This is a genomic window from Amycolatopsis sp. CFH S0740 (genome assembly GCF_004522315.1).
GTDB classification, from domain to species: Bacteria; Actinomycetota; Actinomycetes; order Mycobacteriales; family Pseudonocardiaceae; genus Amycolatopsis; species Amycolatopsis nivea.
Window position 1 is genome coordinate 1 of sequence record NZ_SDLS01000021.1, and the last position, 57,344, is coordinate 57,344.

51 protein-coding genes (1 of these 51 running past the window's edge) are annotated in these 57,344 nt (G+C 68.9%); 23 read left to right on the forward strand and 28 right to left on the reverse strand.

Translation table 11 applies throughout. The features are described 5' to 3' along the window. Positions 1-229 precede the first annotated feature (229 nt). The 4 genes from EIZ45_RS29715 to EIZ45_RS29730 all read right to left on the reverse strand — a co-directional run bounded on the left by EIZ45_RS29715 (position 230) and on the right by EIZ45_RS29730 (position 5,931). Complete coding sequence (locus EIZ45_RS29715) at positions 230-1,378, reverse strand: cell division protein DivIVA (protein ID WP_043828063.1); 1,149 nt, start codon at positions 1,376-1,378, stop codon at positions 230-232. Positions 1,379-1,498: 120 nt separating this feature from the next. Continuing rightward, on the reverse strand, positions 1,499-3,490 hold the full coding sequence (locus EIZ45_RS29720; RefSeq protein ID WP_134667101.1) for an SDR family oxidoreductase: 1,992 nt from the start codon (positions 3,488-3,490) through the stop codon (positions 1,499-1,501). Between the two features lie 217 nt (positions 3,491-3,707). Continuing rightward, positions 3,708-4,421 (reverse strand): class F sortase, encoded by a 714-nt coding sequence (locus tag EIZ45_RS29725; protein ID WP_037816753.1) that lies wholly within the window; start codon positions 4,419-4,421, stop codon positions 3,708-3,710. A gap of 19 nt (positions 4,422-4,440) precedes the next feature. Next, positions 4,441-5,931: a collagen binding domain-containing protein gene (locus tag EIZ45_RS29730; protein ID WP_134667098.1), complete on the reverse strand. Its 1,491-nt coding sequence runs from the start codon at positions 5,929-5,931 to the stop codon at positions 4,441-4,443. A gap of 320 nt (positions 5,932-6,251) precedes the next feature. On the opposite strand from EIZ45_RS29730, the gene EIZ45_RS29735 reads away from it, so the two are divergent. The 4 genes from EIZ45_RS29735 to EIZ45_RS29750 all read left to right on the forward strand — a co-directional run bounded on the left by EIZ45_RS29735 (position 6,252) and on the right by EIZ45_RS29750 (position 11,039). Further along, a complete protein-coding gene (locus tag EIZ45_RS29735) occupies positions 6,252-7,112 on the forward strand; it encodes a Bax inhibitor-1/YccA family protein (RefSeq protein ID WP_037816748.1) in 861 nt (286 codons plus the stop codon). A 147-nt stretch (positions 7,113-7,259) separates the two neighbouring features. Next, positions 7,260-7,892 carry a hypothetical protein gene (locus EIZ45_RS29740; RefSeq protein ID WP_205670148.1) on the forward strand — a complete coding sequence of 211 codons (633 nt, stop codon included), beginning with the start codon at positions 7,260-7,262 and terminating at the stop codon, positions 7,890-7,892. A gap of 150 nt (positions 7,893-8,042) precedes the next feature. Beyond that, complete coding sequence (locus EIZ45_RS29745; protein ID WP_370318197.1) at positions 8,043-9,320, forward strand: YeeE/YedE family protein; 1,278 nt, start codon at positions 8,043-8,045, stop codon at positions 9,318-9,320. A gap of 186 nt (positions 9,321-9,506) precedes the next feature. After that, the gene (locus tag EIZ45_RS29750; protein ID WP_134667091.1) at positions 9,507-11,039 is read left to right on the forward strand and encodes a DHA2 family efflux MFS transporter permease subunit; all 1,533 of its coding nucleotides are present in this window, start codon (positions 9,507-9,509) and stop codon (positions 11,037-11,039) included. A gap of 63 nt (positions 11,040-11,102) precedes the next feature. Here the strand turns inward: EIZ45_RS29750 and EIZ45_RS29755 are convergent, their stop codons facing one another. Continuing rightward, positions 11,103-12,323 carry an acetyl-CoA C-acetyltransferase gene (locus EIZ45_RS29755; protein ID WP_037816740.1) on the reverse strand — a complete coding sequence of 407 codons (1,221 nt, stop codon included), beginning with the start codon at positions 12,321-12,323 and terminating at the stop codon, positions 11,103-11,105. Positions 12,324-12,443: 120 nt separating this feature from the next. Between EIZ45_RS29755 and EIZ45_RS29760 the strand changes: the two genes are divergently transcribed. The 6 genes from EIZ45_RS29760 to EIZ45_RS29785 all read left to right on the forward strand — a co-directional run bounded on the left by EIZ45_RS29760 (position 12,444) and on the right by EIZ45_RS29785 (position 19,395). Then, the gene (locus EIZ45_RS29760) at positions 12,444-13,358 is read left to right on the forward strand and encodes a pentapeptide repeat-containing protein (protein ID WP_134667089.1); all 915 of its coding nucleotides are present in this window, start codon (positions 12,444-12,446) and stop codon (positions 13,356-13,358) included. A 321-nt stretch (positions 13,359-13,679) separates the two neighbouring features. Continuing rightward, positions 13,680-15,050: a cystathionine beta-synthase gene (locus EIZ45_RS29765; protein WP_037816738.1), complete on the forward strand. Its 1,371-nt coding sequence runs from the start codon at positions 13,680-13,682 to the stop codon at positions 15,048-15,050. Between the two features lie 115 nt (positions 15,051-15,165). Continuing rightward, a complete protein-coding gene (locus EIZ45_RS29770; RefSeq protein WP_134667087.1) occupies positions 15,166-16,620 on the forward strand; it encodes a hypothetical protein in 1,455 nt (484 codons plus the stop codon). 227 nt (positions 16,621-16,847) lie between these two features. Then, on the forward strand, positions 16,848-17,393 hold the full coding sequence (locus EIZ45_RS29775) for a hypothetical protein (protein WP_240690805.1): 546 nt from the start codon (positions 16,848-16,850) through the stop codon (positions 17,391-17,393). A gap of 85 nt (positions 17,394-17,478) precedes the next feature. Continuing rightward, positions 17,479-18,135 (forward strand): hypothetical protein, encoded by a 657-nt coding sequence (locus tag EIZ45_RS46550; RefSeq protein ID WP_037816736.1) that lies wholly within the window; start codon positions 17,479-17,481, stop codon positions 18,133-18,135. Positions 18,136-18,237: 102 nt separating this feature from the next. Continuing rightward, complete coding sequence (locus EIZ45_RS29785) at positions 18,238-19,395, forward strand: cystathionine gamma-synthase (RefSeq protein ID WP_134667085.1); 1,158 nt, start codon at positions 18,238-18,240, stop codon at positions 19,393-19,395. Between the two features lie 930 nt (positions 19,396-20,325). Here EIZ45_RS29785 and EIZ45_RS29790 read toward each other — a convergent pair. After that, positions 20,326-20,589 (reverse strand): hypothetical protein, encoded by a 264-nt coding sequence (locus EIZ45_RS29790; RefSeq protein ID WP_043828078.1) that lies wholly within the window; start codon positions 20,587-20,589, stop codon positions 20,326-20,328. A 95-nt stretch (positions 20,590-20,684) separates the two neighbouring features. On the opposite strand from EIZ45_RS29790, the gene ilvA reads away from it, so the two are divergent. Further along, complete coding sequence (gene ilvA / locus EIZ45_RS29795) at positions 20,685-21,890, forward strand: threonine ammonia-lyase (RefSeq protein ID WP_037816730.1); 1,206 nt, start codon at positions 20,685-20,687, stop codon at positions 21,888-21,890. A gap of 5 nt (positions 21,891-21,895) precedes the next feature. Here the strand turns inward: ilvA and EIZ45_RS47700 are convergent, their stop codons facing one another. From EIZ45_RS47700 to hppD, 7 genes are all read right to left on the reverse strand, one after another. After that, positions 21,896-23,596, reverse strand: a complete 1,701-nt coding sequence (locus EIZ45_RS47700; RefSeq protein WP_134667083.1) for a hypothetical protein — start codon at positions 23,594-23,596, stop codon at positions 21,896-21,898. 40 nt (positions 23,597-23,636) lie between these two features. Then, complete coding sequence (locus EIZ45_RS29805) at positions 23,637-24,515, reverse strand: immunity 49 family protein (protein WP_134667081.1); 879 nt, start codon at positions 24,513-24,515, stop codon at positions 23,637-23,639. Beyond that, a complete protein-coding gene (locus tag EIZ45_RS29810; protein ID WP_037816728.1) occupies positions 24,512-25,069 on the reverse strand; it encodes a hypothetical protein in 558 nt (185 codons plus the stop codon). Before EIZ45_RS29810 ends, EIZ45_RS29805 begins: the two co-directional genes overlap by 4 nt. After that, positions 25,069-29,034, reverse strand: a complete 3,966-nt coding sequence (locus EIZ45_RS29815) for a hypothetical protein (protein ID WP_134667079.1) — start codon at positions 29,032-29,034, stop codon at positions 25,069-25,071. The genes EIZ45_RS29810 and EIZ45_RS29815 overlap by 1 nt, the downstream gene beginning before the upstream one ends. After that, positions 29,034-29,339, reverse strand: a complete 306-nt coding sequence (locus EIZ45_RS29820) for a type VII secretion target (RefSeq protein ID WP_037816726.1) — start codon at positions 29,337-29,339, stop codon at positions 29,034-29,036. The genes EIZ45_RS29815 and EIZ45_RS29820 overlap by 1 nt, the downstream gene beginning before the upstream one ends. Before the next feature lie 30 nt (positions 29,340-29,369). Then, a complete protein-coding gene (locus EIZ45_RS29825; RefSeq protein WP_134667077.1) occupies positions 29,370-29,933 on the reverse strand; it encodes a YbaB/EbfC family nucleoid-associated protein in 564 nt (187 codons plus the stop codon). A 199-nt stretch (positions 29,934-30,132) separates the two neighbouring features. Beyond that, positions 30,133-31,332 (reverse strand): 4-hydroxyphenylpyruvate dioxygenase, encoded by a 1,200-nt coding sequence (hppD, locus tag EIZ45_RS29830; RefSeq protein WP_134667075.1) that lies wholly within the window; start codon positions 31,330-31,332, stop codon positions 30,133-30,135. Positions 31,333-31,453: 121 nt separating this feature from the next. On the opposite strand from hppD, the gene EIZ45_RS29835 reads away from it, so the two are divergent. Further along, positions 31,454-31,924: an Lrp/AsnC family transcriptional regulator gene (locus EIZ45_RS29835; protein ID WP_009083170.1), complete on the forward strand. Its 471-nt coding sequence runs from the start codon at positions 31,454-31,456 to the stop codon at positions 31,922-31,924. Here the strand turns inward: EIZ45_RS29835 and EIZ45_RS29840 are convergent. From EIZ45_RS29840 to EIZ45_RS29850, 3 genes are all read right to left on the reverse strand, one after another. Beyond that, positions 31,908-32,711: an MBL fold metallo-hydrolase gene (locus EIZ45_RS29840; RefSeq protein ID WP_043828088.1), complete on the reverse strand. Its 804-nt coding sequence runs from the start codon at positions 32,709-32,711 to the stop codon at positions 31,908-31,910. The genes EIZ45_RS29835 and EIZ45_RS29840 overlap by 17 nt on opposite strands. Positions 32,712-32,808: 97 nt before the next feature. Further along, positions 32,809-33,309, reverse strand: a complete 501-nt coding sequence (gene greA / locus EIZ45_RS29845; RefSeq protein ID WP_037816721.1) for a transcription elongation factor GreA — start codon at positions 33,307-33,309, stop codon at positions 32,809-32,811. 187 nt (positions 33,310-33,496) lie between these two features. Then, positions 33,497-33,871, reverse strand: coding sequence for a DUF4307 domain-containing protein (locus tag EIZ45_RS29850; RefSeq protein ID WP_205670152.1), 375 nt, complete (start codon positions 33,869-33,871; stop codon positions 33,497-33,499). A 261-nt stretch (positions 33,872-34,132) separates the two neighbouring features. Here EIZ45_RS29850 and mca point away from each other — a divergent pair, with 261 nt between their 5' ends. Next, complete coding sequence (gene mca, locus EIZ45_RS29855) at positions 34,133-35,047, forward strand: mycothiol conjugate amidase Mca (protein ID WP_037816719.1); 915 nt, start codon at positions 34,133-34,135, stop codon at positions 35,045-35,047. Next, a complete protein-coding gene (locus tag EIZ45_RS29860) occupies positions 35,044-35,403 on the forward strand; it encodes a hypothetical protein (RefSeq protein WP_134667071.1) in 360 nt (119 codons plus the stop codon). Before mca ends, EIZ45_RS29860 begins: the two co-directional genes overlap by 4 nt. Before the next feature lie 19 nt (positions 35,404-35,422). On the opposite strand, the gene EIZ45_RS29865 is transcribed toward EIZ45_RS29860, so the two are convergent. From EIZ45_RS29865 to EIZ45_RS29885, 5 genes are all read right to left on the reverse strand, one after another. Beyond that, entirely contained in the window at positions 35,423-36,133 is a 711-nt protein-coding gene (locus EIZ45_RS29865; RefSeq protein ID WP_134667069.1) for an ESX secretion-associated protein EspG, read from the reverse strand. 26 nt (positions 36,134-36,159) lie between these two features. Further along, on the reverse strand, positions 36,160-37,395 hold the full coding sequence (locus EIZ45_RS29870; protein ID WP_134667067.1) for a hypothetical protein: 1,236 nt from the start codon (positions 37,393-37,395) through the stop codon (positions 36,160-36,162). Next, positions 37,395-37,970, reverse strand: coding sequence for a DUF3558 domain-containing protein (locus EIZ45_RS29875; RefSeq protein WP_205670147.1), 576 nt, complete (start codon positions 37,968-37,970; stop codon positions 37,395-37,397). The genes EIZ45_RS29870 and EIZ45_RS29875 overlap by 1 nt, the downstream gene beginning before the upstream one ends. A 29-nt stretch (positions 37,971-37,999) precedes the next feature. Further along, positions 38,000-38,401, reverse strand: a complete 402-nt coding sequence (locus tag EIZ45_RS29880; protein ID WP_134667065.1) for a hypothetical protein — start codon at positions 38,399-38,401, stop codon at positions 38,000-38,002. Positions 38,402-38,903: 502 nt separating this feature from the next. Continuing rightward, a complete protein-coding gene (locus EIZ45_RS29885) occupies positions 38,904-39,476 on the reverse strand; it encodes a hypothetical protein (protein WP_134667063.1) in 573 nt (190 codons plus the stop codon). 312 nt (positions 39,477-39,788) lie between these two features. Between EIZ45_RS29885 and EIZ45_RS29890 the strand changes: the two genes are divergently transcribed. The 5 genes from EIZ45_RS29890 to EIZ45_RS29910 all read left to right on the forward strand — a co-directional run bounded on the left by EIZ45_RS29890 (position 39,789) and on the right by EIZ45_RS29910 (position 47,330). Further along, on the forward strand, positions 39,789-42,032 hold the full coding sequence (locus EIZ45_RS29890) for a hypothetical protein (RefSeq protein ID WP_134667061.1): 2,244 nt from the start codon (positions 39,789-39,791) through the stop codon (positions 42,030-42,032). A gap of 191 nt (positions 42,033-42,223) precedes the next feature. Then, on the forward strand, positions 42,224-44,221 hold the full coding sequence (locus tag EIZ45_RS29895; RefSeq protein WP_240690806.1) for a thioredoxin domain-containing protein: 1,998 nt from the start codon (positions 42,224-42,226) through the stop codon (positions 44,219-44,221). Between the two features lie 94 nt (positions 44,222-44,315). Next, a complete protein-coding gene (locus tag EIZ45_RS29900; RefSeq protein ID WP_134667059.1) occupies positions 44,316-44,870 on the forward strand; it encodes a hypothetical protein in 555 nt (184 codons plus the stop codon). 58 nt (positions 44,871-44,928) lie between these two features. Next, positions 44,929-46,824, forward strand: a complete 1,896-nt coding sequence (locus EIZ45_RS29905) for an acyl-CoA dehydrogenase (RefSeq protein ID WP_134667057.1) — start codon at positions 44,929-44,931, stop codon at positions 46,822-46,824. Continuing rightward, the gene (locus tag EIZ45_RS29910; protein WP_255443507.1) at positions 46,734-47,330 is read left to right on the forward strand and encodes a trans-aconitate 2-methyltransferase; all 597 of its coding nucleotides are present in this window, start codon (positions 46,734-46,736) and stop codon (positions 47,328-47,330) included. The genes EIZ45_RS29905 and EIZ45_RS29910 overlap by 91 nt, the downstream gene beginning before the upstream one ends. Here the strand turns inward: EIZ45_RS29910 and EIZ45_RS29915 are convergent. After that, on the reverse strand, positions 47,327-47,617 hold the full coding sequence (locus tag EIZ45_RS29915; protein WP_134667055.1) for a hypothetical protein: 291 nt from the start codon (positions 47,615-47,617) through the stop codon (positions 47,327-47,329). The two genes, EIZ45_RS29910 and EIZ45_RS29915, sit on opposite strands and share 4 nt — an antisense overlap. A gap of 26 nt (positions 47,618-47,643) precedes the next feature. Then, positions 47,644-48,318 carry a hemolysin III family protein gene (locus EIZ45_RS29920; protein WP_199817900.1) on the reverse strand — a complete coding sequence of 225 codons (675 nt, stop codon included), beginning with the start codon at positions 48,316-48,318 and terminating at the stop codon, positions 47,644-47,646. Positions 48,319-48,423: 105 nt separating this feature from the next. Between EIZ45_RS29920 and EIZ45_RS29925 the strand changes: the two genes are divergently transcribed. After that, positions 48,424-49,182, forward strand: a complete 759-nt coding sequence (locus EIZ45_RS29925; protein WP_037816707.1) for an isoprenyl transferase — start codon at positions 48,424-48,426, stop codon at positions 49,180-49,182. A 105-nt stretch (positions 49,183-49,287) separates the two neighbouring features. Here EIZ45_RS29925 and EIZ45_RS29930 read toward each other — a convergent pair whose 3' ends face one another. Beyond that, entirely contained in the window at positions 49,288-49,536 is a 249-nt protein-coding gene (locus EIZ45_RS29930; RefSeq protein WP_037367894.1) for a hypothetical protein, read from the reverse strand. Between the two features lie 735 nt (positions 49,537-50,271). Between EIZ45_RS29930 and EIZ45_RS29935 the strand changes: the two genes are divergently transcribed. Further along, entirely contained in the window at positions 50,272-51,558 is a 1,287-nt protein-coding gene (locus tag EIZ45_RS29935; RefSeq protein ID WP_107051135.1) for a PhoH family protein, read from the forward strand. Between the two features lie 56 nt (positions 51,559-51,614). On the opposite strand, the gene EIZ45_RS29940 is transcribed toward EIZ45_RS29935, so the two are convergent. Beyond that, positions 51,615-53,054: a GuaB1 family IMP dehydrogenase-related protein gene (locus tag EIZ45_RS29940; protein ID WP_037816703.1), complete on the reverse strand. Its 1,440-nt coding sequence runs from the start codon at positions 53,052-53,054 to the stop codon at positions 51,615-51,617. A 67-nt stretch (positions 53,055-53,121) separates the two neighbouring features. On the opposite strand from EIZ45_RS29940, the gene EIZ45_RS29945 reads away from it, so the two are divergent. Further along, a complete protein-coding gene (locus EIZ45_RS29945; protein ID WP_134667053.1) occupies positions 53,122-53,589 on the forward strand; it encodes a DUF309 domain-containing protein in 468 nt (155 codons plus the stop codon). A gap of 398 nt (positions 53,590-53,987) precedes the next feature. Here EIZ45_RS29945 and EIZ45_RS29950 read toward each other — a convergent pair whose 3' ends face one another. Continuing rightward, positions 53,988-54,611, reverse strand: coding sequence for an MBL fold metallo-hydrolase (locus EIZ45_RS29950; protein WP_134667051.1), 624 nt, complete (start codon positions 54,609-54,611; stop codon positions 53,988-53,990). A 94-nt stretch (positions 54,612-54,705) separates the two neighbouring features. Between EIZ45_RS29950 and EIZ45_RS29955 the strand changes: the two genes are divergently transcribed. Further along, positions 54,706-55,926, forward strand: coding sequence for an NADH:flavin oxidoreductase/NADH oxidase family protein (locus EIZ45_RS29955; RefSeq protein ID WP_134667049.1), 1,221 nt, complete (start codon positions 54,706-54,708; stop codon positions 55,924-55,926). Here EIZ45_RS29955 and EIZ45_RS29960 read toward each other — a convergent pair. Both EIZ45_RS29960 and EIZ45_RS29965 read right to left on the reverse strand, forming a co-directional pair. Beyond that, positions 55,886-56,533 (reverse strand): Pr6Pr family membrane protein, encoded by a 648-nt coding sequence (locus EIZ45_RS29960; RefSeq protein ID WP_134667047.1) that lies wholly within the window; start codon positions 56,531-56,533, stop codon positions 55,886-55,888. The two genes, EIZ45_RS29955 and EIZ45_RS29960, sit on opposite strands and share 41 nt — an antisense overlap. 116 nt (positions 56,534-56,649) lie before the next feature. Continuing rightward, a protein-coding gene (locus tag EIZ45_RS29965) for a S8 family serine peptidase (protein WP_238604301.1) crosses the window boundary here: on the reverse strand, positions 56,650-57,344 show its 3' portion. It continues 610 nt past the right edge of the window; the window shows 695 of its 1,305 coding nt (coding positions 611-1,305); its start codon lies off the right edge, out of view; its stop codon occupies positions 56,650-56,652.

A 57,344-nucleotide genomic window follows, 5' to 3' on the forward strand; every position in this document is an offset into this window, starting at 1 on the left:
ACCTTCACTTAGCCAGTCCAACTTTCGGGGGCCAGTTCATTCCCTCAGGGTTCCCCTCACGTACGTTTGCCTTGCCCGGCGCGTCCTGTGCGTCGGGCAGCGGGGCGACGCGGCTTAAGTTCCTGGCATTGAAGCTGATTCCCTCAGGGCGGCCCTCACGGACTTGGCCATAGACACGAGCGAGTCCGCCGAACCGGGTCGGGTCGGCGGACTCATCGCGTGCCGTGGATCAGCTGCTCGGCTTGCCCGCCGTCTGCGGCTGAGACTTCGCGCCGTTCGCCGTCGAACCGTTCCCGTTCTTCGCGCCGTTGCCCGCCGAGCTTTCCGTCGCCCCGCCGTTCGCGGACGAGCCGTTCCCGGTCGCGCTCTTGGCAGCAGAACCGTTCTCGCCCTTCGGCTTCGGCGACGGTGCGGGCTTCGGCTCGACCGGGGCCGGCGAGGGGTCTGGCTTCGCCGGGTCGTCGCCGCCGACCAGTTTCGACGCGGCGGGCAGCACCGATTCCGACGGGAGTGCCGTCAGCAAGCCTTCGCTGCGGCCGAGGACCTCGTCGGCCAGCGCCAGGTTCTTGCGGGCCTGTTCGCGGATCTCGGCGAGCCGCTCGACCTTGCGCGTCGCCGCGGTGGTGCGCTGGGCCGCTTGCGTGGTCGCCTCGTCGAGACGGCGCTTGGCCTCCGCCGTCGCCTCCTCGACGCGGCGGGTCGCCTCCGCGGTGGCTTCCGCGATGCGGCGCTCGGCCTGGTTCTTGCTGGCCGTGCGCTGGTCGGCGATCATCTTTTCGTGCGCGGTGCGCTCGGCGGTGATCTTCGCGTCGAAATCGCGCTCGATCTTGCGGCGCTTGCGCTCGGCTTCGTTGTCGAGGAGTTCCCGGCGCTGCGCCGCCTCGACCGTCAGCCGCTGCACTTCGGCGCGGGTTTCCTTCAGTGCGGCCTCGTGCTCCGAGTGCAGCGCTTCGGCCTGCTTGTCCAGCTCCTCGACCAGGCGGTGGTATCGCTCGCGCAGCTTCGTGGACGCCTCGGTGGACGACGCCCAGTGCTTCTCCGCCGCCACCTGCGCGCGCTTGGTGATCTCCTCGGCCCGCGCGTTCGCGAGCGTGACGGTGCGCTGCATCCGCTCGTCCAGGTCCTCGAGCCGCTCCGGCGGCTTCATCAGTTCCTCGACCCGCGACTGCAGCTTCGACACCTCGCCGCGCGTCGTCTCGAGTTCGCGCGACAGCGTGGCGACCTGGGCGGCCGCCGCGTCGCGGTCGGTGATCAGCCGGTGCAGCTGGCTTTCGAGGTGGTCGAGGTACTGCCGCACCTCGGTGCGGTCGAAGCCGCGCCAGGCTTCGGTGTACTCGCGCCGCAGCGGGAGGAGGCCGTTGTCTCGCTCGGGAACCATGCCCACGACCGTACCCGCGCACCTGGCGTGCGTGCCGCCAGGAGTGGCGAATCACCGCCCCGGGTCGATTCTTCGTGTCGATCTCGCCTGAACGGCCTCACCCGCCGCGCGAAGCCGTCACTACCAGTGGAAGCCGCGGGACAGCCGGGCCAGCGCCATCGCCGCACGGGACAGGTGTTTCTCGCCCCGCCCGATCTTCAGTTTCCCGCTGCCGCCCGCCGCCGCGGAGTCCGGGAAGATCCGGAAACCCTGGTACGCGATCGCGTCGGTCAGCCCCGGCGCGAGCGTGTAGGTCAGCCCGATCGCCTGGCCCGCCGGGGTGCCGATGTGCTTCGGCCGCTGGATCAGCGCCTTCAGCACCATGTCCGCCGCCTGCTCCGGCGATTTCGTGGGGAACGCGTCGTAGATCTTCGTCGGCCGGATCATGGGCGTGCGCACGAGCGGCATGTGGATGGTGGTGAAGGTGATCCCGTCGCCGTGCGTTTCGGTCGCCGCGATCCGGGAGAAGTAGTCCAGCGCGGCCTTCGACGCGGCATAGGCGGAAAACCGCGGCGCGATTCCCTGCACGCCGATCGAGGACACGTTCACGATGTGCCCGAATTTCCGCTCCGACATGTGCGGGAGGACCGCCAGGATCAGCCGCACCGCGCCGAAGTAGTTGATCGCCATCGCGCGCTCGTAGTCGTGCATCCGGTCGTACGACAGCTTGATCGAGCGCCGGATCGAGCGGCCGGCGTTGTTCACGAGCATGTCGATCCGGCCGTGTTCGGACAGCATCGCGTCCACGGCCTTGCGCACCGAATCCTCGTCGGTGAGGTCGGCCGGGTACACCGACGCGGTGCCGCCCGCCGCGATGATCTCGTCGCGCACTTCTTCCAGTTCGTGCTGCCGCCGCGCGACCAGCAGCGGCACCCCGCCCGCCGCGGCGACCTTCAGCGCGGTCGCCCGGCCGATGCCCGACGACGCGCCGGTGATGATCACCCGGCGGCCGTCCAGTTCGCCGCGCGGACCGTGCTTGCGTGCGCGGAACGGGTCGAGGTGTTCGCGCCAGTAGCGCCACAGCGTGGGGGCGTATTCCTCGAGCCGGGGCACCTCGACGCCGCTTCCGGCCAGCGCCTTCCGCGTCTCCGCGGACGCGAACACCGACGGGAAAGCCATCGTTTCCAGCAGCACCGGCGGAATGCCGAGCCGCTCCAGCACCGCGTCGCGGGCGATGGTGAACCCGGGAATGTGCTCGCTGAGCTTGACCAGCCCGACGATTCCCTTCGACACCCTGTCGCCGAGTTGCACGGTGATCGTCGGCGCCCCGGCGGCGCGGGCGAACGCGTTGTAGACCGACACCACCGGCTGCGGTTCGGGGTTCACGAGGTGGAAGGCGCGGCCGTCGAGACCCGGCGTGGTGACCAGCTCCAGCAGGGCCTTCGCGACGTAGTCGACCGGAACCACGTTGGTGTCGCCCAGATCCGGTCCGGCGGACGGGACGTCGGGCAGCCCGGCGAGCCTGCTGATCGCGGGGAAGAGGTAGTACGGGCCGTCGATCTTGTCCATCTCGCCGGTCTGCGAATCGCCGACCACGACCGCGGGCCGGTACACCCGCCACGGCACCTCGTGCTGGTCCCGGACGAGCTTCTCGGCTTCGAATTTGGTGCGGTGGTACGGCGTGATCAGCCGCTGTCCCACGTCGAACATGTCCTCGGTGAACAGTCCTTCGTGGTCGCCCGCGACGGCGACCGACGAGACGTGGTGCAGGCACCCGGCGTTCAGGTCCGCGGCGAGGTCGATGACGTTCTGCGTACCGTCCACATTGGCCCGGATGCTGGTTTCGTCGTCGGCGGTGATGTCGTAGAGCGCGGCGAGGTGGATGACGTGGTCGACGCCGCGCAGCGTCTCCCGGTCCGCCTCGGACACTCCCATCAGCGGTTCGCCGAGGTCGCCGGTCACGAGCGTGACGCGGTCCGGATGCGGCCACGCGTCGACGAGCGCGGCCAGCTTCCCCCGCGACGACGCGCGCACCACCAGCGCGACCCGTTCCACGTCCGGCCGGGTGAGCAGCTGCCGGGTGACCTGGCGCCCGATCAACCCGGTCGCGCCTGTCACCAAGAACGTCGCCATCTCCATCACCCTCCGCCGTGCCGCCGCCTGGACCCATGGGCATTCTGCTGCATGGACGCCGCCCTGACCACAACGCGGCAGGGTGAGGTTACTCGCAAGTAACTTAGCGTCGGCACGGGGTCCCGCAGGTGGCAGCGGATTTCCGCGAACGAGAGGCCGTGCAGAAGCTGCGCGAATGGACCCCTCGCGCGGGTTCAGCGGGTCGCGAGGGGACCCCTCACTCCGGGTCCGCGATCACGACGCGGTTCTCCTCGTACCCGTCGCTCCCGCCGATCCAGCGCCCGCCGCAGGTCACCAGGACGACCCGATGCGGACCGGCCTGCCCGAAAAGATCGTCGGCGCGGCTCGGCAGATCGTTCTTGTGCACGGTGACCAGCTGCGAAATCCGGTACCGGCTCGTCTTGCCCGCGCGGTCCACGATCGTCACCACGCCGCCGATGCGCTCGCTCCACAGTTCCGAGAACGGCCCGGTCGCGCCGCGCCAGTTCACGTGGCCCGCGAACACGCTCGCGCCGCTGACCGCTTCCAGGTCCGCGCCCCACCAGGCCGCCTGGCCGATGTCCGACGGCACCGGAAGCGTGTTGCCCGGCCCGAGGTCCTGCCGCACCATCGCCGCGGTCCCGCCGCCGGGCAGCCGGATCGTGCCCGGCGCCTGCGGCCCCGGTTCCGGAGCTTGCCGATGCTCCGCGGGCGCCGCGGGCGGAGCGGCCGCCGAACTGCTGGGCGGCGGCGCCGCTGAACTGCTCGACGGCGGCGGCGCGGGAGCCAGCTGCTGCGGCGAAGCGGCCGGAACGGCGGCGGCGACCGGGGACGCGCTCCCGGCCACCACCGTCGTCGGCGGCGAACTGATCACGACCGTCGCGAGTTCCACTGCCAGCACGCTCGCCGCGCCGAGCACGAACCCGCCGACCAGCCGTCCTTTTCCGCTCATCTGCCCTTGCTGCTTTCGCTTACCGCCGCGCCGACCGCCGAGCGGCGAACCCGACCAGACCCGAACCGACGAGCACCAGCGCGGCGAGACCCGCGATGCCAGCGGTGGAGAAGCTCGTCTCGACGGTGCCCTTGGCCATCGTCACCGGCAGGTCGCCGGCGGGAATCGCGTGCGGCACTTCGTTCGGCGTGTTGGCCACAGTCAGCGCGAGTGTGCCGCCCGGCGTCAGCGATCCGCACGCGGCGGGCGGATTGTTCGGGTCGAACGCGTTGGTGTAGCCAGGCGGCGCGTTCACCTCGACCACGCAGACCTCCTGCGGGGCCAGCAGATTCTCGACAGTCGCGGTGCCGTTCTCGCCACTGGTGGTGACCACGGCGGGCTGTCCGTCGGGCCCGGTCAGCGGCTTGCCGTCCTGACTGGTGGCCGCGGTCTTGCGGTCCTTGCCGGTGACCCGCAGCGTCGCGCCGCCGATGCCCTTGCCGGTCTTGGCGTCGGTCTTGGTGACCTGCACCTTGCCCGGCTTCGCTACCGCGACGACGCCTTGGGCGGTCAGTTGCTTTTCTCCGCCGGTGCCGACGACGCTCTGGATCCCGTCCTTGGTGTTGACCGGGTTCTGCACAGTCGGCTTGTCCGCGGGCGCGGACAACGAGGCGACGAGCTTCGGCTGGTCGCCGGCCGGCGTGACCTTCACCGTGACCGTGCCGTTCGCATCGGTCTTCAGCGTCGTGTCTTTCTGCGCGGCCTGCGGAGCGGAGTTGCCCGCCGAAGAATCGGACGCCTTCTCCGTGTCTGCCTGCTTGTCCGCTTGGCCGATGGTTCCGTCGGTGGCGGTCAGCTTCACCGGAACGTCCGGGATGCCCTTGCCCTTGGAATTCTTCACCGTGACCGTCCAGGTCGCGGGCTGGCCGAGGTGCTGATCGCCCTTCGGCGCGGTGACCGACGCGGTCCACGGGCCGCGGTTCGCCTCGGCCTCGGCCTTCATCTTGGCCACGTCCTTGGCGGCTTCCGGGGTGAGGAGCTTGAAGTATTTGTCCTCGGGATAGGCCGCCTTGTTCGGGGGCGTGCCGAAGTCCGTGTCGCCGGGCGTCTGCGTTTTGGCGGTCCACGAGTGCAGCAGATGGGCGAGCGCGGCTGCCTCGTCGTCATCGGAGGTGTTGCCGTAACGCAACAGCAGGTAGGAGATGTTGCCTGCGATGTCGGGTGCCAGCGGCTTGCCCCACTTCGTCAGCAGATCTTGACCTGGTTGGTACTCCTCGTCGCTGTCCGGAGCCTTCAGGTGGAAGCTGACGCAGAACACGTCCTTGCCGCCCACCTTGTAGGAGCCGAGCCAGTCCTTGTATGTGACGCCGTCTGACTCTTTGTGCTCGATGTTTCGGCCGTGGCCGGTGACGGCGGCTGCCGAGGCCGGGGTCGCCCCCAGCGCGGTTACGGAGAGTGCGCCGAGCAGTGCGGTCGCGACCAGCCCGGTGGCCGCGCGCCAGCGAGCGCGCGGGCGTGAGATCCACCCCATGGTGTGTTGGCTCCTTCGACGTGCCTGCCGACGCCTGAACGGCGTCCTCGCAGTTCACCTGATCGAACAACTCCCCGACACGCGTTCGGTCACTTCCCGGACACGCGATGTGAAGGTTCGCGGGTCAGCGGGGGAGTTGTCTAGAGACCATCGGGTGACCTGCGGTGAACGGTCGTGACCTTCATCGCCTACGGTGGCCGTAACGGGGGTGGCCCCACCCGTGCGGGTGATGAGTAAAATCTGCTTTACCCGAACGGGAACCAGCGAGCCGCCGCGGTCGTTGAACCCGATGCAAGGTGCCATAAAGTCCAGGAGGACAGGTGCGTTCCAGCAGCAACCCGGCGTTCCGCAATCTCCCGCGCGGCGCGGCCGCGACCGGGCAGTACGGGCCGAACGTCGGCTTCGACCAGCCCTACGGCCAGCCGCAGGGCCAAGGCGGCGTCCCGGGTTACGGCCCTGGCCAGATGGGCACCGCCTCCGCCGACCGTCCGATGACGGTCGACGACGTCGTCATCAAGACCGGCATGTCGCTCGGCGTCGCGCTCGTCGTCGGCGTGCTCACGGCGATCTGGGCGCAGTCCCAGCTCGTGCGCGACTCCCTCGGCAGGCTTTCGCCGAGCGGTCCGCTCCTCGGCGCGCTGATCGGCGGGCTCGTGGTGGGCCTCGTCGTGTCGCTGGTGATCATCTTCAAGCAGAAGCCGAGCGGTCCGCTCACGCTCGTCTACTCCGGCGCCGAGGGCCTGTTCCTCGGTGCGCTCAGCGGGTTATTCGAGGTGTTCCTGCCGGGCATCGCCCTGCAGGCGCTCATCGGCACCGCGGGCGTGTTCGTCGCGATGCTGGTCGTCTACAAGACCGGCGCGGTGAAGGTCACGCCGAAGCTGACCAAGTGGATCGTCGGCGCGGTCGCAGGCGTCGCCATCCTGATGCTGGTCAACCTGGTCACCGCGCTGTTCTTCGGCTTCAACCCGCTGCGCGACGGCAGCCCGCTCGCCATCGTCTTCAGCCTGGTGGTCATCGGCATCGCCGCGTTCAGCTTCCTGCTCGACTTCGACCAGGCCGACAAGATGATCCGCGCCGGCATGCCGTCGAAGTGGGCTTGGTACGCCGCGTTCGGCCTGATGACCACGCTGGTGTGGCTGTACCTCGAGATCCTGCGTCTGCTGTCTTACCTGCGCGACTAGCCGTCGCACAGGTTTCCCGGGAAGGGGCGCTCCGCGTTACGCGGAGCGCCTTTTCTGTTTTTCTGCCGGGAAGCTCTGCGCGTCCCCGAGGCCGTCGTGTTGGATGTGCCCGGTCGGAATCTTTCTTTCGGGTTTGCGAGGCATCACGTGAGCGTTCCCCCGCACGGGCACGGACCGCAGCAGGGCTACGGACAGCAGGGCTACGGACAGCAGGGCCAGTCGCCGTTCCAGCAGCACTACGGTCCGGGCGGGATGCCGCCCCAGCAGAGCCCGAAGCGAAACTTCCCGACCAGGACCGTGGTGCTGGTCGCCGTAGCGGTGGTGATCGTGGCGGCGGGGGTCGTCATCGGCTTCCTCAAGTTCGGCAACTCGACCAGCAACACCCACGCCAGCGACTGCATGCACATCGAGAAGTCCGGCTCGACCACGACGACGAAAACCGTCGACTGCGCCGATCCGGGAGCGAACGTCAAGGTCGCGGTCGCGCGCGCCAACCGGAGCGGCACCTGCCCGCGCGGCGACTATTACCGCTACACCACCGGCGGCAAGAACCACCGCGTGCTCTGCCTCATCCCCAACGTGCAGCAAGGGGATTGCCTCGCCGGGCTCCAGACCGCCAGCACGACGTACCAGAAGGTGCCGTGCACCGATCCGCAGAAGAACGCGGAGATCGTCAAGCTCGTGCCCGGCGCGAAGGATCGTTCGGCGTGCGAGGGCAGTGGTTCGACCACTGTCCGCTGGTACTCCGACCCGGAGGAAGCCATCTGCATCAAGAGCTGACGGGCGGTACAAAGGGGCCGTCCGGACGCCCGGTTTCGGCCGTTCGTCGCACTCCGTGAGACAGGCTGCGTCCGGGGCTCACCGGGACCTAACGTGGATCGCCGCCCGCCGCCGGGCGGGCCCCGTTCATCCCCGACCCCCTCAGGAGACGTGGTGGCGACCACCGATTCCCCTGTCGACGAGCGAAAACTTCTCGACTTCCCCACTTCGTGCGCGGCTCCGGCGCCTAAACCGGAGGAGCCGGTCAAGGTCGTCCCGCTGGCCGTCGCCGCGGTGCTCGCGGTCGGGCTGACCGCCTACGTCTGGGCCGCGCACGGCGCGAAGTTCGGGGTCCTGCTCGTGCTGGGGCTGGCGCTCGGCCTCGCGCTTTTCCACTCCCGCTTCGGGTTCACGTCCGCGTGGCGGCAGCTGATCGCCGTCGGCAACGGCCAGGGCCTCCGTGCGCACACCCTCCTGCTCGGCACCGCCGCGACGCTCATCGCACTCATCTGCGGCACCGGCGCGGGCCTCTTCGGCAGCAAACCGGTGCCGGTGACGAACGTCGGGCCGATCGGGCTCGCGTTGTTCGTCGGGGCCACGTTGTTCGCGATCGGCATGCAACTCGGCGGCGCGTGCGCGTCCGGGACGCTGTTCGCGGTCGGCGCCGGGCAGTCGACGATCGTGCTGACCCTCGGCGGTTTCATCACCGGTTCGGTCCTCTACACCTGGGGCTATCCGCTGTTCACCGGCTGGCCGCAGGTGTCCGGGTTCCTGCTGTCGGACCACGTCGGCTGGTTCGGTTCGTGGGCGATCACGATCGCGGTGCTCGCCGCGATCGTCCTCGCGACCCGGGTGGTGCAGAAGCGTCGCGTGCCGCCGCCGGTCGACACTGTGCCGACCGCGCGCGGGTTCGCCCGGATCTTCCGCGGCTCCTGGCCGATCCTCGCCGGCGCGGTCGTGCTCGGCGTGCTGGCCGGCGCGGTGTACCTGGTTTCCGGCGGCATCTGGGGCGTCACGAGCGCGTTCAGCCTGTGGGGCGCGAAAATTCTCCAGGTGTTCGGACTGCACCCGGAGCAGTGGGAGTTCTGGCAGCTGAAGGCGAACGCGACGTCCCTGTCCAAGCCGATCTGGCAGGACAAGACAAGCCTCACCGACATCGGCATCATGATCGGCGCGTTCGTCGCCGCCGCGGCCGCGGGCGCGTGGAAGATCCACAGCTCGATCCCGTGGCGCACCGCGGTCGCCGCGATCCTCGGCGGAATCCTCATGGGCATCGGCGCGCGACTGGCGAACGGCTGCAATATCGGCGCGTACCTCGGCGGAATCTCCGTCGGCAGTCTGCACGGCTGGCTGTGGGGCGCGTTCGCGCTTTTCGGCACCTGGATCGGGCTGAAACTGCGGCCGTTGTTCGGTTTGGGCAACCCTGTGCGCACGGACAGTATCTGCTGAGCCGATCGGGGACTTTTCGCAGGTCATCGTGACTGCGCGAAAAGTCCCCACGCATTTCGCCCGGCAGTGAAAAAGACTGCGTCGCCGCTTTGCCGCTCGGCTAGTCTGGAGCGCGCGCAAGGGGGAACCGCCGTCGTATTGTCGCGTCGCGGGCTTGCGCATCACCACTAACAGATGGGGTTCCGCATGTCCGCACCCGCGACTCCGGCCGCGCCGGATGCCGGTGACAAACTCGATCGGGGAGTGCTGAAGGTCGCTTCCGTGGTGGTGCTCGGCGCCATCATGGCGATCCTCGACACCACCGTGGTCAACGTCGCGCTCCAGAAGCTCACCATCCAGTTCGCCACGTCCTTCGACACCATCCAGTGGGTCGCCACCGGCTACATGCTGGCCCTGGCGACGGTCATCCCGGTCACCGGATGGGCGTCCGACCGGTTCGGCACGAAGCGGCTGTACCTGCTCGCGATCGGCACCTTCCTGATCGGCTCGATGCTGGCCGGGCTCGCCTGGAACGTCGAATCGCTGATCGCGTTCCGCGTCGTGCAGGGCCTCGGCGGCGGCATGCTGATGCCCGCGGGCATGACGATCCTGACCCGCACCGCGGGCCCGCAGCGGATCGGCCGCGTGATGTCGGTGCTCGGCGTGCCGATGCTGCTCGGCCCGATGGCAGGCCCGATCCTCGGCGGCTGGCTGGTCGACTCGGTGAGCTGGCGCTGGATTTTCTACATCAACGTCCCGATCGGGCTGATCGCCTTCCTGCTCGCGCTGAAGCTGCTGCCGAAGGACGACCCGGAACCGTCCGGCCGCTTCGACTTCCTCGGCATGCTGATGGTGTCGCCCGGCCTGGCCGCGCTGATCTTCGGCGTCTCGCGGATTCCGTCCACCGGCACCGTCGGCGCGCTCGAGGTGTGGCTGCCCGCGCTGGTCGGGATCGTGCTGCTGGTCGCGTTCGTGCTGCGCGCGCGGACCGTGGAACATCCGCTGATCGACTTGAAGCTGTTCCGCAACCGGTCGTTCTCGGTCGCGATGATCACGATGGCGGTGTTCTGCGTCGGATTCTTCGGCGCGATGCTGTTGCTGCCCACGTATTTCGTGCTGGTGCGCGGCGAAAGCGCGCTGAACGCCGGTCTGCTGCTGGTGCCGCAAAGCCTAGGCGCGGTGGTGTCGATGCCGATCGCCGGACGGCTGGCGGACAAGATCGCGCCGCGCAAGATCGTGGTGCCCGGCCTGGTGCTGATCGTGGTCGGCATGATCGCTTTCACCCAGGTCACCGCGACCACGTCGTACCCGCTGCTGCTCGCCGCGCTGTTCGTCGTCGGGCTCGGCCTCGGCTGCACGATGATGCCGATCACCTCGGCCGCGCTGCAGACGTTGGAGTCCAAGGACATGGCGAAGGCCTCGACCGCGACGAACATCCTGCAGCAGACCGCGGGCGCGATCGGGTCCGCGGTGATGTCGATCATCCTGGCGGCGCTGCTCGCCGGGAAGTTCGGCGTCCCGACGAGCCAGGGCCAGCTGGTCGCCACTGCGGCGACGATGAACCCGGCCACGCACGACGCCGCGGCTGGCCTCGCGGGCGAGTCGTTCGCGACGACGTTCCTGTGGGGCACGATCCTGCTGGCGCTGTGCCTGGTGCCCGCGTTCTTCCTGCCGAAGAAGCGCGTGGTGCCCGAGGCGACGGGCTCCGACGACGTCGCTCCGCCGGTGCTGATGCACTGACCCGCACATCGAAAAGGGCCGTCCGCGAACCCCCGCGGACGGCCCTTTTTTGCGTTGCTGGGCTCAGGAAAGCCGCTCCAGCACCATCGCCATGCCCTGCCCGCCGCCGACGCACATCGTCTCGAGGCCGAACTGCTTGTCGTGGTGCTGCAGGGAGTTGATCAGCGTCGAGGTGATCCGCGCGCCGGTCATGCCGAACGGGTGGCCGACCGCGATCGCGCCGCCGTTGACGTTCAGCCGGTCGAGGTCGATGCCAAGGTCGCGGTAGGACGGGATGACCTGCGCGGCGAACGCCTCGTTGATCTCGACCAGGTCGATGTCCGAAATGGACAGACCGGCGCGGGACAGCGCCTGCTTCGACGCCTCGACCGGGCCGTAGCCCATGATCTCCGGCGACAGGCCGGTGACGCCGGTGGACACGACGCGCGCCAGCGGCGTCAGGCCCAGTTCGCGCGCCTTCGTGTCGGACATGATCACGACAGCCGCCGCGCCGTCGTTGAGCGGGCAGCAGTTGCCCGCGGTGATCCGGCCGTCGGGGCGGAAGACCGGCTTCAGCCCGGACACGCCCTCGAGCGTGACGCCCGCACGCGGCCCGTCGTCCTTCGACACGACCGTGCCGTCCGGCAGCGTGACCGGCGTGATGTCCTTGGCCCAGAAGCCGTCCGCGATGGCCTTCTCGGCGAGGTTCTGCGACCGCACGCCGAACTCGTCCATCTCCTCGCGGGTGACGCCCTTGAGCCGCGCGAGGTTCTCCGCGGTCTGGCCCATCGCGATGTAGACGTCGGGGAGCTGGCCGTTCTCGCGCGGGTCCTGCCAGCTGTCCGCGCCGGACTCGGCGGTGGCCTGGGTGCGCGCCTCGGCGTCGGCGAACAGCGGGTTGTGCGTGTCCGGCCAGGAGTCGGAGCTGCCCTTGGCGAACCGCGACACGGCCTCGACGCCCGCCGAGATGAAGACGTCGCCCTCGCCCGCCTTGATCGCGTGCAGCGCCATCCGGGTGGTCTGCAAGCTGGAGGAGCAGTACCGGGTGATGGTGCAGCCGGGCAGGTGGTCGTAGCCGAGTTCGACGGCCACCGCGCGGCCCATGTTGAAGCCGGACTCGCCGCCGGGCAGGCCGCAGCCGAGCATCAGGTCGTCGATGTCGGCGGGGTCGAGCTGAGGCACCTTGTCCAGCGCCGCGCGCACCATCTGCACGGCAAGATCGTCGGGGCGCATCCCCACCAGCGAGCCCTTCCCGGCGCGGCCGATCGGGGAACGGGCGGTGGAGACGATGACGGCTTCGGGCATGACTGACACATCCTCGGGTCGGCGGCACTAAGCGGTTGCTCACCATCTTGCCGCGTCCGGCGTCCGTCCGAAAGCCGAAGGCGACATGCACCACCTTGCTCCCGTGGGAGGATTTCCGCCGTGACCGAGCGCAACCGGGTGTTGTCCACCCGCACGATCGCGTGGTGGGGGACGGGCATCGTGCTGCTCGCGGCCGTCGCGGCGGCGTTGCTGCTGTGGCTGCTCGGCGGCGGCACCCCGGCCGATTCGTCGCGGCTCGACGCGCTGCGTACGGCCTCGAGCATCGTCGTCGGGACCGGCGGCGCGGCCGCGCTCCTGCTCGCCGCGCGGCGGCAGCGGTCCGCCGAACTGGACCTGGAACAGAAGGACCACGACGCGACCGAGCGCCGGATCACCGACATGTACGGCAAGGCCGCCGACCAGCTCGGCAGCGACAAGGCCCCGGTCCGGCTGGCCGGGCTCTACGCGCTCGAACGGCTCGCGCAAAGCCACGCTGACCAGCGGCAGACCATCGTCAACGTGCTCTGCGCGTACCTGCGGATGCCGCTGGACGGCACGGACGAAGAGGTGCAGGTCCGCAAGGCCGCGCAGCGGATCCTGATGCTGCACCTGCGTCCGGGCGGCGGCGAGGAGCCGAACGGGTCGTACTGGCCGGACATCGACCTCGACTTCTCCGGGGCCAGGCTCGTCGCGCTGACTCTCACGCACTGCAGAATCCGTTCCATCGTGTGCTACCAGACCAAATTCGAGGAATTCGCGACCTTCCGCGGCACCGAATTCCGCAGCAAAGCCGATTTCCATGAAGCGGTGTTCCGCGAACGCGCGGACTTCCGCGGCACCGTCCTCGGCGGCGGAGACGACGTATTCCGCGGCGCGAAGTTCGAGAAGCACGCGGAATTCGGGACGCACTCGGAAGCCGGGCTGGCCGGCGCGCTCGCGAAGCCCGGCTACAAACGGACCTGGCCGCCCGGCTGGACCGAAGAACCCGGCGACGACGGCTGGCTCCGGCTGGTTCCATCGGGTGTTTCGAAATAACCGCGGAACCACTAGGATCGGTGAAGAGTCAACAAGAAGAAGATGATCCCTGATTAGGAGGTGAACCGGTCATGATGGCCCTCAAGCGTTACTGCGCGGCATTGCGGGCCGGGACGGATCTCCGGGACGGGATCACGGATCGGCGTGCGGCGGCCCTCGGGCCCGTCCCGGTGTCGACGCGCGGCTTGGTGGCTGCCTGAGGTCCGCGCCGGGGGAGGCCCGACCTCGCCTGGCGCCGCCCGTGGCCCCGACGCGCACCCGGAGACCGCCCGCCGATCCCGCGCTGGCCGGTCCCGGGCCCGGCTGTTTAGGCTGGTCGCCGTGGAGTACGCAGAACACATCGTGGACCTCGTGGGCAACACCCCGCTGGTCAAGCTGAATTCGCTTACGCGGGGGCTCAAGCCGCTCGTGCTCGCCAAGGTCGAGTACGTCAACCCGGGCGGCAGCGTGAAGGACCGGATCGCGCTGCGGATGATCGAGGCCGCCGAGGCCTCCGGAGAACTGCGCCCTGGCGGCACGATCGTGGAGCCCACCTCGGGCAACACCGGGGTCGGGCTGGCCATGGTCGCCCAGCGCAAGGGCTACCAGTGCGTGTTCGTCTGCCCGGACAAGGTGAGCGAGGACAAGCGCAACGTGCTGCGCGCGTACGGCGCGCGCGTCGTCGTGTGCCCCACCGCGGTCGCGCCCGAGCACCCCGACTCGTACTACAACGTGTCCGACCGGCTCGTGCGCGAGATCGAGGGCGCCTGGAAGCCCAACCAGTACGCCAACCCGGAGAACCCGGCCAGCCACTACCACTCCACCGGCCCGGAGCTCTGGCGGCAGACCGACGGCAAGATCACCCACTTCGTCGCGGGCGTCGGCACCGGCGGCACGATCTCCGGCACCGGCAAGTACCTGAAGGAGGTCAGCGACGGCCGCGTCCAGGTCGTCGGGGCTGATCCCGAGGGCTCGGTGTACTCCGGCGGCACCGGACGGCCGTACCTGGTCGAGGGCGTCGGCGAGGACTTCTGGCCGGAGACCTACGACCGGAACGTCGCCGACCAGATCATCCCGATCAGCGACGCGCACTCGTTCGAGATCACGCGCCGGCTCGCGACCGAGGAAGGCCTGCTCGTCGGCGGTTCGTGCGGGATGGCCGTGGCCGCCGCGCTGAAGCTCGCCGAAGGCCTGACCGAGGACGACGTCGTGGTCGTGCTGCTGCCCGACGGCGGCCGCGGCTACCTCACCAAGGTGTTCAACGACGCCTGGATGTCCTCCTACGGCTTCCTCCCGCCGGATTCCTCCGGCGCGACCGTCGGCGACGTGCTCACCCGCAAGTCCGGCGCGCTGCCCAGCCTCGTGCACTCGCACCCGAACGAGACGGTCGCCGAAGCGGTCGCCATCCTGGCGGAATTCGGCGTGAGCCAGATGCCCGTGGTCAGCGCCGAACCGCCGGTGATGGCCGCCGAGGTGGTCGGCGCGGTCAACGAGCGAGACCTGCTCGACGCGCTGTTCACCGGCAAGGCCCACATGGCCGACCGGCTGGAGACACACATGTCGCCGCCGCTGCCCACGATCGGGGCGGGCGAGCAGGTGAGCGCCGCGATGAAGGCGCTCGAAGGGGCCGACGGCGCGCTGGTGCTGATCGACGGCAAGCCGGCGGGCGTCGTCACCAGGCACGATCTGCTCGCGTTCCTCGCGGGCAGATAGGCACAAGCTCACCGACGCCGGCCGGGGCGTCTGCGCGCGTCCTGGCCGGGCATCCGATAGCGTTACGGCCGAATAGAACTTTTTCGCGTCCTCGTCAAGGGGGTTCAAGACCCACATGAGTGCTCCGCAGCCACCGAACCAGCCCTGGGACGGCGGCCAGCAGCCGCCGCAGGGCCCGTCGAGTGGTCCTACACCGCAGCAGGACAGTCCCTTCGGCGCGTCGGAGCCGACCCAGGTGGTCCAGCCGGGCCAGCCGCAGCAGCCCGCTCAGGGCGGCGGCACCTTCGGCGACACCCCGGAACCGACGCAGGTCGTGCAGCCGGGACAGCCGGCTGACTCGAACGCCACGCAGGTGGTCAACCCCGTGAGCGCCGAGGGCAACGCCGAGTCGACGCAGCTGGTCCCGCCGAGCCAGCAGCCGCAGAACATCCCGTACGCCCCGCCTCCGAGCGCGGCGGACAACCCGGCCGCGGTCGCCGGGTTCGGCGCCCCGCAGGGCTTCGGCCAGCCGGGTCAGCCCGGGCACCCGGGACACCCGGGACAGCCTGGTCAGCCGCCGCAGGGCTTCGGCCAGCCGGGCGGGTTCGACCAGGGCGGCTTCGGCGCCCCGCCGCAGGGTGCGTTCGGCCAGCCCGGGCAGCCGGGGCAGCCGGGCTTCGGCCAGCCCGCCCCGTTCGGCGCGTCCGCCGCGCCGTCGGCGGGCGGCGGGAACGCGCTGTACGGCTACATCGCCGGCGGCGTCACCGCGGTGCTCGGCCTGATCGCGCTGATCGTGTCGTTCAGCTACATGAGCGACACCAGCGACTACTCGAAGCTGTACGAGAGCTCGAGCCGGTACCAGAAGCTGTTCGACGAGGCCGGTCTCGCCTCGCCGGGCACGCTGCTGTTCTACGTGATCATGATCCTGGTCGGCGCGGTGATCGCGCTGGCTGGCGGCGTCGCGCTGGCTCTCGCCTCGCGTGCGGCCGTGATGCGCAAGCTCGCCCCGATCGGCGTGCTCGTCGGCGGCGTGCTGTTGCTGCTGTTCTCGATCCTGGCGAAGTCCGGGACCTCGGTCAGCAGCTCCTTCGCCGACAAGTACGGCGGCGCGAGCTCCAGCGCCACGAGCGGCGGCGGCATGCTGACGCTGATCCTGGGCATCATCATCCTGATCATCGGCGTGGTCGCGATCATCCCGGCGACCTCGCAGTACGTCGGCCTCGGTTCGTCCTCGGGCGGCCAGGGCGGTCCTGGCGGACCGCAGCAGCCGGGCGGTTTCGGCGGCGGCGCTCCGCAGGGCTTCGGCCAGCCGCAGTCCGGCGGCTTCCCGCCGCCCGGCGGCCCGAACCCGAACAGCGGGGGCTTCCCGCAGCCGGGCGGTCCGAACCCGAACAGCGGCGCGAACCCGCAGCCGGGCTTCGGGCAGCAGCCGCCTCCCGGTTACGGCCAGCCGGGCCAGCAGCCGGGCTACGGCCAGCCGCCGCAGCAGCCGGGCGGTTTCGGCCAGCCGGGCCAGTACCCGCCGCCGGGCGGGCAGCAGCCCCCTCCGGGCTACGGCCAGCCGGGCCAGCAGCCGCCGCAGCAGTGGTGACTCGCTGAATCTCCGCGAAGGGCGCCTCCGTCTCCCGACGGCGGCGCCCTTCGTCGTTTCCAGTCCGTTTTTCGCGGGGTTCGCGCGGAGCTGGTGGCCTTTTCCCGGCGATTCCGGCAGCCGGGGGAATTGCGGCGCGCATGCGCTCGCGCCGGTCCCCAACGATGCGTTTCCGGGCTAGGGTGGGCGCCGTCCGAATCGCCTTCCCAGCCCGAGGGGGACCTGCCGTGAGCGGCCTGCACGCACTTCCGGCACGGCAGCGGGAACGGGAATCCTCCCTCGCGGAACCGGTTCCGCACCGCCCGAAGGGGAGCACCGCGATCGCGGCCGGGCTGTTCGGTCTCGTCGCCGCCGCGACGGCAGGCTATCTCCCGGCAAGACTGTTCCTCGACATTCCGTCCGGATTCAGCCTCGGCGATCTCTCGCCGCTGACCCTCGCCGATCTCGGCGCGTATCTCGCCGCTTCGCTGGTCTTGCTGATCGGCGCGATCGCGACCTTTTTTCGCGCGACAGCCGGTGCGGTGCTGCTGATCGCGGGCGCGTTGCTCGCACTCGGCGCGCTTCTGTTGGAACCGGCGCTGAGCGGTTCCCCGGGGTACGCCCAGTACTTCCGGACCCTGCTGCGGTTCGAGAATTTCGCCGCGCTGGATCGCGTCACGCTGGCGGCGGCGGCGCTGCTGGTGCTCGTGCTGGCCGGACTGCCCCGGACCTTCGGCTACTTGCGCTACCGCGCACCCGTGGTGCCTGCTTCGTCACCCTCGCGACAGTGGTAAATCCGCCCCGAAACCGGGACGGAGCTGGCACGATACAAGCACTCCGCCCGCCGCCCGGCGGGACCAGATGCACCGAGGACTCCCCGTGACCTACCCCCAGAACCCGCAGGGCCAGCCACAGAACCCGCAGAGCGGCCCGTTCCCAGGGCAGCCGTACCCGGCGAGCCAGCCGACGCCGGCCCAGCCGTACCCGGGCGCTCCGCAGCAGCCGTTCGCCCCGCCCGCCGCGGGTCAGCCGTATCCGGGGTACCCGGGCGGACCTGGCGTCTACCAGCAGAAGCCGAACGGCGCGACCGCGATCATCGCCGGGATCCTCGCGATCATCGGCGGCATTTTCGCGATCATCTCGATCATCCTCGCCGTGGTGGCGCTGTCTGCCATCCACATCACGCTGTGGCAGCTGTACGCGTCGATCGTGGTGAACGCGGTGCTCGTCGGCCTGCTGTTCTTCGGCGGCATCGGCCTGTTCCTGCACAAGCCGGCCGCCCGGCTGTGCACGATCATCGGCTGCGGGCTGGTGATCGCGTACACGATCTTGAGCGTCGTTCTCGCCGGCGTCGCGACCGCTGGATACAAGGGCAGCGCCCAGGTGCTGGGCGCGGGCATCGGCGGCGCCCTGATCGGGCTGATCCCGCCGGTCGCGACCCTGGTGCTGGCGATTGTGAAGCCGACCGCGGAATGGGTCAACTACCGCCCGGACGCACCGGTCCAGGGCGGCTACCCGGCTCCGCAGGGCTGGTGACCGCGGGGCTGCCGGTGCGGGTTTGTACCGGCAGCCTCTCCCGCATGGTGAGTTGCCTCCCAGCTGATGGGATTGTCGGGGGTGCCCCGTACCCTGGGAACCATGGCCGACGACTACTCCGTCCTGGGTTTTGAAACACGCGCGATCCACGCCGGGCAGCAGCCCGATCCCCGCACGGGTGCCGTCATCGTGCCGATTTACCAAACGTCCACGTACGCGCAGGACGGCGTGGGCGGCACCCGCGAGGGCGGCTACGAATACTCGCGCACCGCGAACCCCACGCGGACCGCGCTGGAGGAAGCTCTCGCCTCGCTCGAGGGCGCCCGGCACACGCTGGCGTTCGCGTCCGGAATGGCCGCGTCCGACGCGGTGCTGCGCACGGTCCTGCGCCCCGGCGACCACCTGGTCCTGGGCAACGACGCGTATGGCGGCACGTTCCGGCTGATCGACAAGGTGCTCAGCCTGTGGGGCGTCGAGCACACGGTCGCCGACCTCAGCCGCATCGACGACGTACGGGCCGCGATGCGCCCGGAGACCAAGCTGATCTGGTGCGAGTCGCCGACCAACCCCCTGCTGGGCGTCGCCGACATCGCCGCACTGGCCGGCGCGGCGCACGACGCGGGCGCGCGCCTGGTCGTGGACAACACCTTCGCCACGCCGTACCTGCAGACCCCGCTGGCCCTCGGCGCGGACATCGTGGTGCACTCCACCACCAAGTACCTCGGCGGCCACTCCGACGTAGTCGGCGGCGCGGTCGTCACGAACGAGGACGAACTGCGCGAGCAACTCTTCTACCTGCGCAACGCCGCGGGCGCCGTCCCCGGCCCGTTCGACGCGTGGCTCACCCTGCGCGGTCTCAAGACGCTGGCCCTGCGGATGGAACGGCACAGCGACAACGCCGACCTGGTCGCCCGCACGCTGGCGAAGCACCCGAAGGTCACCAAGGTCTACTACCCCGGCCTGCCGGAACACCCCGGCCACGAGGTAGCCGCGAAGCAGATGCGCCGCTTCGGAGGAATGGTGTCGTTCCGCGTGACGGGCGGCGAGGCAGCGGCGCTGGAAGTCGCGTCCCGCACGAAGCTGTTCGTGCTCGCGGAGTCACTCGGCGGCATCGAGAGCCTGATCGAACACCCGGGCAAGATGACACACGCCTCGACGGCAGGCTCGACGCTGGAAGTCCCAGAAGACCTGATCCGGTTGTCGGTGGGCATCGAGGACGGACGCGACCTGGTGGCGGACCTTACGCAGGCACTGGGCTGATCTTGGCTTGACGGGGCACTGGTTTCCGGTGCCCCGTTCTTGTCCTGCGCCCCATGGGTTTGTGTCTCGGCCGATCGCTGTGTGGTTGCCGAGTCCGGCCCTCGAGCTGAATTGGTGGTCTTCGCGACCGGCTTGCCTCGGGACGCGAATCTGTGGCGCGACGGGCGCTGAAGCTGCTGCGTTTCGCTTGCTCCCAAGCTGGCCGGTGCATCTAATCCCGCATAATCTGCCGCCCGGCGAACACCCGCCTCGGCTGACGCGCCCGATGGAAGCTATCGCCGCTCGGCGAGCCGCTTCCCCGTTTCGATTGGTGAGTCTGGGGGACTATCGCCGCCTGGCGAGCGCTTCCGCGTCTCGGCTGGCGGACCCGGCGAAACTGTCGCCGCTCGGCGAGCCGCGTCCCCGTCTCGGCTGACGGGCTCGGGGAACTGTCACCGTCTGGCAGGCTGCGTCCCCGTCACGGTTGGCGAACCGGGGGCACTATCGCCCCCAGCCAACACCTGCCCTCCCGTCTGGCGAACCCGGGGAAACCATTGCCGCTCGGCGAGCCGCGTCCCTGTTTCGCCTGGCGAACCCAAAGAAACCCGTGCCGTTCCAATCCCTGCTGTTCAACTCAGCCGGAGTTCGGCCGAGCCAGGTGGTCAGGGCTTGCCCGGCGGCACAGGTCTGACCTCTGCCATCGCTGAAACTGCCGGGCTGAGAGCCAGTTTCAGAGCCAAGGGGCGGCCGTCTTCGCCGAAGTCGCCTGCTGCGTGGCCCTGGGCTGCCTCGCTTGGCTTGGTCAAGCCGCGTCGAATCACGCATAATCCGCCACCCCGGCGGACCATTTCCCAGCCTCGCCAGCCTCGCGCGGCGAACCCGGCGAAATCCATGCCGCCCAAGCTCAGGCCCGGCCTCAGCCCAGCCGCAGCCCGGCCGCAACCCAGTCGGTCAGGGCTTGCTGTTCTCCGGCAGCGCATTGGCCTGCCGGGTCCCGGTCGTGGCCGGGAGGTCGGTGCCGTTGACGCAACCGCCGACCAGTTCGACGTGGTTGTCGTGCCGGATGTACTGGGCGGGGCCTCCGCAGCCAGCAGCTTCGACGGTCGCGAAGGCGGCTCCGGTGAGGGCCACGGCGGACAGGATGCCCGCGGCGAGCGGCAGCAGACCGGTGCGGGACTTGGCCCGGGAGGTGGTCCCGTGCTGCGCGCGTGCCATGGTCGCACTCCCTGATCATGTGTGGCTGCCGTAATCAGGGTACCGGTCCGGCGGGCGGCGCACCCCGGCCGTCCGTCGGTGGCATCATCGGCGCCATGGAACTGGTCAGCGTCGAGCGCATCCAGGAAGCTCGCAAGCTTCTCGAGGGCATCACCCGCGTCACGCCGATGGAGCACGCCCGCGACCTGCGCCGGCTGCACGGCGGCCCGGTGTATCTCAAGTGCGAGAACCTGCAGCGCACCGGTTCCTTCAAGATCCGCGGCGCCTACACCCGCATTCACGGCCTGACCGCCGAAGAACGCGCGCGCGGCGTCGTCGCGGCCAGTGCCGGCAACCACGCGCAGGGGGTCGCGCTGGCCTCTTCGCTGCTCGGCATTTCGTCGACCGTCTTCATGCCGCTGCGCGCTCCGCTGCCGAAACTCGCCGCGACCCGCGGTTACGGTGCGGAGGTCCACCTCCACGGCGCGGTCGTCGACGAAACCCTCGCCGAGGCCATCGCGTTCTCGGAACGCACCGGTGCGGTCTTCATCCATCCGTTCGACCACGCCGACGTCATCGCCGGCCAGGGCACCGTCGGACTGGAGATCCTCGAGCAGGTCCCGGGCGCGAAAACGATCCTCGTCCCGACTGGCGGCGGCGGGCTGGTCGGCGGGGTCGCGGCGGCGGTCAAGGCGCTGCATCCGGAGATCCGGGTGATCGGCGTGCAGGCCGAGGACGCCGCGGCGTATCCGTCCTCGCTGACGGCGGGCGCGCCGGTCCGCCTGCGCGAGGTGCACACGATGGCGGACGGGATCGCGGTCGGCGAGCCGGGCAAGGTCAGCTACGCGCACGTCGAGTCTTTGGTCGACGACGTCGTGACGGTCAGCGAGGAATCCTTGTCCCGCGCGGTACTGCTGTGCCTGGAGCGGCGGAAACTGGTCGTGGAGCCGGCCGGCGCCGCTTCCATGGCCGCGCTCTTGCAGCATCCCGGCGCTTTCGAGCCGCCGGTGGTGGCGATCCTCTCCGGCGGCAACGTGGATCCCGTGCTGCTGCAGCAGATCATCCAGCACGGCATGACCGCGGGCGGGCGCTACCTGAAGCTGCACCTGCGCGTGCCGGACCGGCCGGGCTCGCTGGTTTCGGTGCTGTCCTGCGTGAAGGACCTCGGCGCGAACGTCCTCGACGTCGAGCACTCCCGCATCTCCGGCAGCCTTGCCCTAGGCGAGGTCGACGTCGCCCTCGCCCTCGAAACCCGCGGCCCGGAACACTGCAAGGACGTCGAGGCCGCCCTCGCCGACGCGGGGTTCACGATCGTCAGCTGAACAGTCTACTGTGGACTTTCCGGCAGCCGGGCGCTGAACCACAGCGGGAGATAATCCTCTTCGCGCGGGTAAAGTTCCTGGTCCAGCGCGTAATCCTCGGGCCGGGGCGACGTGTGGAAGGCCGGTTCGTCGTCCTCGTCGAAGCTGGCCTGATAGTTCGACGGCGGGTCGATGACCAGCGAGAGCGTGTACCAGGTGCCCCGTCCTTGGACGTACTTCGCGCGCCGCAGTTCAGCCAACGGCTTCGACAGCTCTCGCGCGACGGGAACCTGTTGCGTGCTCCCGTCCGCCATCCGCGCGCCGCAGGCGAGGTTCGCGTGCCTGCCCAGCGTCATGAAGTCGAAGACGATCTGCTGCCATCCCTGCGGAGCCGCGGAGACGAGGGCCGTCGAGATCTCGCCCAGCAGTTGCTCTGGATCCCTCGGAGCCGGTTCGCTGGGACGGCTTTCCTCGGCGGGCATGGTGGTCAGCGCCGCGAGCATCCGTTCCTGCGTCGCTTCGTCCACCTCCGGCGCGGCATATCCGACCGCCCGGATGTGCCCGAGTAGCTCCGGATCCGGCGAAATCCCGTGCTCGCGCAGGTAATAGGCGACCGCGCCGGGCCACACCCAGCTGCCGTCGGTCCGGAAGTTCAGCGGAACAGCGTCCGTGCGCGACCGATCGAAGGCGTCGGTGTCCTTGCTGCGCGACGCCAGGATTACCGGCGCGCTGTCGAGATAAGCGAGAACTCGCTCGCGCTCCTCCGCCGACAGCGCTTCCCGATCGACGACCGGATTCCCCGCCTCGTCGAGCCCGTCGTAGACCCGCGGCGTACGCAGCTCGACTGCCGGACTCGCTGAATCCTCTTCGGACGCAACGGTTTCCGCCTCGGTCGGCGGTGCTTCCGCAGAAGCCGTAGTCGCCGCCGCGACCTCGCTTGGCTCGGACTGCGCCTCGTCACCAGCCGACGCCGAGGCAGCCTGCTCCAGGTCGGGCAGCGGCGGCGGAGTGGCAGGCGATGGCGGAGGTGAGCTGGGTTCGTCCACGGGGAGCCCGGGAATCGGTTGTTCAGTGGCCTGTGCCGGAGGAGCGGCGGGTGGGTTTTCGGTGTCCGGCAACGGCGGCGGCGAGGTGGGTTCGTCCACGGGAAGTGCGGGAACCGGTTGCTCGGCGGCCTGTGCGGGAGGAGCAGCAGGCGGATTCTCGGTACCCGGCAGCGGCGGCGGCACCGCAGGCCCCGCGCCAGGGACGGGCGGCGGAACCGGCTGTCCGGGAGCAGCAGCGGGCGGAGTCGCGCCAGCTCGCTGTCGCAACCACGGCGGCACGAAGCGGTCCTCGCGCGGGAAAAACCGCAGCTCGTCCTGGAAGCCGATCGGCGGAGGCAGCTGCCGCCAGCGCGGTTCGACGTCCGGCTGGTAGTCCGTGAAGGGCGGCTGCTGCGGCGAAAACACCAAGGTCGCGGTCAGCCACGTGCCGCGGCCCGGCTGGTACATCCCGGTGCGCAGCACGCCGAACAGGCGCGGCAGCTCCGGATGCGGCTGGACCGGGTAGGTCCGGTTGTCCGGGGCGAGCGCGGCGACGTCGACTTCGACGTGCCGTCCCGCGGCGCGGCAGACGACCTGCAACTGTTGCCAGCCCGCGGGCAGCGCGGACGCGGCCGCCTGGCCGATTTGCTGGACGAGCTCCTGCTGCTGGGCAGCGGTGAGCGGCACCGGTGGCCGGGTCATGGGTTCAGCGGCTCCTCACCGGGCGAACGCTTCATTTCGATCAACCGTTCCGCGACGGGCGACGGCCCGCGAGCAGGGTGGCCGGCGTGTAACCGGACTGCACGTCGAAGGTCATCCCGACCGAACGGGCGAGCACCGCGACCGCCAGCGGGGCCAGTGCGAGGAACCCGTCCGGATCGGTGGCGCGGTCCTCGGCGGTCCAGTACTCGCGATGCCGCTCCAGCGCGGAGACGAACGCCTCGGCGAACTTCTCCGAGTCCCGGCGCAGCACGTAGTAGAACATCCGGATCGGCGGGTACACGAGCTGCAACATCACCGCCGGAGGCGTGAACCGCGCGGTGTCCGGGTCGGTGCCGTCCATCGCGGGCAGGAACATCTCCGGAGTGACCTCGCGGTGTGCGAGGAACGTCTGCAGCGTCACGACCCACGGGTACAGATATGCGTCGTACTCGATGCCCGACGCGCGCAGCACGTCCAGCGGTACCGCCGCCAGCTGCTGGATCAGCACGTCATCGCGCTGAATCACGGCGAGCCACGCCGCGGTGAGCCAAGCCGCCGGGCCGGTGTGCGACGTGGGGCCGGTGGCCGCGAAGCGCCGTGACCTGCCGATCACCGCCTCGACCTCGTGCCCCTCCGGCGCGCACGCCGCGGTGAACGCAGCGGCTGCGGCCTGAGCGGCGAGCTCGAGATCGCCCCAGGTGTCCGGGTCCTCGGTGTCCGGGTCGACGACGCTCCGGTACTGCCCGAGCATCAGTTCCCGGCGCACGATGTTCGCCAGCACGCCGGTGTCCTGCGCGAGGTAGTCGAAGTAGAAAGCCACCTGCGGCGACAGCTTCTCGACCTGCTTCCACGCGACGTCGACGCCGACGGAATGCCGGGCAACGGCAGTCCCGCCCTGGTCCGCGAGCGGCACGGTCATCCGCCGACGACGATGTCCTGCGCCCACGGCGGCAGGAAATCGGACCCGGTCTCGCGCATGACCTCCAGGCGCTCGCGATACCGCTCGACGTCCGGAGTGATGGCCTTGAACCACGCGCTGACCGAAGTCCAAGCGACGCGCGCGGGCTCGTCTTCGGTGAGCAGCCAGACCCGCGGGTCGTCCTGATCGGCGTCGGCGCCGTCGACCACGTGGTAGGTGTACCCGCCGTGCGCGGCCAGCACCAGCGCGCCGTCCACATCGGACAGTTCGGCGTTCTGCGCGTTCGCGGTGGCGACGGCGTGGTTCTTGGCCTCGCCGCGCACCGCGGCCACGCCCAGCGAACTGCCCGGCAGCCACAGTCCGTGCGTCGTGCCGATGAGGCGCAGCACTTCCCTCGCCGCGGCGGGCACGGCCCGGGCGCGCTGGTCTTGCGCCATCGCGTCGATCTCGGCATCGGATGCTCCGCGCACCGATTCCGCGCGCAAACCGGCTTCGACCGCACCGGCGAAGATCGCGCGAACCAGTTCCGCGCCGTCGCCCGGAGACGCCGTCATCACATCAACCTTTCACCGGCGAGGTTGACGACCTCGACCCGGACATTCGGGAAAAGCTGCTTGTACTGCAGGATAACATCGGTACAGGAGTCGCAGATCTGGTACTCGTTCGGAATCATGTCCCGCTTGGTCGACGGCAGGTCCACCACCATCCGTAGGTCGCCGCTCATGTCTTCGCGCGTGACCGGCGTGTAGGTCTGCCCGTTCTGGTGCGCGCGTTCCGCACCGCGGCGGTTGATTTCCTCGAGTGCGCCGTCCATTCGGTCCCGGGCCCGCGCGGTGTCGCCGCGAAGCCCTTCGCGGTACATGTTTTCGTTGTTGGCTTTGAGGTACGCCGCTTCCTCGCGCCGGGATTTCTCGATTTGCTTCTTGACGATGTCGTCGATTTCGTCGCGGTCGAGTCCGGAACGGGCGGCGAAATTGTGCCGCACCATTTCTTCGAGCAGCTTCGGTTCCGAGTCGTGGGTGCGGCCGAACTTGCCGTCGGGGTCGGGCATGCCGAGTTCGGGCCGGTACGGACCGGCGTCCTTGGTGCCGAACAGCCGCTCGGACTTGGGCCACTCGGGACCGTCCTTCGCCGGCGCCCAGTCGTGGGACTTCCCGCTGAAGCTGTAGAGATCGACCGTGTCGCCGTTCGCGTCGCGGTACCGCGCCGTGGTGAGGGCCCGTTCGTGCGGGCGGCGCACGTCGTCGGTGAGCGGGTTGCGGTTCCCGTTCAGCTCTCGCACGTCGTCGAGACCCTCGGCGCGGCGGTCGCGGTTCTCCTGGCGGAGATCGCGCACGTCCTGGTCCCGCTGTTCCTGGTTGAACGGCGGCTGTCCGCGGTCGACGGCGCTGTCGGCGTCGATGTCGTGCGGGTCGTGGTGCTTGCCGTCCGGGGCGAAACCGTCGTCGCCGACGTGGTGCGACGTGCCGTCCGGACGGTGCACCGACCATTCGCCGTCCGGCGGGATCCGCGGCCGCATCCGTCCGTCCGGCCCGATTTCGTAGTTGGACGAGAAGACGCGGCCGTTCGAATCGGTCCACGCCGGCTTGCTCGGGGCCATCACCTCGGTGTCGAGGTCGCGCGACAGCCGGTGCGCGAAGTCGTTCGACGCCGCGTCGCAGCCGATCAGCCGGATCGGCCTGCCGTCGTAGTTCCCGTTGCGCCGCAGGATGTCCGCGAACTCTTCCGGCGTGTACAGCCGGTCGCCGATGCGGGCGTGGCCGTCCGCCGTGACGTGCACGTCCACCGTGTAGCGCCCGTCCGGGTCCGGCTGGACGCGGTGCGGCAGGTCGCCGAGTTCCGGGTCGCCGCGGTGGTACGAGCTGCCCGCCGGGGTGTCTTCGGCGTGCCGGTGGTTGACCTCGTCCGGCGACAGCGGCTCGTCGTGGTGCGGCGGGGTGCCGTCGTGGTCGGGGTTGTCGTGGTGGTTCGACCCGTCCGCGTCGTGGTGCTTCGGGTCCTGGTGCTTGGGCTCCGGGTCGGCGTGGTCCGGCTTGCGCTCGGGCGCGTCGCGGTCCGGTTTGTGGTCGGACTTGTCGTTGCCCGGCTTGCCTTTCCCGTCGTCGTGCTTCTTGTCCGGGGCGGTGTTCTCGGGTTTGCCGCCGTCCTTCGGCTTTCCTGGCTCGTCGGCGTTCGGTTTCCCAGTCCGTTGTGGACTGTTGGCTTCGCCGGGCTTGGCGGGCGGCGCGTCAGTGCGAGCGCCGCCGCGTGCGACGGGTTCGGGGGAGCCGTCGGGACGCCGTGCGCCGCCCGCCTCCGTGCCGCGCTGGGCACCGCCGGGACCGGTTGCGACAGCCGCCGCGGCCGGGGGTGCGGAGCCGTCGCCGGACCCGCGGTTCGCCGACGAGGGCGACCCGCCGCCGGACGTCGGAGCGGGCTCCGAACGGCCGAGGCCCGGATCCGTACCAGGCCGTTTGGGCTGTCCGACGTCGCCGCCGTCGCCGGGACGCTGCGGACCGCTCGACGAATCCGCCGGACGCTGCGGCGAAGAACCGCCACCGCCGGAGGAATCGCCAGAGCGCGGCGTGGCACCGCCGTCTGATGGCCGACTGGATCCGCCGTCGCCGGTTCGCGGCGTGGAGCCACCGTCCGACGGCCGACCGGACCCGCCATCGCCAGTTCGCTGCGCCGGGGCCGGGGAACCGCCGTCACTGGGCCGCTGCGGCGCGGGCCCGGAACGATCCGGAGTGCGGCTCGGCCCGCCGCTGTCCGCCGGGCTCGGGCCGCCGCTCGGCCGTCGGCCGGAAGGACCGCTGTCCGGAACCCGGTTCGGCGCGACGTCAGGAGCCCGTGACCCCGGCGTCCCGGTCCAGCCGCTGCCGGTGGGCCGAGGCGACGGACTGCCGCCACTGGCCGGGGCGCTGGTCGGGCTGCCGCCGCCACCCTGCTGCGGGATTCCGCCGCCCGCCGGGCTCTGGTTCGGTGCCGAACCGCCGCCGTCGTTCGAGCGGATGTGCTGCGGGGGAGCGGCTTGCGGGGAAGGAGCGTCCGCGCGAGGCGGGGCGTACCCGCTCGCCGACGTCGAATCGTTGCTGCTCGAATGATGCGGGCTCGGCTCGCTGCCGCCGGAATGCGTGCCGCCGCCCGACGACGAGGAACCGCCGGAATGCGGTGCCCCGCTGGAATGGCTGGGCGGAGCGCTGACCGAGGACGGGCCGTCGCTGTGCGAAGAGCTTTGCGGCGAGTAAGAACTGTCCGGGGCACTGTTTCCGACCCCGGACGTCGGGCTCGAATCACCGGCGAACGTCGACGGGCTGGAGTCGGTGTGGCTCCCGACCGGGCTGTCGGAACCGCGCCGGGGCGACGACGTCACAGTGTCGATTGTGGACGGTCCAGTGCCATCCGGTGACGACGAAGGCGAACTGTCAGCCGACGGGCTGTCGCTGCTGGGACTGTCGGACCCGTTGGGGCTGCCGGAATCCCCCGAGCGATCGCCGGGCGCATCGGAGCCGTCAGCATCATCTGAACTGTTGTGGCCGCTGTTCGGACTGTCGCCGTCCGCACCGTCCGACCCGTTGGAGCGACGCGAACCGGACGGCGAACCGGGATCCGCGTCCCCGTCGCCGGATCCGGTGTGGGGCCCGCCGCCGGAACCGCCCGTACCGCCGCCGGAGCCGCCGCGGTGGAAGAAGCCGCCCGCCTTGATGTTCTTCGTGCTGATCACGTCGAGGCCGGTGACCTTGCCGGCCAGCTTGCCCAGCACCTTGATGATCTTCGTGAAAACCTCGGCGAGCTTGCCGAGCAGCGGCGAGACCCGGCGCATCGTCTCGCACAGCTTCGTCAGCAGCTCGCTGATCTTCTCGCCCCACTTGGAGATCGCCGTGACCGCCTGCGCGACCACCAGCGGCGTCCCGAACCCGAGCGAGAACACCTCCTCCATGACCCAGGAGATCAGCTTGCCCACCAGGTCCGCGATGAGCTGGCGCACCAGGCCGCGCACGAAAGCGACGACCTGGCCCATGATCATCGTGACGGTGCCGATCGCGCTCGCGACCGTCGCCGCGCCGCCGATCGCCTCGGCCGCTTCCGCCGCGGACTTCCGGTACGCGTCCGCGCCGTCGCCCTTCCACTCCGCGGTGCCGGTCTTGACCGCGTTCTCGAGGTCTTTCTGCCGTTCCTGCAACGCCTTCGCGACGTTGCCCCAGGTGTCGGCATAGGACTGGATCACCGGCGGGTTGCCCGCGACCGAGTCCAGCATGTCCTTCAGCGGCTGCACGTGCTCCATCAGGAACGACGCCACCGACGACATCAGGTAGCCGAACGGGTCGATCGCCGCGCCCGCGATCTCGCCGGCGAGGCTCGCGACGCCGAGGCCGCCGGAAACCCAGTCGCCGTCCGCGATCCCCTTGAACGCGTCGGTGGCCGATTCGGCGATGTTGATGCCGGTGGCGTAGCCGTAGTCGCCGTTGCCCTCGGTGAACGGCCCCGGCCCGTCGCCGTCCTTTTTGGACTCTGCGACCAGCGGATTTCCTTCGGGCATCAGTCGCTCGCCTTCATCGAACCGGCGGCTTCGCTTTCGTAGCTGTCGTACGCCTTCGCCGCGTCGCGCACCTTCTGCGCCTGGGCGTCCATCGCCGTGACGGTGTTCTCCAGCGCGTTGATCCCGTAGTTCTCGACCGGGTCGAGCATCATCCGGAACGGCTGGCAGAGAATGCCGTACGCGTCGGTCGGCATGCTGACCTGGTTCGCGGCGTCGACAGCCTGCTTCAGCCCGTCGGCGATCCCGTCGAGCTGACGGGCGTGCGCCTCGAGATCGCCGCCGATCTCATAACCCCTGGGTGCCATGGTTTTTCTTCCCCCTGGAACGGCTTGAAGTCAGGACAGGATCGATCCGCCGAAGTCGTCGTCATCGTCCGACGAGCTCCGGCGGCGACGTTGCTGCTGAGGCGGTGGCGGTGGTGTCGGCGGGCCTGCCGGACGCGCCGGCGGCGGTGCGGGGGCACCGGTTTCTTCGGCGTCCTCGGGCAGGAACCGGCGCACGCGGTCGGACGCGGACTCGGCCTGCTCCTCGACCGGCGGCGCGGGGAACGTCCGCTGCGCGTCGGCCACCAGGGTTTCCGCGGTCTCGTCGCCGCCGACGGTCTCGGCCGCGGCCTGCTGCAGCAGTTCGGGAATCCGGGCCTGCGCGCGCTGCACGAGCCGCATCACCTCGGCGGAGACGTCGGCCATCTTCTTGCCCGCCGCGGAGTCCGCGAGCACCAGGTTCTTCAGCAGCCCCTTGGCATCCACGGTGACCTCGACCGCACCGTCCTTCGACCGCTCGGTGACGGTTTGGCCCTGCATGCGCTCGGCCATCGCCTGGTAGCGGGCAGCAGTCTGCTGGAGTTGCTTGGTCCAGCCCTCGATCATCTGCTCGCTGGCGTCGACGCTGTCCGGCATCGGGCCCCTCTCTCCACGGTGACTTCTCCAGAATGACGGTCGCGCGGCCCCGTCGGTTCCGCGCGGTTCCGAATTGTCCGCGCGGCGCGGTTTAGTATGTGATGTCGACTACTGTACGCGAACTTCCGGTTGCGCGCTGTTAAATAAAACGGCCCGCCCGCGAGGTTCGCGGACGGGCCTGGGAAGGGGAAGGAGCGGATCAGAGGTTGCCGCGGCGCTCCTGCTCCCGCTCGATGGCCTCGAACAGGGCCTTGAAGTTGCCCTTGCCGAAGCCGAGCGAACCGTGCCGCTCGATGAGCTCGTAGAACACGGTGGGCCGGTCGCCGATCGGCTTGGTGAAGACCTGCAGCAGGTAGCCGTCCTCGTCGCGGTCGACCAGGATCCGGTGCTCCTTCAGCGTTTCGATCGGCACCCGCACCTCGCCGATCCGGGCGCGCAGCTCGGGGTCGTCGTAGTACGAGTCCGGGGTGTCGAGGAATTCGACGCCCGCGGCGCGCATCGCAGTGATGGTGGCGATGATGTCGTTGGTGGCCAACGCGATGTGCTGGCAGCCCGCGCCCTCGTAGAACTCGAGGTACTCGTCGATCTGCGACTTCTTCTTCGCGATCGCGGGCTCATTGAGCGGGAACTTGACCCGGTGGTTGCCGTTCGACACCACCTTGCTCATCAGCGCGGAGTAGTCGGTGGCGATGTCGTCGCCGACGAACTCCGCCATGTTCACGAAGCCCATGACGCGGTGGTACCAGTCGACCCAGTAGTCCATCTTGCCGAGTTCGACGTTGCCGACGCAGTGGTCGACCGCCTGGAACAGCCGCTTCGGCGCGCCCTCGGGCCGCTTGACGGTGCCCTCGCGCGGCTCGTAGCCGGGCAGGTAGACGCCGTTGTAGCGGGACCGGTCGATGAGCGTGTGCCGGGTCTCGCCGTAGGTCGCGATGGCCGCGCGGCGGATCGTGCCGTGCTCGTCGGAGACGTCGTGCGGCTCCTCGAGGATCGTCGCGCCCTCCTTGCGGGCGTGCTCGATGCACTTGTCGACGTCGGTGGTCTCCAGCGCGAGGTCGATCACGCCGTCACCGTGGCGGCGGTGGTGGTCGAGCAGCGGGGAGTCCGGCTTCACGCCGCCGGTGATCACGAAGCGCCCGGAACCGGACTTGAGCACGAAGGCCTTGTGGTCGAGCTGTCCCGTTTCGGGGCCGGAGTACGCGACCAGCTGCATGCCGAACGCGACCTGGTAGAACCACGCGGTCTGGGTCGCGTTGCCCGCGATGAACACCACCGCGTCGAGGGCCTTGACCGGGAACGGGTCGGTCGAGGCGTCGTGGTCCACCAGTCCGACGAGTTGGCGGAGCTGGTCATAGCTGACGTCGTCGAGTGCGCCGTGCGGATCCATCGTGGAGGTCATGCAGTGAGCATGAGTCGAGCCCGGCAAGCTGCGCAATGGTTTCCGTTTCAGCTGGACAATGTGTTCAGCTTATCCTGGAGAAGCTCGGTCATCTTGGACAACCTGCGCAGGGAGAAAACCGGTGCTTGACTCGCTCGACGCGCGACTGCTGCTGTTGCTCACCGACTCGCCGCGGCTCGGCGTGCTCGAATGCGCGCGCCGGCTCGGCGTCGCGCGCGGCACCGTGCAGGCCCGGCTGGACCGGCTCACCGAACGCGGCATCCTCGGCGGCTTCCCGCCCGAACTCGATCTGGCCGCGATGGGGTACAGCCTCACCGCGTTCGCCGTGCTGGAAATCGCGCAGGGCAAACGCGCCGGTGTCGCGGAGGCACTGGCGGCGATCGACGAAGTGTGCGAAGTGCACGCCACCACCGGACAAGGCGATCTCTTCGTACGCCTTGTCGCGCGTGACAACGACGATCTGCAACGCGTCATCGACGAAGTGGTTGGCGTGCCGGATGTCTTGCGTACGTCGACTTCGATCGCGTTGTCGACACCAGTGCCGCCGCGAGTGCGGCCGTTGCTCGAACGAACGGCTAGGACACGTACGTGAGGTAGCGCTTCGCGGAGCGCTGTACGACGTTATGGCCGTCTGTACGCACGATGGCGTCCCACCAAGCGCCGTAGATGGCGTCGAACGCGTACGGCTCCAACAGTTCCGCGGCGTGCCGTACGACGCTCGGCCGCTCCGGGATGAGGTTCGGGTAGCTGTACATGAAACCGACGTGCGTACGGTCCGGGATGACCTGCACGATGTCGCCGGTCAGCAGCGCGCCGCGGCCTTCCTCGCCGTCCGGCCAGTGCAGCACCGTGCCGCCGGAGAAGTGCACGCCGAGGTTGATCAGCTGGAGATCCGGCGAAACGTCGAGCGTCGTGCCGGTCCACAGCTGGATCGACGGGTCCGGGCGGCCGATCCACTGCTGGTCGTTCTCGTGCAGGTAGACCGGGACGTCGAAGGCGTGCGCCCATTCGACCATCGTCGTGTAGTAGTGCGGATGGCTGATCGCGATGCCGGTGATGCCGCCGAGTTCGGTGATCTTGCCGATCAGCGCGTCGTCGAGGTAGGCGGAGCAGTCCCAGAGGAAGTTGCCGCTCGCCGCGCGGACCAGCAGCGCGCGCTGGCCGATCGCGAACTTCGGATCCGAACCGACGCCGACGAGCCCTGGCCCCTGCTCCTCGACCCGCGGCTTGAGGGTGCCGTCTGCGCGGAGCGTGGCCAGGTCGGTCCACTTCTGCCCGCCCGGCGGCACGTATTGGCGCTCGTCCTCGCAGATCGGGCAGTCCGCGCGCGGGGCCGCGTACTGCATCCCGCAGGTCAGGCAGAGCGGTCGGGTGCTCATCGGTGTCCTCCAGTGGTTGTGCTGGAAGACACGCTAGACCGCCGAACGCGCGCCGGGCCACGGAAAACCGGGCGGGCGCGCGTTCGGCGGAAACGAGTCAGGACTCGCTGTAGGGCACCGCCTTGACCAGGGTGACCTTCATGGTCTTGCCGTTGGGCAGCTCGTACTCGCGGGACTCGCCCTCCTTGGCGCCGAGCAGCGCCTTGCCGAGCGGCGACTCGGGGGAGTACACGTCGAGCGCGCCCTCCGCGCCCTCTTCCCGGGTGGCGAGCAGGAACTTCTCCTCCTCGTCGTCCCCGTCGTACTTGACGGTGAGCACCTTGCCGGGGCCCGCTGTGCCGTCGTCGTCCGGAGCCTCGCCGACCTTCGCGTTGCGCAGCAGCTCCTGGAGGTGCCGGATCCGGGCTTCGGCCTGGCCCTGCTCTTCGCGGGCCGCGTGGTAGCCGCCGTTCTCCTTGAGGTCGCCCTCTTCGCGGCTGTCGTTGATGCGGGCGGCGATGACCGGACGATTCTCGATCATTTCGTCGAGCTCGTGCTTGAGCCTGTCGTAGGCATCCTGGGTCAGCCAGGTCACCTTGGTGTCGCTCACGGTCACCATCTCCTCGTAGGGCCTGCCAGGCTTGGGTGTACAAGCCGGCCACCGCGTACGCACGCGGCTGAGATAAAGGAAAAACACGGCCCGTCGGGGGCCGTGCTGGTGTACGAGCGTATCACGGCAGGACAGGTCGACGCCGGTCCATTTCACGCCGCGCGGACGCTCGCCGCGCATTTCACTCCGTTGGCCGCTACGGGGTTGACAGATAGCGTGGTATGGAATACGAGCAGCCGAACACGTCGGCGGTCACCGGGGTCCCGATGCTCTTCACCACTGTGTTCACCCTGCTGTGGCCGGCCCCGGCGGGAACCAGCACCTCCCGGCGGCCGCTTTCGGCGCCTGACTTGTCGCGCACCCGGACGACGCACACGCCGGGCTTGCTGTCGTCGTCCCGAGTGACGTTGATGGTGACCTGCATCGCGTCGCCCGGCCGCTCCTCGAAGCCGATGCGCTCCGCTTCGATCGGGGTCGTGCCGAGGTTGAGGTAGTAGACGAAGCCGATCGCTCCGCTCACGACCAGCGCGATGGCCACGTAAAGCCACCTCCGCCAGCGTTTCGACGGCATGCCCTTGCCCGCGGTGCCGTACCGGTCCGCGGGCCGCGCCGGCACGGCGCCACCCTCGGCGGTCACGGTCTCCCCGCTCTGCAAATCCGGGCCTCCGGTCAAACTTGTCGTACCCCTGGGGACAATAGGCAGTGCGGCCGGTCCGGGGCACCACCCTGGTCGATTATCCGCGACCCGTTCCGGCGGCGCGGAGCCGGGGCGGTTTACCGCGGCGCAACCAGGTGTCACGGAATAACAGGACAGGAAAGGGCCGTTCGGACCATGGTGGGAGCCGACGAGCTGACAACAGAAGACCGCAAGCAGCGACTGCGCCTGATGGCGGTGCACGCCCATCCCGACGACGAGTCGAGCAAGGGCGCCGCCACGATGGCCAAATACGTCGCCGACGGGCACGAGGTCATGGTCGTGACCTGCACCGGAGGCGAGGCGGGCAGCATTCTCAACCCGGCCATGGACCGGCCGGACGTGCTCGCGAACATGACCGAGATCCGCCGCGAAGAGATGGCGCGCGCGGCGAAGATCCTCGGCGTGAGCCACCGCTGGCTGGGATTCATTGACTCCGGGCTGCCCGAGGGCGACCCGCTTCCGCCGGTGCCGGAGGGCTCGTTCGCGGTGATCCCGCTGGAGGAGTCCACCGAGGCCCTGGTGCGCGTGATCCGCGAGTTCCGCCCGCACGTCATCACGACCTACGACGAGAACGGCGGGTACCCGCACCCGGACCACATCCGCACGCACGAGGTGTCGATGGCGGCCTTCGACGCGGCGGGCGACCCGGAGCGGTTCCCGGAGGCGGGCGAGCCGTGGCAGCCGCTCAAGCTGTACTACATGCACGGGTTCTCCAAGGCCAGGATGGTGGCGTTCGACACCGCGCTCAAGGAGGCCGGGCTGGAGTCGCCGTACGAGGAGTGGCTCAAGTCCTGGGACCCGAACCGTGCCGACATCATGGAGCGGGTGACGACCCGGATCGAGTGCGGGGAATACTTCGAGGTGCGCGACGAGGCGCTGAAGGCGCACGCCACGCAGATCGACCCGACCAGCCGCTGGTTCGCCGTTCCGCTGGAGATCCAGCGCGAGGTGTGGCCCACTGAGGAGTACGAGCTGAACCGCTCCCTGGTGGACAGCACGCTGCCGGAGGACGATCTGTTCGCAGGCATCAAGGAGAAGGTGAGCCCATGAGTTTCGGTGTGCCGGCCGTCGCGGTCGTCCCGCTCACCGCGTCGGCGCTGGTGCTGGCCCAGCAGCCGGACAGCGGGGACAACGGCGGCCAGGGCGAGGACTTCGGCAAGTCCTCGCCGGTCGGCCTGCTGGTGCTGATCCTGTTCCTGGTCGCGGTCGTCTTCCTGGTCCGCTCGATGAGCAAGCACCTGAAGAAGGTGCCGCAGAGCTTCGACAAGGAAGAGGCCGGTTCGGAGACCGCTTCCGAGGATGGTTCGGCTGAGGCCGAGCCTTCCGCCGAGGCAGATGAGGCACCGGCCGCGGCTGCGGCTGCGGAGAAGAAGCCGGACGCGGCGGCGGCCAAGAAGAGCGACTGACCTCCCGTGACGGGTTGAACTAGCTGGTCAGCCCGTCGCGGAGGGCTGCGATCTTGTCCGTGAGCAGGCTGTCCTCGCCGGGCAGCACCGTGATGTACCGGTTTCCTTCGGGCCCGGACACCTCGAACGCGACGCGCCCGTCGGTGAGGTCGAGGTAGCTCAGCGGCCCGGCTTCCGCGCGCCCTGGTTCGCGCACGACCACGGTTATCTCGCCGACGCCGAACCAGGTCTGCTGGAACAGGGCGTCGACTGCGCGGGCGGCCGGGCTGCGATCGTCGGTGAGGTCCGCCTGGAAGTCCTCCTGGGGCAGGGAGAACGCGCTCAGCCGGGCCGGCCGGTACCGCGGCAGGCTCGCGACCAGCGCACCGGCCGGAGTACGGGTTCCGTCCAGCACCTTCAGCCGCACCCGATCGCCGGAGCACAGCACCTTCACGCCGGTTCGTCCCCGGACCGCGACCAGGACCCCGTAACGGGTGCCCTGGTTGTCGACGTGGGCCACGTACTCCGTATCGGCGCGGGCCAACGCATAGAGCACGTCCTCGAACTCGTCAGTGAACCGTCCGTGGTCGAGCAGGCCCAAGTGGCTCAGCTCGGCATGGACGGCACCGTCGAGAGGCTTGTCGTCCGGGACGAATCGGATCCGGTCCGAGAACACCGGATGCGGCTCCGCGAACCCAGCTTCCTTGAGCGCGCTAAGGAGGGCGTCCAGAGACAGATCGGTCGTGCGCACCGCTGGCTCCCTTCCCCCCCGAGCTGCTAGTGAGGCGGCTGATCTGCGCCGATCACCGGCGGCACCGGCTTCAGGTCGCTCCCGCCGAACAGCTCGTTGGGATCGGTCTCGTGGAGGTAGGCGGGGGCTCTTTTCGCCTTGTCTTCCTCCTTCTCGCCAGCCTTACCGGGTATTCCACCGCTGAGCACGCTGCTGGCTTTGCCTGTGGCACCGGGTGTTCCAGCGGCGCTGCGGCCGGGGACCGGTTCGACGGCTGCGCCGGCACCATTGCCAGCGCCGAAGCGGCCGCGTGGGCCAGGCTCACTGCCGGTATTGCTTCGGGAACCGCTGTTGCCTTCCGGAGGACCTCCGGGCGAGTATCCGAGCGGAACGAACCCGCTGGGACCGTTGGCAGCGACCGGCTGACCCGATGGCCCGAATCGATAACCGGGTGGTGTCGGCAGCGGTGCCAAGCTCGGCTCGTGCGAACTGATGCGAGTCGGGTTCGGTGGCGAGGCGCCTGAGGCTGGCGACGGCTGGGGCTCCGTCGACCGAGTTTCGCCGTTGCCGTGGCGGACCCACGGGGTGTGGCTGCCGTTCCCGGGCCAGGCTTCCCGTTCCTCCTGAACTGGCGCAGTTGATCCAGGAACGGGTTTTCCCGCTTCTGTCACGGGCGCTTCGGGCCCGTGACCAGTGGGTGGCTTGCCACTGACGGGACCCGGGGCCGGGTGCTTCTGCGATCCGGTGGCTCCGGCGACGCTGATAGGAGGGAAATCCGTGCCGGCCAGCTCCGCGTACAGTGCGGGAATCGCGGCAGTGTTCGTTTCGGTGGCCGAGTTATAGCCAGCGTAGGCATCGACGTTGTGCTGGGCATCGGCTTGCCACTGGTCCAGCTTACGGAAGTAGCTGCTGTTCCCGTGGATCAAGTCGTATACGTCCTGCGGTGTGAGTTTCGGCCGATCCCCAATTGGTTTTACTGTGTTCTTAACCAGTTGGAAGGCTGATATCTGATCGTTCGCCGCGGCGTGGAGCGACACCAGGCTCGTACTGTGATCCGCAGTTGCGGCCATGAGCGGGGTCGTGGAATTGGCCGCTTCTTCGGCGGATGCTCCCTGCCAGCCGGCGCGCACCTTTGCTGAGAGCTGGGCGATGCGGTCGATCCGGTCCAGCAATCGCTCGCTGAGCTGAAGTGCGACCCGATCGGTCTCTCCGAGTGATTCCGCTCCTTGCCCGCCAGTAACCTTGTTAAAGATCTCCGCAGGACTCAAAGACTCGCTCGTCATCACCGTGCTCCCGGAAGATTGCCAAGTATCTTTTCCGCGACTTTTCGTGCGGATTCACAGGGGTCTTCCTTGCCTTTGTTTTCTGGGGATTGCCTAACGGAAACTTCGATGGTTTCGCGATCGCTGACACCAACCGCGACGTCGCATTCGCCCCTGCTGGCACGTGAATCGTCCTGGCCATAGGCGACTGCTGGGAGGCCATTGACTGGGGCGAGCGGAAGAAAGAAGGGGTAGATGCCCCCTCGCGATCGATAGATCGAGGTCAGACCAAGGTCGTCTACGTTCGGGACGGCCACTTGAATCGTGGCGAGGGAAAGCCAGCCGCAGGAGGGTCCAGCGGGCGACTTCAGGTCGGGCTTAACCCGGGCATGAGGGCCGAGAAGATCCGAAATCTGGGTGGAAGTCAGTGCATTGCAGGGGTTTTGCTTAAACCGGCTGACATCGACGGGCGTCAGCACTTTCGGAACGCCAGGGCCGGGCACCTGACCTGTCGTGGTGTCCCCTCTTGGCGATTGCGATGTCGGCTGTGCAGGCCGTCCGTCGATGGTATCGGAACAGCTTACGAGAACGAGCATGGCTATGCAGCCAACCAGTACGCCCCGTTTCACAGGCTGCCGCCGGTGCGATGAAGATCTGTTGAATGCGCATCTTCGGTGACTCCGTACCGGTCGAGTGCCGCACGGTACTTCGCCGCCTGGTCGCGGCAGTACTTTTCACACTGGCGCAGCGAATTCAGCAGCGCAATTCCGGATCTGCCGAAAGTGGTCGCGTTCTCATCGCTGGAGCGATCCAGTCCCGGCGGCTGAGTGCGAGATATTATGTCAATGGAAAGCTGATCCATCTTGTATGCGTCGGCGAGATTTTCGAACTCGGTGGCGATTTCGTGAAGCGTCGCTTTGTCATACGAGTAGCCGTCGCCGAGCAACGGGGCGACGGCTAGCGTCTCGATCGAAGCTCCGCCGTACCTTCGAACTGAAGGCAGGGCGGCCTGCTGATTGTCGGTCACGATGTACGCCTCCCCTGCGTAGATCGTCCCGGGTCCGCTGGGCCCAGTCGTGAGGTCACGCTCTGACACCGGGTAACTACTTTAGCGTTCCCGATTAAGCCTGTCTGCCTTTGTGAACACCAAACCGCGGCGGAGTTGGAGGAATGTTGGTCTGAGCAGGGGGATTGTCCTGCTGCCAGCTATCAGAGTCACCCAAATGTCGCACCCTGTCGACAGGGGCGCTTCACTCCCTTGATACTGAGACGGACCTGATGCCGTTCAGTCAGTTGCTCGTCGTAAAGACTCTCCGGCGGCAGATGTTTTCCCGGCCGGAGTTCATCCACTGCCGGCCAGGCAGCTGGAAGTGCCCGGACGGCGGGCACATGGTGATGTCGTCGTAGAGGGTGTACTGCGCCAGTGCGGGCCTACGTCGAGAATCCGGCACGCTCTGCAAGCGAGAGGAACAGGGGTGGATCACGGTGCAGTGGCTGGCCGTGTTCGGGCGGCATCCTGGCATCCGTGACTAGGCGCGCACGTTGCTGCCGGTCGCGGTGCATTGCGGGAGCAGGCCTTTCCTGGCTGCTGATGGTGTACGCGGCGGGCTGGTCGCGGATGTCCTGTGCGACGGATTCGTCGGAGGACGGGTGTTCAGCAGGTTGATCCGGATGGCGTTCTGCCCGATACCGAATGCGGAGCAGAAGTGGTCGGCCATCAAGTCGTTGCCCCGCTGTCCTGCTCGGTGTCCACAGGCATCAGCTGGGGCTTGAAGAAGCCGCCGCCGTACCTGGCCGGGTCCTGCTCGGGCTCGGCTCGTCCGGGGAGAGGTGTGCGCGACTGGATCCGCTGAGACGACCGGGATAAAGTAATGCGCGACAGCGGCATGCGTGTGCTGGCTTTCTAACGCATTTGTCGGCGGAACGTCGAACTGGACGGTCTTCCCTTTGCCGGAGGTCATCGCCCGGTCGAACTGCAGGCGGGCGTTAGGCGTCCACTGTTTGCTACGCGTGTCGTCCAGTCTCGGCTCGATCTTGCCCATGCTGACCGCGTGAATCCGCGGCTGCTCCCGCAGGCGGTGCACAAACACCTCGTCACCCACGTGGAAGGACAAAAACGTCCTTGACGTCGAGCCTGTCCGCGCCGACCGGCATGCAGCTGGCCGACTGGCACGTGGCTGTTGGTGACTGCGACGGGCGAGCGCGCTGCCGACCGATCGCCGCTATCAGTGACCAGTGTGCGGAGTTCGCCTACTGCGATTAAGCGGGTTTCGTCCGATCATTTTTCCGTGTCGCGCAGTTCGACTTTGCAATCCACCCTGGCCGCCTCTTTCGCGACACGCATCGACGTGGAGAAAGGAGCAGATTGGAGGAAACGGCAGACGCTGGCGCGGCCATGTTGGTAGATTCGGGTAATGAACCAGCGTCCGGTGGGACTACCGGCTGACGCACGCCATCGGCTGACCGCCGATCTCAGAGCACGCTCCCTCGCCTTCCCGGAGATCGCCGATTCCACTCGGTCGGTGCCGCTGATCCGTGAGTCGTGGGCCGCGCGCCTGGCTGCGCTACCCGCCATGTTGAAGCGCGTCGAAACGGCCGCTTCTCCCGACTCGTATGAGACCTGGACCTACCTAGGGCTAAAAACCAGCCTCGCCCGTCTGGAGGCAGCCCGCCGCGACATCGTCGCCATGCTCATAGCACTGGCACCGTTCGATCTGCGCGATCTTCCCGGGCCTGGAGACAGGGAGTCGGTCGACCGAAACCAGAGCGCAGTGGATCAGCCTGCCGGGTCGCTGACTCTCGCGCCTGATTCTTCCGAGGGCGACTCGGCGACCGCGACGAAGGCCGACATCCTCCGGTCAGGTCTTCTCGCTGCGGTCGACCGCGTCATCGACGCCGCCCTCGACGCTATCGAGGCCGGCAACAAGCCGCCTTGCGTCACCGTGGATCTGGCCGCACTGGTCCCGCCCGTTCCCACGATCGCAGTCCCTGATCGCGGCACTGCCCTAGCAGTCGCGTTTGGCATGAGGACGGTCCCGGTCGACGGGGACGGGACCTTCAGTGCCTCCCGCGTCCTTGAGGCGCACAAGTATGCAAACTCGTTCCTCCTTGCCTACTTGCTGACCCACATGCAGGCGTTCGGTCTCGCGCCCACCGACGACATGCTCGCCATGATCCTCGTCACTGGCTGGATCGTGCAGGCACCGGATGCTGTACTCGCATGGCAGACGCTCAGATCGACGGTCCTCCGACTCGAGAACGCCGAGCGTGTCGCCGGTGCCGTGACCGAGCACGACTCGACCAGCAGCGAGGAGTCAGACGCAGAAACACACGCTGTAGCCAGCGAGGGCTCAGACGCTGCATCCGGTGACCCCCGCAGAGACGTCTTGAGCGCTGTGCTCGCTCATCTGGCGGACCGTGAGGAGGCCTTGCGCCAGAGCCGACGAATTATCCAGTCCTCCACACGCGTGCTCCGATCGACGACGGACACCGAGTTGGCCGCCCACGCTCTCGCTGACGTCTACCGCAGGCTCGTCGAAGGCCCCGTGCGTCAGTACGGGTGGGCGATGCGCTGTCTCGCTGCGGGTTCATGGAGCCCGCCGCCGATGGTTGGATCGCTCAAAGACGGGTTCGCAACGGACCGATGGCTGAGCGCTGCGCTGATTCCCAAGCTCCTTCCGGAGGTGCGCAACGGCCAGGCGCACGAGGCGCTTGAGTGGGACGGACTCCGCGGCATCTTCGTTGTTGAAGGCGTCGAGGTCACCTTCGAGCGCGTGAATATCGCGACTACGGACTGCATGTCCTTCACGCTCGGGTGCGAGGCGGCGTTCGTCCACTGGCGCGCGCTCGCTGCCGTGCCCGGTGCCATGTTCCCGGCTGCAGGGCAACCGGGACGGATGGCCGAGTGGCGTCGTGTCGAAGCTATGTTCGGCACCAACGGCCTGCTCATCGATACCTTCACGTTCAACGCGCTGCGTCTCGAGGCTCGGATCGAACGCCTCGACATCGAGGACATAAACCCGGCCCTGCAGGCGCTCGTGCACGCTCGACAGTTACTCGTCCATGTGAAGTCGTTCGCCTACCTCATCTCAGGATCGTCCGAGGCCGTCATCGAGGTTGACGCCTCGGCCCTGGACGCCACCCATCCTGTCTGGCTCCACGCGCGCGAGCACTTCGACTCCATGCCGCTGTCGACGTTCCTCCCAGCGAACCTGAACGCGCGACTGCGACACGAGCCGGAGGACACCGCCATCCAGGCCGTCGCGTGGATTGCTGCTGACTGCGCTCTCGGCGCTATCGACGGTCTGCCGCCGATCTGGCAGGCGGAGCACCTATTGCTCGTCCGCTTGCGTTTAGAGCACACGTGCCTTGCGCTACGGCACACCATATCGATTCACCAGCGGCGACGCCCTCTCGAAATTGTTTTGAGCATCCTCGACCACGTTCGGGACGACCTGGCCATGCTTCTGCCGTTCACCCGCGCCGCTCTGGTCGACGAGCTTCCTGCGCTCATCAGTCTGAGGGGTCTGTGGACCGCCTGGGGCCCCGTGTCGAGGATGCCCGGCATCGACAGCGTGCGCGAGGACCCATCGTCGGCCTACCATCGAAACCCGAAGCGTCGCACGATCTCGCCACACAATCGGTGGATCAACATGTAGGGAGTGCCATCCGAAATGCCAATTTTTAGCCGTCGGCGAGTGGATGCGCGGACCGGTCGTCGCCAACCATCTAGAGTTGGCGACGTCTGTCCCGGCGACTTCGAGCTTTAGCTGCAACATGAAATCCGATCTAGCGAATCAGGGCCGCATAACCTGGGTGCTGTAAACTCCTTCCGGGGGTCTGAGGGATGATGGGAATCGTGAATCGTCTCGCCGCTTCCACGAGCCCGTACTTGCGCCAGCACGCCGACAACCCGGTCGATTGGTGGGAATGGGGGCCGGAAGCGCTGGCCGAGGCGCGCCGGCGCGGGGTGCCGATTCTGTTGTCCGTCGGGTACGCCGCGTGCCATTGGTGTCATGTCATGGCGCACGAGTCCTTCGAGCACGAGGGCACCGCGACCCTGATGAACGCGCATTTCGTGAACATCAAGGTCGACCGCGAGGAGCGGCCGGACATCGACGCCGTCTACATGGCCGCCACGCAGGCCATGACCGGGCAGGGCGGCTGGCCGATGACCTGCTTCCTCACGCCCGAGGGCGAGCCATTCCATTGCGGCACTTACTATCCGCCCGCGCCGCGCCCCGGGATTCCGTCGTTCACGCAGCTGCTCGTGGCGGTCGCGGAGGCGTGGGAGGAGCGGCCGGACGACCTGCGCGAGGGTGCGAAACAGATCGTCGGGCACCTTGCCGAGCAGAGCGGTCCGCTGAAGGAGGCCGCCGTCGACGCCGACGCTTTGGCGGAAGCGGTGACGAAACTCGCGCAGGAGGCAGACCCCGTGCACGGCGGTTTCGGTGGTGCGCCGAAGTTTCCGCCGTCCATGGTGCTGGAGTTCCTGGTGCGCCACCACGAACGTACGGGTTCGGCGCAGGCGCACGCGCTCGCCGAATCCGCTGCGGACGCGATGGCTCGCGGCGGCATTCACGACCAGCTTGGCGGCGGGTTCGCGCGCTACTCCGTGGACGCGGAGTGGATCGTTCCCCACTTCGAGAAAATGTTGTATGACAACGCGTTGCTGCTCCGAGTGTACGCGCATCTCGCGCGTCGCGGGTCGGCGTCGGCGCGGCGGGTGACGGAAGGGATCGTCCGGTTCCTTGAGCACGATCTGCTTACGCCGCAAGGAGGTTTCGCGGCTTCGCTCGACGCGGACACCGAAGGCGTCGAGGGATTGACGTACGTGTGGACTCCCGCGCAGCTCAACGACGTCCTCGGCGAGGACGGCCCGTGGGCGGCCGAGCTGTTCAGCGTCACCGAAGAGGGCACCTTTGAAGAAGGCGCATCGACCCTTCAGCTGCGGACAGATCCGGATGATTTCGACCGCTTCGAGCGCGTCCGGCAGGCATTGCTCGAAGCGCGCGCGGAGCGTCCGCAACCGGGACGGGACGACAAGGTAGTCGCGGCCTGGAACGGTCTCGCGATTTCCGCGCTGGCCGAAGCGGGCGTCGCACTGGAGCGTCCACAGTGGATCGAACTCGCTCGTGGCGCGGCGTCTCTGCTGCTGGACCTGCACGTCGTGGACGGACGACTCCGCCGCAGCTCGCGGGACGGCGCGGTCGGGACGCCGGTCGGCGTGCTGGAGGACTACGCCTGCCTCGCTGACGGTCTTCTCGCCCTCCACCAGGCCACTGGCGAACCGCGCTGGCTCACCGAAGCGACCCGGCTGCTGGACGTCGCACTGGCGCACTTCGCGTCGGATTCCGCGCCCGGTGCGTATCACGACACCGCCGACGACGCCGAAATCCTGGTGCAGCGCCCGTCTGATCCGACGGACAACGCGAGCCCGTCCGGCGCTTCGGCGCTGGCTGGCGCACTGCTCACCGCGTCCGCGCTGGCCGGGGCCGACCAGGCTGCGCGCTACCGCGACGCTGCTGAACTCGCGTTGCGCCGCGTCGGTCTGCTCGCCGCGCGGGTGCCGCGGTTCGCTGGGCACTGGCTGTCCGTGGCGGAGGCGGCGCAGTCCGGACCGGTGCAGGTCGCGGTCGTCGGCGCGGACCGCGCGGAGCTGGTGACCGCCGCCGCGCAGCACATCCACGGCGGCGGCATCGTGCTCGGCGGCGAGCCGGATGCGTCCGGTGTCCCGTTGCTGGCCGACCGGCCGCTGGTCGACGGCGAGGCGGCGGCGTACGTCTGCCGCGGCTACGTCTGCGAACGCCCGGTGACCGCGGCGGACCAGCTCATCGCCCAGCTCTGACGAATTCCGCCCCTGGTGAACGCGCTACCTGCCACGGTGGAATCAGCGTAGCTTCAGTAGTGACGTAATCATGTAATCAAGGATGGTGGACGTCATGGGGCGAGGTTGGAAAGGCCGGGGCTGGCAGCAGGCCGAGGCGCCGTCGGCGGACGACGCGGCGGCGTGGTTCGGCGGGCGGCTCCCGGACGGCTGGTTCACCGGCGACCCGGAAATCACCGTGGACCGGGAAGAGATCCTGATCGTCGGCGAGCTGCCCGCGCTGACCGGCGAATACGCCGACGACGCGGCCCGAGCGGCCGCCGAGGACGGGCGGATCAGCCGGTTTCGCGAGGAAACCCGCGACGAGCGGATCGAGATCGCGCGGCAGGCTGAGCACCGCTACCAGCGCAAAGTGGCGTGGGGCGCGAAGCTGGGCGGCACGACGGCGCACTTCACGACGCTGTCGGTGCCGGTGATGACCCGGCTGCGGCAGCCCGAACGGCTGGTCCTCGACACGCTCGTGGACGCCGGCGTCGCGCGGTCGCGGTCCGAGGCGCTGGCCTGGGCGGTGCGGCTGGTCGGCGAGCACGCGGACACGTGGCTGACCGAACTGCGCGAGGCGATGACCAAGGTCGACGACCTGCGGTCGAAGGGGCCCGATTTGGGCTGAGCTGCGGAAGATCCTCCGCTGCGGCAGGCTGGTGGCACCCTGCTGCATCGGAGGAACCGTGGACGTCCCTGCTGTGCCCGAGAAAGTGGACCCGGACGCGCTGACCGCAGTCCTCGACGGACGCTGGGCCGGGTTGAAGCGCGACGTGCGCGCGCAGATGAGCACGGAGAAGTTCCGGGACACGATCGGTCTCGACGTCGAGGCGCACCGCGTCCAGGTGCTGGACCAGCTGCGGAAACTCGCCGAAACCGACCGTCCCGCGCTCGGCTTCGACTCCGCGTACGGCGGGCTGAGCGACGTCGGCGGGTCGGTGATGTCGTTCGAGATGCTCGGCTACGGCGACCTGTCGCTGATGGTCAAGGCCGGGGTCCAATGGGGCCTGTTCGGCGGTGCGGTGCAGTTGCTCGGCACCGCGAGGCACCACGAGAAGTACCTGCGCCGCATCATGAACCTGGACCTGCTCGGCTGCTTCGCGATGACTGAGCATGGCCACGGTTCGGACGTTCAGCACCTGCACACCACCGCGACCTACGACCCTTCGACGCGCGAATTCGTCGTGCACAGCCCAGATCCCGGTGCCACCAAGGAATACATCGGCAACGCCGCCCGCGACGGACAACTCGCGGTGGTCTTCGCACAACTGATCACCGGCGGCGAATCCCGTGGCGTACATGCCTTCCTGGTCCCGATCCGCGAGGATTCCGGTGCTCCGGCTTCTGGCGTCACCATCGCGGACTGCGGCATAAAAGCCGGTCTGAACGGCGTCGACAACGGACGGTTGACCTTCGACCACGTCCGCGTGCCACGGGAAGCGCTGCTGAACCGCTTCGGCGACGTAGCCGAGGACGGCACCTACACGAGCCCCATCGAAAGCGACGGCCGCCGCTTCTTCACGATGCTGGGCACGCTCATCCGCGGCCGCGTGAGCGTCGGCGGAAGTGCTGGATGCGCCACCCAACGAGCACTGACCCTGGCAGTGCGCTACGGCGACCAGCGGCGGCAGTTCCAGCGTCCGGAAGGTGACGAGGTGGTCATCCTCGATTACCTGGGGCACCAACGAAAACTGCTGCCTGCCTTGGCGAAGACTTACGCTCTGCACTTCGCGCAGGAGGAACTGGTCGCCGCACTGCACGACATCGCCTCCGACGCGCCGGAAGAAAAACAACGCGAACTGGAATCCCGCGCCGCCGGTCTGAAGGCTCTCAACACCTGGCATGCAACCGCAGCGATCCAAACCGCCCGCGAAGCCTGCGGCGGCAGCGGATACCTGTCGGAGAACCTGCTGGCCGGCCTGAAAGCCGACACGGACGTCTTCACCACCTTCGAAGGCGACAACACTGTGTTGTTGCAGCTGGTCGCGAAGGGCTTGCTGACGCAGTACAAGGAACACTTCGAAGACCTCAGCCCGCTCGCGACTGCGCGATTTGTCGCTGAACAGCTGGTGGATACCGTGAAGGAACGCTCGGCGGCGTGGAAGTTCCTGGAACGCCTGACCGAGTCAGACGACGCTTCGGTGCTCTTCGACCGCGAGTGGCAACAGCGTCTCTTCGAGGACCGTGAAGAGCATGTGCTGAGCGGTGTGGCCAACCGTCTCCGCGGAGCTGCTTCGGATCCCTTCGGCGTCTTCAACTCCGTACAGGACCATGTGCTGCTCGCTGGCCGCGTACACGTGGACCGGTTGATCCTCGACGCCTTCGCCCGCGCAGTAGCCGCGTGCCCCGACCCGGACGCTGCGGCGCTGCTGGACCGAGTGTGCGACCTGTACGCCCTGTCGACGATCGAAGCGGACCGCGCTTGGTTCCTGGAGCACGGACGGATCTCCGCAACCCGGTCCAAGGCGGTGACCGCGGCGGTTAACGCGTTGTGCGGGGCTTTGCGGCCACATGCGCGGACGTTGGTGGACGGGTTCGCGGTTCCGGAACAGTTCTTGGCGGCCCCGATGCTGAACGGCTGAACGCGCACTATGAACGTCCAGCGGTCCTGCGTCTTGCCGGTGACGTGGCCGGGAAGCAGATCCTGGAACTGGGCTCCGCAGGCGGCGGCCTGACTGAGGGGCTGGACCACGACCCTTGCCTCGTCGAGATCGCGAGGAAACGTCTGGGCGCTCGGGCCAGGTTCGAGACCGCGGACCTGAACGAGCCGCTGACCATGGTCCCGAGCACCTCGGCGGACCTGGTGGTGGCGGCGCTGGTCCTCCATTTCGTGGCGGACTGGGGGCCGCTCCTGGCTGAACTGCCTCGCTGCCTGAAACCGGGCGGTGCGCTGGTGTTCTCCATCCGTCACCCGATCACTGGCTGGCTCCGCTCCGACCGTACGGACTACCACCGCGTCGAGCTGATCAGCGAAGACTGGGATTGGAACGGCGTGACGGTGAGGACGCGAGGTTTTGCGGACGAAGCCGGTGTTTTTGTTCGTGCGGGCGGTTCGCTAGGAGTACATCGCCACCCGGGCCGCGGTTAAGCCGGATCAGGCTCACGCCGCGCGAACGGCAGGGGCAGGTCGTGCGCACGCAGCGCGGCGCAGTACTTGTCGAGCAGAGCGTCGAGGTCCGCGAGGAGCGATGCCCCCGATTCGCGTGCCTCGGCGAGATCTCCCTCGGCACAGGACTCGACAAGGTCGGCAAGGTCGTCGCGCAGAATCGAGAGGCTGTCGCCTTGGATCAGGACGCCGGGGAATTTACGCCCCGGCAACCTGACGACCGCGTTGTTGCCGGGATCGGTGAACAGTTCGGCCTCGATGCGTCGCATGTCCGGCATGCAACCACGAACCGGAGCTACGAGTACATCGCCAACCAGATCGCAATATAGTGCGACACCGCAGCCAACACCGTGCACGCGTGGAAGAACTCGTGGTACCCGAACGTCTCCGGCCAATGATTCGGCCACTTCACCGCGTAAAAAACCGCCCCCACGGTATAAAACAGCCCACCCACGCAAAGCAGCACCAAAGCCGCAACTCCGGCATGGCTCAGCAGCTCCGGCAGCACGAACACCGCGACCCACCCGAGCGCGATGTAGATCGGCACCCCCAGCCAGCGCGGTGCGTGCGGCCACAGCATCTTCATCGCCACACCGAGGATCGCGCCGCCCCAGACGATGCCCAGGACGATGTATCCCGTTGGCTTCGACATGGCCAGCAGGGTGAACGGCGTGTAGGTCCCAGCGATGAACAGGAAGATCATCGAGTGGTCGGCGCGCTTCATCCACTTGTACGCGCGCGGGCTCCACAGCCTGCGGTGATACAGCGCGCTCACGCCGAAAACGCCCAGCACGGTGAGGCCGTACACGGACGTCGCCAGTGCGGCGACCGGCGAGACCGTCGACGCGGCGAGGCTGATCAGCGTGGCGGCCGCGGCGACGGCGCCGAAGAACGACCAGAAGTGGATGTGGCCGCGCAGCCGAGGCCGGGTGTCCTCGGGCACGGGCGGGGGCTCGATCGTCACGCTCACCTCGCCAAGGCTACGGGACCGTAGGTTTTTCGCCAGCCCCCGTGGCGCGTCACACCCTTGTTCCAGGGGTGCGTACGCTCGGGCGACGTGAGCCTCCGGTCCTTCATGTCCGACGTTGTCTACAGCATCTACAGCCGCCGTCTGATCCAGCAGTCGGCGGGCCGTCATCCGCGGCATATCGCGATCATGCTCGACGGCAATCGCCGCTGGGCTCGCGAGGCCGGGTTCACCGACGTGGCCGACGGGCACCGCGCCGGGGCCAAGAAGATCGCCGACTTCCTCAGCTGGTGCCAGGAGGCCGAGGTCGAGGTCGTGACGATGTGGCTGCTCTCCACCGACAACCTCAACCGCGATCCGGACGAGCTCACGCCGCTGCTGAAAATCATCACCGACGTCACCGACGAGCTCGCTGGGGCCGAGGCGCCGTGGCGGCTGCGCATCGTCGGCGCGCTGGATCTGCTGCCGCTCGAGGTGGCGCAGAAGCTCACCGCAGCCGTGGCGCGGACCGAGAACCACTCGGGCATGGAGGTGAACATCGCGGTCGGCTACGGGGGGCGGCAGGAGATCGCCGACGCGGTCCGCAAGCTTCTCCTGCAGCACGCCGACGAGGGTACTTCGATTCGCGAACTCGCGAAAATCCTCGACGTCGACCACATCTCGGAACATCTGTACACGTCAGGCCAACCGGATCCGGATCTGATTATCCGAACATCCGGTGAACAGCGGCTTTCCGGATTTCTGCTCTGGCAGTCCGCGCATTCGGAATTCTGGTTCACCGAGGCTTACTGGCCGGCATTCCGGCGGGTCGACTTTCTCCGCGCGATGCGCGACTACGCCTGGCGGCACCGCCGGTTCGGGGCCTGACGCGGCGAACCGGCCCGGCGGACCCACCCAGCCGGGCCGGTCGACCCGGCCGCTAACGCCGCGAAGGCCCCGGAGCCGGGCTCCGGGGCCTTCGCGCAAGACGGCTCAGCCGTGGTGGTGCTCCATCGAGTGGGCCACCAGCGCCGGGGTCAGCGCGATGCCGGTGTAGGCACCCGCGACCAGCGAAGCGGCACCGTAGCCCAGCGCGCCGCCGCCCTCGATGAAGGTGGCGTAGGCGTCGCCGAACGTCGGGTCCGGAGCGCCCTGGGTGGCGGCCGGGGAGGCGAACGCCGTCCCGCCGATCATCATCAGGCCCGCGGCCGCACCGGCGACAATTCCAGCCTTCTTCAGCACTTCGCACACTCCTAGGTAGAGATACTGGGATTCGGGGCACCGGAGTGTTCCGGTGGTGTGTCCCGCAGTAAGGAAATTACCCCCGAATGGCCTCTAGCGAATGGTGCGTACGCCCATTGTGTGAGCGCTGGAAGGTCCAGTTCACTCGGTACGGTTCAGTGTCCAGGACGCGAAATGCATTCCGGTCTTCCCCGTGGTACAAGGCCCTTTACCTGGGAATTGCCTGCACTCGGTGATTAATTTTCCATGATCATCCATCTGTGCGACCCCCTGATCGCCGGACCCCGTGACGCTGAGTGAGCACTGTGGACACTCTGTTTCGGGCGACCGACGGTGGGATGACGAATCGGCGAATCACCTGTGTGGCTGCCTGCACGACGGGGCGGACGTAGGTACCTTCCGGAATAGAGAGTTCGCGTTCCGTGCGGATTCTCGCGGGAGGCCCTGGTCGTGGCGTTGATCGAGGGGGCGGCTCAGCCGCCCACGAGATGCACGAGGGGGCCGGCACCCGGCCCTCGTGGCCGTGCCGCCTGACGCAGCCAGCGTCAGGGAGTGCGGACCCAGCCAGGGAGGTGCCCGGCCCAGCGAGTGCGGGCGTGGGGTGCACACGCCCTCGAGGGAGATGCCGTCGTGACTGCGCAGCGTTCACCCCGCAAGGCCTCAGGCCGTTCTTCGACCGGTGCTCAAGCGCCGGAGAAAGCCTCGATCTCGCCCGAATCCCCACGCATCACTTATGTGCTCGACACGTCGGTGCTGCTCTCCGACCCGTGGGCGGTCACCCGGTTCGCCGAACACGCGGTGGTGCTCCCGCTGGTCGTCATCAGCGAACTGGAGGCCAAGCGCCACCACTCCGAACTCGGCTGGTTCGCCAGGGAATCCCTCCGGCTGCTGGACGACCTCCGGCTCAAGCACGGCAGGCTCGACGCCCCGATCCCGATCGGCGACCAGGGCGGCACCCTGCAGGTGGAGCTGAACCACACCGATCCGTCCGTCCTCCCGGTGGGCTTCCGCACCGATTCGAACGACCACCGCATCCTCGCGTGCGCGCTCAACCTCGCGACGGAGCAGCCGGCGGTCGTCCTGGTGACGAAGGACATCCCGCTGCGGGTCAAAGCGGGCGCGGTCGGGCTCACCGCGGACGAGTACCGGGCGCAGGAGGTCACGCCGTCGGGCTGGACGGGCATGGCGGACGTGGACGCGCCACAGGAGCTGATCGACGCGCTCTTCTCGGGCGGTTCGGCGGATCCGGCGGAGTTCGGTCTCGGCGAGGTGGGCGAACTGCCGTGCCACACCGGGTTGCGGCTGCTCGCGGGCAGTTCGAGCGCGCTCGGCCGGGTCACGGCGGACAAGCGGGTGCGGCTGGTGCGCGGCGACCGCGAGGCGTTCGGCCTCCACGGCCGCTCGGCTGAGCAGCGCGTGGCGCTCGACCTGCTGCTGGACTCCGACGTCGGCATCGTCTCGCTCGGCGGCCGCGCGGGCACCGGCAAGTCGGCGCTGGCGCTGTGCGCGGGCCTGGAAGCGGTGATGGAACGCCAGCAGCACCGCAAGGTCGTGGTGTTCCGCCCGGTCTACGCGGTCGGCGGCCAGGATCTCGGCTACCTGCCCGGGTCCGAGAGCGAGAAAATGCAGCCGTGGGCACAGGCGGTGTTCGACACGCTCGGCGCGCTGGTCAGCCAGGACGTGCTGGACGAGGTCTTCGACCGCGGCATGCTCGAAGTGCTGCCGCTGACGCACATCCGGGGCCGCTCGCTGCACGACACGTTCGTGATCGTGGACGAGGCGCAGTCGCTGGAGCGCAACGTGCTGCTGACCGTGCTGTCCCGGCTCGGTTCGGCGTCGCGGGTGGTGCTCACGCACGACGTCGCCCAACGGGACAACCTGCGTGTCGGCAGGCACGACGGCGTCTCGGCGGTGATCGAGAAGCTGAAGGGGCACCCGCTGTTCGCGCACGTGACCCTGACCCGCTCGGAGCGCTCGCCGATCGCGGCGCTGGTGACCGAGATGCTGGAGGACCACGGCTGACCTAGGACCGGAAAGACCCCTCGAGGAACTTCCTCGAGGGGCCTTTCCAGGACTGCTTACCAGCCGGAAGGCAGCGGGCGACCCTCGGCGAAACCGGCCGCCGACTGCACGCCCAGCACCGCGCGCTCGTGGAACTCCTCGATCGTGCGCGCGCCCGCGTACGTGCAGGACGAGCGGACGCCCGAGCAGATCGAGTCGATCAGGTCTTCGACGCCGGGCCGGTTCGGGTCCAGCGCCATCCGCGACGTGGAGATGCCCTCCTCGAACAGCGCCTTGCGCGCGCGGTCGAAGACGTTGTCCGTGCGCGTCCGGGCTCCGACGGCGCGCTTCGACGCCATCCCGAACGACTCCTTGTACGGACGGCCCTGCTCGTCGTACCGCAGGTCGCCGGGGGATTCGTGGGTGCCGGCGAACCACGAGCCGACCATCGCCGCCGACGCGCCCGCGGCCAGTGCCAGCGCGACGTCGCGCGGGTGCCGCACGCCTCCGTCGGCCCAGACGTGTTTGCCCAGTTCACGGGCGGCGGCGGCGCATTCCGCGACTGCCGAGAACTGCGGGCGGCCGACGCCGGTCATCATCCGCGTGGTGCACATCGCGCCGGGGCCGACGCCGACCTTGATGACGTCCGCGCCCGCGTGGATGAGGTCGCGGGTGCCTTCGGCGGTCACGACGTTGCCCGCCACGACCGGCACTTTCGGCGACACCGAACGAACCGCCTTGAGCGCGGCGATCATCTTTTCCTGGTGCCCGTGCGCGGTGTCGACGACCAGCGTGTCGACGCCCGCGGCCAGCACCGCTTCGGCCTTCGCCGCGACGTCGCCGTTCACGCCGACCGCGGCGGCGACGCGCAGCTTCCCGTCAGCGTCGGCGGCCGGGGTGTAGATCTCCGAGCGCAGCGCGCCCACCGCGGTCAGGACACCGGCGAGGCGACCCTCGGCGTCGAGACCGAGAGCGAGCCGTCCGCCGTGGCTGTGCAGGAGTTCGAAAACCTCGCGCGGCGGCGTGTCCAGCGGCACGGCGACGACAGCGGGCTCGGCGACGTCGGCCAGTCGCGCGAAGCGGTCGACACCGGCGCAGGCGGCCTCGTCCACGACTCCGACCGGCTTGCCGTCGCCGTCGACGATGACGACCGCGCCGTGTGCTCGCTTGTGCACGAGGTTGAGGGCGTCGGCCACCGCGTCGCCGCCGGTGAGGACCAGCGGCGTGTCCCAGACGGCGTGGCGGGACTTCACCCAGGAGACGATTTCGGCCACCGCGGCCGTGTCGACGTCCTGCGGAAGCACGACGAGCCCGCCGCGGCGAGCGACGGTCTCGGCCATCCGCCGCCCGGCGACGGCCGTCATGTTGGCCACCACCAAGGGGATCGTCGCGCCAGTGCCGTCCACAGTGGACAAGTCGACGCCGAAGCGGGATTCCACGTCCGAACGGTTCGGCAGCAGGAACACGTCGTCGTAGGTCAGGTCGTGAGCGGGCACGTGCCCATCCAGAAAGCGCACGAGTCACCAGGCTACGTGGCTTGCGCGCGGGACGCTAACCCGGCGTGGCCCGTGGGACAATGGCGAGGTGGACAGCCGTGATCGCGACGACCAGGGGCGCGCCCGCAACGCCCGCCCTCGTGATGGCCTTGGCCGCCCGTTGCCGTACGGCTCCGACGGCGTGCCGCGCCAGCCGGAAGGCGTGCAGCGGACCCCGGAGGAGACCCTCTCGGAGGCACAGGACCTGCTGGACGCCGGCCGCCCGTTCCACGCCCACGAGGTCTTCGAGGACGCGTGGAAAACGACGGACGGCCCGGAACGCGAACTGTGGCGCGGCCTGGCCCAGCTGGCGGTGGGGCTGACGCACGCGTTGCGGGGGAATGGGAACGGGGCCGTCGCCCTGCTGGAGCGGGGTGCGGAGAACATCGCGCCGTTCGCCGAGGTGCCGCCGCACGGGATCGACGTGGCCGGGCTGCAGCGGTGGGCGCAAGCGCTTGCGGCGGAGGCTCGGGAACGGGCTCGGGTGGAGCCGGAGGTTCCTCGGCTGGCTCCGTAGACGGGGTTGCTTCGGGGGGTGACCGGGCTGGTTTTGCCTGCGCTGAGGGTTTCGCTGCGGTGCCTGGGCGCTCGGATTATGCGGTGCCTTTGGTGCGGTTCCGCGCGACTGCAGGTCGGGCGGTCACGCGGGCTTTTGTGCGGCTCAGCGCGGCTGCCGGTCGAGGTCGGGCGGCTACGTGGCGCGGATCGAGCGGCGATGCGGGCTGATCAAGTAGCAGGCAGCGGCCGGTCGTGAGCCGGGCAGTTCGGCGGATGCGGTCTGTGAGGCGGCACTGCGCTCAGATCGAGGACAGGCAGGCTGGCGTTCAGGCTGGACGCAAACGCTTCCGCCAGCCGATCGCGTAACTCGCCGGGCGGGACGACAGACATGCCGCCCCGCCCGGCGAGAAAGGGTGGTCAGGCGGCGGGCCAGTCGGCCGATCCCGCTTTTTCCTTGCCGATGGTCGTCGCTTCGCCGTGGCCGGTGCGGACGATCGTCGCGTCGGGGAGGGGGAAGAGGCGGTCCCGGATGGACTTCACGATGGTCGGGTAGTCGGAGTACGAGCGGCCGGTCGCGCCGGGGCCGCCGTTGAACAGGGTGTCTCCGGTGAAGAGGACTTCCAGGTCGGGGCTGTGCAGGCAGATCGCGCCGGGGGCGTGGCCCGGCGTGTGCAGCACGGTGAGGTCGGTGCCCGCGACGGTGATGACCTGTCCGTCGGCCAGGTCATCGTCGGGGGCGCGGTCCGGGTGGGTCAGGTCCCAGACGACGCGGTCGGCCGGGTGCAGCAGGATCGGGGCGCCGGTGCGGTCGGCCAGCGCGGGGGCGGCGTTGACGTGGTCGTTGTGCGCGTGGGTGCAGACAATCGCGCGGACTGTGCGTTCTCCGACTACGTCCGCGATGGCGTCCGCGTCGTGCGCGGCGTCGATCACGATCACCTCGGAGCCGTCGCCGACTATCCAGACGTTGTTGTCCACGTCCCAGCTGCCGCCGTCGAGCTCGAACACGCCCGACGTGACCAGGTTCTGCACTATGGCCGTCATGCCGCAGACCCTAGTGGCCCGCGAGGCATACCGCCGGTACCTACTTTCGAGTATCCTTACTCGCGGTAAGTTAGCCGCGACGACGGGACTGCTCATGACCGACCCCCGGGATCTGCTCGCCGAACCGCTCAAACTGCACTGCGGGGCCGTGCTGCCGCATCGGATCGCGAAGTCGGCGCTCAGCGAGCAGCTTGGCGACCGTCGCAACGCGCCTTCTGCCGAGCTCGCGCAGCTGTACCGGACCTGGGCGCGTGGGGGCGCGGGTCTGCTGGTGACCGGCAATGTGATGGTCGATCCCACCGCGCTCGGCGAACCGCGCAACGTCGCGGTGCCCGCCGAGCCCGACCCGGCGGCGTACCGGTCGTGGGCGCGGGCCGTCGACGGCACGGACGCACAGTTGTGGGTGCAGCTCAACCATCCCGGACGGCAGAGTCCGCGGTATTTGTCTCGCCAGCCGGTCGCGCCGTCGGCGGTGCCGTTCGGCGACCGAGGAGTGCGGACGGCGTTCGCCGCGCCGCGGGCGTTGACCGGGGACGAGATCGAAGCGGTGGTGGCGAGGTTCGCGGTGTCGGCGCGGACGTTCGTCGACGCCGGGTTCGCCGGGATCCAGATCCACGGCGCGCACGGGTACCTGATTTCGCAGTTCCTGTCGCCGTTGGTGAACCGTCGTGACGACGAATGGGGGCGCGACCGCAGCCGGTTCCTGCTTGAGGTGGTGCGCGCGGTCCGGGACGCGGTGGGGGATCGCGTGCCGGTTTCGGTGAAGCTCAACAGCGCTGACTTCCAGCGCGGCGGCTTCGACGAGGACGAGTCGTTGCAGGTGGTCCGGGCGCTGGGCGAGGCCGGGATCGATCTGTTGGAGATTTCCGGCGGCACCTACGAGCGGGCCGTGATGATGGGGTCCGGCCGGGCGAGCACGCAGCGGCGGGAAGCGTATTTCCTGGACTACGCGGCGAAAGCCCGTCAGATCAGCGACGTCGCGCTGATGGTCACCGGCGGGTTCACCACGGCGGCGGGCATGGCGGAGGCGCTGGAATCCGGTGCGCTGGACGTGATCGGGATCGGCCGTCCGTTCACTGTGGACCCCGGGTTGCCGGGCCGGTTGCTCGCGGGCGAGGACGTGCGGGCCGAACGCCGCTGCCCGCGCACGGGAATCCGGCTCGCCGACAGCCTGCTCGAGATCCAGTGGCACACCCAGCAGATGCACCGCGTCGCCGCGGGCAAACCGGTGGACCTGAAGCGCGGCGCGTTGCGCGCGTTCGCCCAGGCCGGGCTCAGCGATCCGCTGAACGCGTTTCGGCGGGTCCGCGCCTGAGCCGCGGGTCGGCGGCCCGGGCACCGCTGGCGAGTGCGATGAAGAAGACGCCGATGAGCAGGCAGTTCAGCGCGACCTGCCCGTAGCCGAGGTTGTCAGCGTTGACGAACGGGTACGGGTAGTAGCCGTCGATCGCACCGCGGACGAGCGTGAAAGCCAGCCACACCAAGGGATAGGCGAGCGACCACCAGACGGTGCGCCATGCCAGCACCCGCGGAGCGAAGAGCAGCCAGCCGAGTACGCACAGCACCGGGCTGACGCGGTGCAGCAGGATGTCCGCGGCCAGGCCGAGCCCGTGCAGCTGGTACAGCCCGGCGAGCGCGACCTGGTACACGACCCCGGTGACCACGATCCCGACCAGCGCGTCGAGCCACAGCACGCGCATCAGCGGCGAGGTGCCGCGTCCGCGGGCGAAAGCCGCGCTGGTGACGAGGACGAGGACGTTCGAGATGATCGTGAAATAGGTGAACAGGTTCGCGACTCGTCCGCCGAAGCTGACGTACCGTCCCTGCGGCGGCACCAGCGCGACGATCTGGATCACGAGCGCGGCCACCACGACGACCGCGGTCACCCCGAACCACAGCCGGGCCAACGCTTTCGACGACATACCGCTGACAGTACGGCTCCGGAGCGGGTCCGCCCGGCCCGGCCCGACCATGTTCGGTCGAGCCGGGGCCGGGTGAACCTGCCCGGATGCCCGCCCGCGGCGCGGGGACTACCGCATCACCGCACCGCCTTCACCAAAGCGGGCACGAAGACCGACGCGTCGATCGTGCCCCAGCCGCTCGCGATGTCGTAGCCCGGACCGGCCTTGAAGCCTTCGACGTCCCACTGGCTGTTGTCGCCCTTGGTGACGTCGACGATCCCGGCCGCGGTGCCCTTCGGACCCAGCTTCGAGTACAGCGCCGGGTTGATCTGGCCCAGCCGCCCGTGGTTGGCCTGCACCGCCAACGCCAGCACGCCGGCGAACAACGGCGCCGACTGAGACGTGCCCTGGACGCCTTCCATGCTGATGTCCGGGTACGACCGCATCGTGCTGCCCGTGATCTTCTTGACGCGGTTCTGCCAGGACGGCCGCGCGTACGCCTTCGACAGGCCCGCGCCCTCGCTGAACCCGTTGTCCGCGGCGTTGACCAGGTCGTCGGGCTGGGTGCGGACGCCGTTCGCGTCCAGGTGCAGCTGGGTGCCGCCGAGCGCGGTGACGTTCGGGTCGCTGGCGGGCCAGCTCGCCACGCGGTACGGATACCGGCCGGGGCCTTGCAGGTACGCCCCGGTCGGGCCGTCGTCGCCCGACGACGCCACCAGCGTGACGCCCGCCTTGCTCGCCCGTTCCAGCGCCGGGTCGAGGGTCTTGATCGACTCGAACGACGGGAAGTTCTCCTCGGTGGTGCCGAAGCTCATCGAAACCACGTCGGCGA

Coding starts and splice junctions, on each gene's coding strand:
- greA (WP_037816721.1), bottom strand. CDS start 33,309: ATGGTGACCGTGAGCGACACCAAGGTGACCTGGCTGACCCAGGATGCC.
- EIZ45_RS29925 (WP_037816707.1), top strand. CDS start 48,424: ATGTCCGACGTTGTCTACAGCATCTACAGCCGCCGTCTGATCCAGCAG.
- hppD (WP_134667075.1), bottom strand. CDS start 31,332: ATGACCTCCACGATGGATCCGCACGGCGCACTCGACGACGTCAGCTAT.
- EIZ45_RS29900 (WP_134667059.1), top strand. CDS start 44,316: ATGGGGCGAGGTTGGAAAGGCCGGGGCTGGCAGCAGGCCGAGGCGCCG.
- EIZ45_RS29915 (WP_134667055.1), bottom strand. CDS start 47,617: ATGCGACGCATCGAGGCCGAACTGTTCACCGATCCCGGCAACAACGCG.
- EIZ45_RS29960 (WP_134667047.1), bottom strand. CDS start 56,533: ATGTCGTCGAAAGCGTTGGCCCGGCTGTGGTTCGGGGTGACCGCGGTC.
- EIZ45_RS29750 (WP_134667091.1), top strand. CDS start 9,507: ATGTCCGCACCCGCGACTCCGGCCGCGCCGGATGCCGGTGACAAACTC.
- EIZ45_RS29725 (WP_037816753.1), bottom strand. CDS start 4,421: ATGAGCGGAAAAGGACGGCTGGTCGGCGGGTTCGTGCTCGGCGCGGCG.
- EIZ45_RS29860 (WP_134667071.1), top strand. CDS start 35,044: ATGAGTTTCGGTGTGCCGGCCGTCGCGGTCGTCCCGCTCACCGCGTCG.
- EIZ45_RS29950 (WP_134667051.1), bottom strand. CDS start 54,611: ATGACGGCCATAGTGCAGAACCTGGTCACGTCGGGCGTGTTCGAGCTC.
- EIZ45_RS29720 (WP_134667101.1), bottom strand. CDS start 3,490: ATGGCGACGTTCTTGGTGACAGGCGCGACCGGGTTGATCGGGCGCCAG.
- EIZ45_RS29785 (WP_134667085.1), top strand. CDS start 18,238: ATGGCCGACGACTACTCCGTCCTGGGTTTTGAAACACGCGCGATCCAC.
- EIZ45_RS29895 (WP_240690806.1), top strand. CDS start 42,224: ATGGGAATCGTGAATCGTCTCGCCGCTTCCACGAGCCCGTACTTGCGC.
- EIZ45_RS29840 (WP_043828088.1), bottom strand. CDS start 32,711: ATGAGCACCCGACCGCTCTGCCTGACCTGCGGGATGCAGTACGCGGCC.
- ilvA (WP_037816730.1), top strand. CDS start 20,685: ATGGAACTGGTCAGCGTCGAGCGCATCCAGGAAGCTCGCAAGCTTCTC.
- EIZ45_RS29810 (WP_037816728.1), bottom strand. CDS start 25,069: ATGACGGCGTCTCCGGGCGACGGCGCGGAACTGGTTCGCGCGATCTTC.
- EIZ45_RS29805 (WP_134667081.1), bottom strand. CDS start 24,515: ATGACCGTGCCGCTCGCGGACCAGGGCGGGACTGCCGTTGCCCGGCAT.
- EIZ45_RS29770 (WP_134667087.1), top strand. CDS start 15,166: ATGAGTGCTCCGCAGCCACCGAACCAGCCCTGGGACGGCGGCCAGCAG.
- EIZ45_RS29815 (WP_134667079.1), bottom strand. CDS start 29,034: ATGCCCGAAGGAAATCCGCTGGTCGCAGAGTCCAAAAAGGACGGCGAC.
- EIZ45_RS29870 (WP_134667067.1), bottom strand. CDS start 37,395: ATGACGAGCGAGTCTTTGAGTCCTGCGGAGATCTTTAACAAGGTTACT.
- EIZ45_RS47700 (WP_134667083.1), bottom strand. CDS start 23,596: ATGACCCGGCCACCGGTGCCGCTCACCGCTGCCCAGCAGCAGGAGCTC.
- EIZ45_RS29890 (WP_134667061.1), top strand. CDS start 39,789: ATGAACCAGCGTCCGGTGGGACTACCGGCTGACGCACGCCATCGGCTG.
- EIZ45_RS29730 (WP_134667098.1), bottom strand. CDS start 5,931: ATGGGGTGGATCTCACGCCCGCGCGCTCGCTGGCGCGCGGCCACCGGG.
- EIZ45_RS29755 (WP_037816740.1), bottom strand. CDS start 12,323: ATGCCCGAAGCCGTCATCGTCTCCACCGCCCGTTCCCCGATCGGCCGC.
- EIZ45_RS29790 (WP_043828078.1), bottom strand. CDS start 20,589: ATGGCACGCGCGCAGCACGGGACCACCTCCCGGGCCAAGTCCCGCACC.
- EIZ45_RS29715 (WP_043828063.1), bottom strand. CDS start 1,378: ATGGTTCCCGAGCGAGACAACGGCCTCCTCCCGCTGCGGCGCGAGTAC.
- mca (WP_037816719.1), top strand. CDS start 34,133: ATGGTGGGAGCCGACGAGCTGACAACAGAAGACCGCAAGCAGCGACTG.
- EIZ45_RS29825 (WP_134667077.1), bottom strand. CDS start 29,933: ATGCCGGACAGCGTCGACGCCAGCGAGCAGATGATCGAGGGCTGGACC.
- EIZ45_RS29955 (WP_134667049.1), top strand. CDS start 54,706: ATGACCGACCCCCGGGATCTGCTCGCCGAACCGCTCAAACTGCACTGC.
- EIZ45_RS29875 (WP_205670147.1), bottom strand. CDS start 37,970: ATGCTCGTTCTCGTAAGCTGTTCCGATACCATCGACGGACGGCCTGCA.
- EIZ45_RS29850 (WP_205670152.1), bottom strand. CDS start 33,871: ATGCCGTCGAAACGCTGGCGGAGGTGGCTTTACGTGGCCATCGCGCTG.
- EIZ45_RS29820 (WP_037816726.1), bottom strand. CDS start 29,339: ATGGCACCCAGGGGTTATGAGATCGGCGGCGATCTCGAGGCGCACGCC.